This window comes from Pseudomonas fluorescens (assembly GCF_018614775.1).
Lineage (GTDB): Bacteria > Pseudomonadota > Gammaproteobacteria > Pseudomonadales > Pseudomonadaceae > Aquipseudomonas > Aquipseudomonas fluorescens_BY.
Genome location: NZ_JAGGOF010000088.1, coordinates 1 through 53015, shown reverse-complemented (window position 1 = coordinate 53015; position 53015 = coordinate 1). Strand labels below are relative to the sequence as shown.

Genomic DNA, 53015 nt, shown 5'->3' with positions numbered 1-53015 from the left:
CGTCCAGCAGGTTGGCGGCGGCGTCGTAGGCAAAGGTTTCGCCGTGGCCGTGCGGGCTGTCCTGGCTGGCGATGATGCGGCCGGTGCTGTCGTAGTGCCGCAGTTGCCGGTGTTGCGCGGCAGGTTGCTGGTCGAGTTTGCCGATGAGGTTGTCGGCGGGGTCGTATTCGAAGTGTTTTTGCACCGGCGCCGGCAGCAGCGAAGGTTGGCCGGTGTGGCGGCGTTGGCGCGCGCGCAGGCGGCCGCTGCGGTCGTAGTCGCTGCGGGTACTGAGTTGCCCTTGGGTGCGCAGCACCTCACGGTGCAGGCGGTCGCGTTCGAAGTCGCTGATGACCTGGCCGTCGAGGTTGATCTGGTGCAGGTGGCCGCTGCCGTAATACAGCCGATTGACCCAACGGCCATCAGGCAATTGGGTCTGGATCAGGTTACCGAGTTCGTCGTAGTGGTGTTGCAGGCTGCCGGCGGCGCTGTTTTCTTCGAGCAACTGGCCAGTCGCGTCGTAGGCGAAGCTCAGGCCCTGGGCGTTGCCTTGCAGGTCGGTGAAGGTGACGGCGGTGAGCTGGTCCAGTGGATCGTAGGCGTATTCGGTGCGGCCATCGTCGGTGACCTTGGTGACCAGTCGGCCGACGGCGTCGCGTTCCAACTGATGAACAATGGGGGCTGGAGGGGTTTCGGGGATGACGGCCAATCCAGTGCCATATGGTGCCGGGATCGCGATCACCGCCGAGATGTTATCCAGCCGATCATAGCTGTAGCGCTTGGCGCTGCCATCCAAGTCCTGTTGTTCGGTCAGCCGATCCCCGGCATCCCAGGCAAACCGATAGCTTTCACCATTCTCGTTGACCAGCGCTTGCAGCCGTCCATAGCTGTCATAGGCAAATTGCACCTGCCGGCCCTGGGCGTCGGTGCGTTGGCGGACCTGGCCGCGACGGTTGTGTTGGTAGTGGGTAGTGTGCCCGGCCGGGTCGGTGTAGCCGGTGAGCTGGCCGGCGGCGTCGCGCTGGTAGTGCTCGGTGCGGCCGTCTGGCAATTGGCTGCTGAGCAACCGGCCCTGGGCGTCGTAGCTGAACTGGGTGCGTTCGCCGAGGGCGTCGGTGATGGTCTGCAGGTAGCCGCGTGGGTCGTAGCTGAACCGCGTCGGGTAACCCGAGCAATCGATGTGCTCCACCAATTGCCCGAACGGGCTCCAGCGCAGCTTTTTGCTTTTGCCAGTGGCGTCGATGATTTCGGTGACCTGGCCGTGGGCGTCGTAGCGGTAGCGGGTGACGTGGCCCAGCGGGTCAGTCTCGGCGATGCAGTTGCCGCGTGGGTCATAGCGGTAGTGCCAGCTGTGGCCGGCGGCGTTGGTGTCGGTCAGCGGCAGGGCCCAGTGTTCCAGCCACAGGGTGGTTTCGCTGCGGCCCAGCGGGTCGGTTTCACTGATCAGGTTGCCGGCTTCGTCGTAGCTGAAGGTGTAGGCGCCACCCTGTGGATCGATGGCGCTGAGCAGCTGGCGTTCGTCGTTCCACTCGAATTGCCAGGTCTGGCCGAGATTGTCGCTGAACCGAGTGATCTGGTACTGGCTGTTCCAGTGCCGGGTGCTGATGCGCTGCAAGCTGTCGCTGATGCGGGTGATGCCGGCCGCCAGGTCATAGTCGAACTGGTAGGCGTCGCCCTCGTCAGTCCAGTGCCGGACCACACGCCATTCCAGGTTTTCGATCAGGGCCCAGTCGTAGAAACAGCGCAGGCCGGTGGGCAATTGATGCTCCACCATCCGCCGGCCGGCGTCGTAGAAAAAGCGCCTTTGCACCTGGCCGCTGGCATCGCGCACTTGCGCGAGATTACCCGCCGGGTCGTAGGCATAGCTGACCAGCACTTCGCGTTGCTGGTCGGGGTAGAGGCGTTCGATCTGGCTGACGCGTCCGTGTTCGCGGATCAGCTCCACCTGAACCAGGTCGAAGGTATCGCGCAGACGCAGCAGGCGCCCGGCCTCGTCATAGTCGAGATGGATGCGGTTGTCGTTGCGATCGCCCAATTGGCTCAGGCGCAGCAGCGACCGATTGCCCGGCGTCGGCTCGAACAAACGGTACAGGCCGTCGTCGCTTTCGATCAGTAACTGGCCGTTGAGGTGCCGGCGCACGGCCAGCCCTTCGCCGGCGCTGAACACCGCGCCGCCGAGGGGGATCGAACCCATGTCGATGGGCCGGCCCTGTTCGTCGGTGTAGACCAGGGATTCGCCGCCCTCGGGATGGGGCAGGATCTCGACGCAGACCTCGTAGGAAACGCTCCAGCCAGCGCCGAACAGGCTGTCGCGGCGTTCGTCGCGGCTGTTGTAGACGCGCTGCCAATTGATCGGCAGCAGGCCAGGCAAAACGAAATCCAGTTCTTCATCGCCACCCAGTACCTTGGCGCCGGTGGCGGCGTGCACCGGATTCGATGAACCGAGGGCGGCGTTGGCGGCAGCATTCGCGGCGCTGCTGACGGCCATGGACACCGCACCGCCGACCAGCATGCACGGCAGCTTGCTGAAGAATTTGCCCTTGCTGCCCTTGAGCATCAGCAGCGCGGTGACGGCCAGCCCCACGCCCGGAGTCTTGCCGCTGCGGATCTCGCGCACCACCACCGAACCGCCGCCGATGGTGACATTGGACGAAATCAACCCGGACGATACGACCTTGGCATCACAGGTGCTGCGGTCGCCGCTGCGCACGGCAGGCTGGCCGTTGATGGTGACCTTGTCCGAGCCTTCGGCCAAAAATTGTGGCGGCATCGGTGGATGCTTCATGCAGACGACCATGTCCAGCGGCTTGGGCACGGCGCCGGGCGCGGGTGTGGCGACGGTGGGGCGCCACATCTGCGAGAAGAAGCTCTCGGCCATGTCCAGGTAGCTGGGCTCGGCTTGCGGCTCTGGGGCTTCCAGCTCGGTGCCGGCCGGCGCGTCGTGGGACTGGATGGCTCCGGCGGCGCGGGCGGCAGGAATATTGTTGGTCAGGGTGTCGGTGGAACCGGTGAGGATGTTGGCCTGCACCGTGGGCGGAAAAAGGGCGTTGCCGATGCTCTCGCATAAATTGCTCAAGCCCTTGTCGGCCCCGGTCTTGCTCATGGCCAGGCCGACAAGGGTGCCAACCACCAGGCCGAGGACGAAACAGCCGAGGCCGCCAGTGACCACGGTGATACCGGTGGCCGCGACCACGGCAGCCGTCGCCAGGGCGGTGATCGCGATATTGGCTGCCACTTCCAGGACGCCGCCGAGGATGTCGGCCATCATCGAGGTGTGGTCCAGCGCATCGCCCAACCGGGCAGCCCAGAGCGCGTCAGACATGCACGCTGCTCATGCGGTTGGAGCCGCTGATGGTGACAGGTTCAAACGTTGTGATGCCTTCCATTGCACTATTCTCCTTGTCAGTCGTGACCTGTGTATCAGTGCCGGGGCATTGGACCAGCTTCGAGTCCACCAGGCAATCGGTCGCTCAATCGTCCCGCACGGCCAATCGATGGGCCGTTGCGACGCCGTGTCAGGCCACCCACGGATTGAGCAGCGTGACCCCGCTGGCCTCAAAGTTCGCAACGTTGCGGGTGACCACCGTCAGGCCGTGGATCAGTGCAGTGGCGGCAATCAGCGCGTCGCATTCGTTGCTGCGATCGGGCACGTGCAGGCGAGCGCAGCGCAATGCCACGGTGCGGTCCACCGCCAGGATCCGGCCGGCAAACGCGGGCAGGACATGATTATCCAGCCACGCGCGCAAGCGGCTGCCCTGCGCCGGATCCTTGCGCTCGAAGCGCAACACGCCGGTTTCCAGTTCCAATACGGTAATCGCCGAGACATACAGGCTGGGGGCGGGCACGCTACGGGCCCAGGCCTGCACGTTTTTGTCGGCCTGGGGTTTGCGCAATTCCGAAATGACGTTGGTGTCGAGTAGATACATCAGGACAGGTCTGCCGCTCTAGGAGTGATGATGGCGCGCTCGGTATCGAAATCGATATCCGGCGCATCGGGCATGACCAGCAACTCGACCAGGCTGGCGCCGATGCCGGTCAGTTTCTGGTACTCCTCAATGCTTAGCAGTACATGGGCCGGCTTGCCACGGTCAGTGATGATGACCGGCCCTTCACGGCTGGCTTTTTTGGCACCACTTGTGTCGTGGTTGAATTCGCGGCTGGAAATGGTGGTGATGGACATGGTCGTGCCCCTCATTCGACTTAATGTAGGCACGTTACTACGTGTGCTTGGAGGCCGGCAAGAGAAACGGGCTTGTCGTATCGGAGCGGCCACAAAAAAGGCCCCGTCAATGTCAATGACGGGGCCTTTCGTGTGTCAGTCGCAAGCCTTACTGGGCGTCAGCGGCCGGAGCCTTTTCGCCATGAGACAGGCTGTAGACATAGGCGGCCAGCAAGTGGACCTTGTCGTTGCCTTGCAGATCGGCCTGGGCAGGCATCTGGCCCTGGCGACCGTAGCGGATGGTCTGCTGCAGCTGCGCGAAGCTCGAACCGTAGATGAACGCGCCCGGATGCGTCAGGTCAGGCGCGCCCATGGCGGGCGTGCCCTTGCCGGCTGGGCCGTGGCAAGCCACGCAGTTGGCTGCGAACAGCTTCTGGCCGTTGGCCGGGTCGGCCTTGGCGCCTTCCGGCAGTTTGCGGCCGTGCAGGCCGGTCACCAGGTAGGAAGCCACGTCGGCAACACCTTGCTCGCCGACCACGGCAGCCCAACCCGGCATGACCGCGTGACGACCGCCCATGATGGTGGTCTTGATGGTTTCCGGCTCACCGCCCCAGCGCCAGTCGGCGTCGGTCAGGTTAGGGAAGCCATAGGCACCCTTGGCGTCGGAACCGTGGCAGACCGAGCAGTTGGAGGCGAACAGGCGGCCACCCATCTTCAGGGCTTGCGGGTCCTTGGCGACTTCTTCGATGGGCATGGAGGCGAACTTGGCGAAGATCGGACCGAACTTGGCGTCCGAGCGAGCCATTTCCTTTTCCCATTCGTGCACGCCGGTCCAGCCGGTCTGGCCGTTGGCGAAAGCCGTCTGCTTCTCAGTGTCCAGGTAGTTGTAGCCTGGCAGCAGGCCTTTCCAGTTGCCCAGGCCCGGGTAGAGCACCAGGTAACCGAGGGCAAACACGATGGTGCCCACGAACAGCATGAACCACCATTTCGGCAGCGGGTTGTCGTACTCCTCGATCCCGTCGAAGGAGTGGCCAACCGTCTCTTCGGTGGCTTCGCTGCGTTGGCCCTTGCGGGTCGACAGCAGCAGCCAGGTCAGGGAGAAGATCGTTCCCAGGCTGAGGACTGTGACGTACAGACTCCAGAACGTAGTCATTCTTTGTTACTCCTAGAAGCTTGCTCGACGTGCTTGATGGCTTCGGGATCATCCGCGAACGGCAGCAAGGTCGCGTCGTCAAACTCCGACTTGCGCTTGGGGCTGAACACCCACAGGGCCAGGCCGATGAAAGCCACCATTACGACGACGGTGCCCAGGCCGCGAATCATCCCGATATCCATTAAGAATCACCGTTTGCTTTTGATGATGGTGCCCAGGCCTTGCAGATAGGCCACCAGCGCGTCCATTTCAGTCTTGCCCTTGACGGCATCCCTGGCACCGGCGATGTCTTCGTCGGTGTAAGGCACGCCCAGGGTGCGCAGGACTTCCATTTTTTTCGCGGTGTCTTTGCCGTCGAGCTTGTTTTCTACGAGGAACGGGTAGGCCGGCATTTTCGATTCAGGCACGACGTTGCGCGGGTTGTACAAATGCGCACGGTGCCAGTCGTCGGAGTAGCGGGCGCCAACGCGGGCCAGGTCCGGACCGGTGCGCTTGGAACCCCACAGGAACGGGTGGTCCCAGACGCTTTCACCGGCGACCGAATAGTGGCCGTAGCGTTCGGTCTCGGCGCGGAACGGACGGATCATCTGCGAGTGGCAGCCGACACAGCCGTTGGCGATGTAGACGTCGCGGCCTTCCAGTTCAAGGGCGGTGCGCGGCTTCATGCCTTCTACCGGCTTGTTGGTGACGTCCTGGAAAAACAGCGGAACGATCTGGGTCAGGCCGCCGATGCTCACGGCGATGACCATGAAGAAGGCCAGCAGGCCGATATTCTTCTCTACTGCTTCGTGCTTCATCAGTGAGCTCCAACTACGGCGATCTTGGCGGCGGCTTCAGCTTCAGCCGGGTCAGAGGCACGAACGGTGCGATACACGTTGTAGGCCATCAACAGCATGCCGCTGGCGAAGAACGCGCCGCCCAGGGCACGGACGATGTAGCCCGGGTGGCTGGCTTGCAGCGCTTCGACGAACGAGTAGGTCAGGGTGCCGTCGTCGTTGATTGCACGCCACATCAGGCCCTGGGTGATGCCGTTGACCCACATCGAGGCAATGTAGAGCACGGTGCCGATGGTCGCGAGCCAGAAGTGCGCGTTGATCAGCGGGGTGCTGTGCATCTGCGCACGCCCGAACAGTTTCGGGATCATGTGGTAGATGGCACCGATGGAAATCATCGCGACCCAGCCGAGCGCACCGGCGTGTACGTGGCCGATGGTCCAGTCGGTGTAGTGGCTCAGGGAGTTGACGGTCTTGATGGCCATCATCGGGCCTTCGAAGGTCGACATGCCGTAGAACGCCAGGGACACCACCAGAAAGCGCAGGATCGGGTCGGTGCGCAATTTGTGCCAGGCACCCGACAGGGTCATCATGCCGTTGATCATGCCGCCCCAGCTTGGCGCCAGCAGGATGATCGACATCGCCATGCCCAGGGACTGCGCCCAGTCCGGCAGGGCGGTATAGTGCAGGTGGTGCGGACCGGCCCAGATGTACAGGGTGATCAGCGCCCAGAAGTGAACGATGGACAGGCGATAGGAATAGATTGGACGCTCGGCCTGTTTCGGCACGAAGTAGTACATCATCCCCAGGAAACCGGTAGTCAGGAAGAAGCCCACGGCGTTGTGGCCGTACCACCACTGGATCATCGCGTCGGTCGCGCCCGAGTAGGCCGAGTACGACTTGAACAGGCTGACCGGCAGGGACATGTGGTTGACGATGTGCAGCATGGCCGTCACGACGATGAAGGCACCGTAGAACCAGTTGCCGACATAGATGTGCTTGCTCTTGCGCTTGACGATGGTGCCGAAGAACACCAGGCCGTAGGTCACCCAGACAATGGCCAGCAGAATAGCCAGGGGCCATTCCAGTTCCGCGTATTCCTTGGTGGTGGTGAAACCCATTGGCAAGGTCACGATCGCGCCGACGATGACGGCTTGCCAACCCCAGAAGGTAAAGGCGGCGAGGCCGTCGGAAATCAGTCGCGTTTGGCAGGTTCGCTGCACGACGTAGTAAGAAGTGGCAAACAACGCACAGCCACCGAAGGCGAAGATCACCAGGTTGGTGTGCAGCGGGCGCAGGCGTCCAAATGTCGTCCATGGCAGATCGAAGTTCAACTCCGGCCAGACCAGTTGCGAGGCGATGAAGACACCGAGCCCCATGCCAAGGATCCCCCAGACCACCGTCATGATGGCGAACTGGCGGACTACCTTATAGTTATAAGCAGTCGGACTGATTGCTGTGCTCATTCTAAGGTTCCACGGTTTGGGTGTTTTATTAGGATAAAAATCGGTCGCAAGTATGGAGAAAGCGGGGGGTCATTGCAACGCGCCATGACCTGGGTCAATGCTTTCCAAAGCTGATTCTGCGGCCTTTCCATGTTCCGTGTAGGGACAAAATTGGCCCTTGGCAAAATGTCGCGACAAAGGAACGAGGCGAGGGGGTCGGGTCGGTTGTAACGGGGTATGTTCAAACCCTGCGTTCGAGTGATGCCGGGCAATTCTCGCAAAGCCGGTATTCACTTGCCTTTGCGGCTTTTATTGTCGAACGATTGTCGAACACATCGGGTCGGGTCGACCTGAAACCGGCAGTCGCCAATGCACGCAGAGGCAAGCTTAGACCCGATTCGGGGGAACCGAAAGAAAGACCTTGGGAGGGTGCGACAAATAGAAGCAGCTACGGGTTTCGAGCTGCAAGCTGCGAGTGGGTACTCGTCGCTTGCAGCTCTTGCTTTGGCCTTTACCTGACGCTTGAAGCTTGCGGCTCGCCGCTCAACTGCTCCTCCCCCTTCGAGAGGCTGTAGACGTAAGCAGCGAGCAGTTGCACCTTGTCATTGCCGAGCAGTTCGCTCTGCGCCGGCATGTGGCCCTGGCGGCCATGGCGAATGGTCTGCTGCAACTGGGCCAGGCTGGTGCCATAGATGAACCCGGACGGTTGTGTCAGGTTCGGCGCGCCCATGGCTTCGGTGCCCTGGCCATTTGCGCCGTGGCAGGCTGTGCAGGTGGTGTTGAAGACCTGCTGGCCGGCTTGCAGGTCGGCACCGCTGTCCGCCGGCAGCGGCAGGCCGGCCAGTTCGTGGCGAACATACGCCGCGACATTCTTCACCCCCGCGTCCCCCAGCACTTCGCCCCAGGCCGGCATCGCTGCCACGCGCCCGCCGAGGATGGTGGCCTTGATGGTGTCGGCTGCGCCGCCCCAGCGCCAGTTGTTGTCGGCCAGGTTCGGGAAGCCGAAGGCGCCCTTGGCGTCCGAGCCGTGGCAGACCGAGCAATTGGAGGCAAACAGGCGGCCACCCATTTTCAATGCCTGGGGGTCCTTGGCGACTTCTTCCACGGGCATCGCGGCGAATTTGGCGAAGATCGGCCCGAACCTGGCGTCGGCCTTGGCCATCTCCTTTTCCCACTCATGGACCCCGGTCCAGCCATTATCGTAGCCGGGCAGGATGCCTTTCCAGTTGCCCAGGCCCGGATACAGCACCAGGTAGCCGACGGCAAACACCAGGGTGCCGGCGAATAACAGGAACCACCATTGCGGCAGCGGGTTGTCGTACTCCTCGATGCCATCGAAGCTATGGCCCATGGTCTGGTCGACACTGCCCTTGGTCTCGCCCTTGCGGGTGCCGACCAGCAGCCAGGTCAGGCCGATCAGGCTGCCGAGGGTCAGTACGCAGATCCACGTACTCCAGAAAGTGGTCATGGCCGGGTACTCCTTGTCGCAGGGTCTTGAGGGTTGGCGGTGTCGACCGAAGGCTCGTCGGCGAACGGCAGCAGGCGCGCCTGGGCGAACTCCGGGCCGCGCTTGCTGCTGAATACCCACAGGATCAGGCCGACGAAGGCGACGAACACCACGACCGTGCCCAGGCCGCGGATCATTCCAGTGCTCATTTCAGGAAACATGGGGCTCACCTCTTGCTCTTGATGGCAGTGCCGAGCACTTGCAGGTAGGCCACCAGCGCGTCCATTTCGGTCTTGCCCTTGAGCGAGGCCATGCTGCCGGCGATGTCGTCGTCGGTGTACGGCACGCCCAGTGTGCGCATGGCACGCAGCTTGGTTTCGGTGTGGCTGCTGTCCACCGCCTGTGTCACCAGCCAGGGGTAGGCCGGCATCTTCGACTCGGGCACGACGTTGCGCGGGTTGTACAAGTGCGCGCGATGCCAGTCGTCGGAGTAGCGGGCGCCGACCCGGGCCAGGTCCGGCCCGGTACGCTTGGAGCCCCACAGGAACGGGTGGTCCCAGACGCTTTCGCCGGCCACCGAATAATGGCCGTAGCGCTCGGTCTCGGCGCGGAACGGACGGATCATCTGCGAATGGCAGCCGACGCAACCTTCGCGGATGTAGATGTCGCGGCCTTCCAGTTGCAGCGCGGTGTAGGGCTTCATGCCGTCCACCGGCTTGTTGGTCACGTCCTGGAAGAACAGCGGCACGATCTGGGTCAGGCCGCCAATGCTCACGGCCAGGACCATCAGCAGCATCAGCAGGCCGACGTTTTTTTCAATGGTTTCGTGTTTCATGGCGGACTCCTCAAGCCATCTGCGCGGCAGCGGCGGCTTCGGCAGGCTGGTAGGCCCGCACGGTGCGCCAGGTGTTGTAGGCCATCAGCAGCATGCCGCTGAGGAAGACCGCGCCGCCCACCAGCCGTACGATGAAGCCCGGGTGGCTGGCCACCAGGGTTTCGACGAAGGAGTAGGTGAGCGTGCCGTCCTCGTTCACCGCACGCCACATCAGGCCCTGGGCGATGCCGTTGACCCACATGGAGGCGATGTACAGCACCGTGCCGATGGTCGCGAGCCAGAAGTGCGCGTTGATCAGGCCGATGCTGTGCATCTGCGGCCGGCCGAAGACTTTCGGGATCATGTGGTACAGCGCGCCGATGGAAATCATCGCCACCCAGCCCAGGGCGCCGGCGTGGACGTGACCGATGGTCCAGTCGGTGTAGTGGGAGAGGGCGTTGACGGTCTTGATCGCCATCATCGGACCTTCGAAGGTCGACATGCCGTAGAACGCCAGGGACACCACCAGAAAGCGCAGGATCGGGTCGCTGCGCAACTTATGCCAGGCGCCCGACAGGGTCATCATGCCGTTGATCATGCCGCCCCAGCTGGGTGCCAGCAGGATCAGCGACATCACCATGCCCAGCGATTGCGCCCAGTCCGGCAGCGCGGTGTAGTGCAAGTGGTGCGGACCGGCCCAGATGTACAGGGTGATCAACGCCCAGAAGTGAACGATGGACAAGCGATAGGAATACACCGGGCGCTCGGCCTGCTTCGGCACGAAGTAGTACATCATCCCGAGGAAACCGGCGGTGAGGAAAAAGCCTACGGCGTTGTGCCCGTACCACCATTGCACCATGGCATCGGTGGCCCCGGCGTACACCGAGTAGGACTTGGTGAAACTGACGGGCAGTTCCAGGTTGTTGACGATGTGCAGGATCGCCACGGTGAGGATGAACCCGCCGAAGAACCAGTTACCGACGTAGATGTGCTTGGTGTTGCGCTTGGCCACGGTGCCGAAGAAGACGATGGCGTAGGCCACCCAGACGATGGTGATCAGGATGTCGATCGGCCATTCCAGCTCGGCGTATTCCTTGGAACTGGTGTAGCCCAGTGGCAGGCTGATGGCCGCTAGCAGGATGACCAGTTGCCAGCCCCAGAAGCAGAAGGCGGCGATTTTCGGCGCAAACAGCTGGGTCTGGCAGGTGCGCTGCACCGAATAGAACGAACTGGCGAACAACGCACAGCCACCAAAGGCGAAGATCACCGCGTTGGTGTGCAGCGGGCGCAGGCGGCCGAAGCTGGTCCAGGGCAAATCGAAATTGAGCTGCGGCCAGACCAATTGGGCGGCGAGAAAAACCCCGAGTCCCATGCCGACGATGCCCCACACCACCGTCATAATGGCAAATTGGCGGACCACCTTGTAGTTGTAGGCGGTACTGATAGAAGTGTTCATGGTTCCCCATCCACGGTTCAGCCGAAGTGAGCGCCTGCGGCGTTCTTCGCCTGGAGTTATAGGCAGACTAAAAGCGAGGCAAGCATGGACAAACAGCACAAGGCCAGTATTGACGGGGATCAATGGGCGCAGTGCGTGGCGCAGCACGGTTGGTTGTGGACAGCCGCGCAACCGGGCAGCAACGCCGAACCGCCGACGCTGATCCTGGCCCACGGCGCGGGGGCGCCGATGGACAGCGGGTTCATGGATGAAATGGCCGCATGCCTTGCTGCGCAGGGCGTCAACGTGTTGCGCTTCGAGTTTCCCTACATGGTCCAGCGGCGCCTGGACGGCGGTAAACGCCCACCCAATCCGGCGCCGAAACTGCTGGAATGCTGGCGTGAGGTGTACGCTGTGGTGCGGCCTTATGTCGCGGGTCGGTTGGCCATCGGCGGCAAGTCCATGGGCGGGCGGATGGCGAGCCTGCTGGCCGATGAGCTGGGGAGCGATGCGCTGGTGTGCCTGGGCTATCCCTTCTATGCAGTGGGCAAGCCGGAAAAACCGCGGGTCGAGCATTTGACGGGGTTGAAGACCCGGACCCTGATCGTCCAGGGCGAGCGCGATGCGTTGGGCAATCGCGAGGCGGTGGCAGGGTATGCGTTGTCACCGAGTATCGAGGTGTTGTGGCTGGAGGCGGGAGATCATGATCTGAAGCCGCTCAAGGCATCGGGGTTCAGTCATGAGCAGCATCTTGAGGCCGCGGCGAAGAAGGTGGCGGGGTTTCTCCTGCAGCATGGATAGTGTCTGGTCTGGCCTTATCGCGAGCAGGCTCGCTCCCACAGGGGGAAGGCGTTCCATTGTGGGAGCGAGCCTGCTCGCGATAGCGGTATGCCAGGCAACAAAAAACCCGGAAGCTTTTACCGTCCGGGCTTTTAGCTACTCCACTGAAGTCAGCGGTTGAACCGCTCCACCAACGAATACTGGGTATTGGCCGTGCGGGTCAGTTCTTCACTCAGCAGCGCCGAGCTGTGGGCCTGGCCCGAGGTCTGGTCGGCCAGTTCGGAGATGTTGCTGATGTTACGGCTGATCTCCTCGGCCACCGAACTCTGCTTCTCGGTGGCGGCGGCGATCTGGGTGGTCATGTCGGTGATGTTGGCCACCGCTTCGCTGATCCCCACCAGCGCCTGATCCGCCTCCATGACCCGCGCCACGCCTTCTTCGGCCTGGCGATGGCCGGCGTCCATGGTTTGCACGGCATTGCCGGCGGTCTGCTGGAGCTTGGCAATCAGAGCGTGGATCTGCCCCGTGGACTCGCTGGTGCGCTGTGCCAGTTGCCGCACTTCGTCGGCCACCACGGCAAAGCCGCGACCCATCTCACCGGCGCGGGCCGCTTCGATGGCGGCGTTGAGGGCCAGCAGGTTGGTCTGGTCGGCGATGCCCTTGATCACGTCGACCACGCCACCGATTTCATCGCTGTCCTTGGCCAACTGGGTCACGGTCTGACCGGTCTCGCCGACCACCACCGACAGACGCTCGATGGCCTCGCGGGTTTCCCCGGCAATGTCGCGACCGCGACGGGTCAGGCGATTGGCTTCCTGGGTCGCGTCGGCGGTGCGTTGCACATGGCTGGCGACTTCCTGGGTGGTCGCGGCCATCTGGTTGACCGCGGTGGCGACCTGTTCGGTTTCCACACGCTGGCGTTCCAGGCCGCTGGAGCTGTTGTGGGCCAGGGTGTTGGACTGGCGCGCCTGTTCAGTGAGGTGCTCGGCGGTGTCCTGCAACCGGGTCAGGCAGGTTTTCAAACGAGCTTCCTGGCTGAGAATCGACATTTCCAGGCGCGCTTGGTCGCCACGGCTGTCGGTGTACATCTGGGCGATCAGCGGGTCGGAGGTGGTTTGCTCGGCCAGGCGCAGCAGGCGTTTGGTCCCACGTTGCTGCCATTGCAGGCCCATCAGTCCCAACGGCACCGACAGCACCGCCGCCAGGGCGAAGCCCCAGTGGGAGTTGAGGAAGGCACCCACGACGAAGCTCAATTGACTGACCAGGATAAACGGCAGCCAGTCCTGCAGCATCGGCAGCCACTTATCGCTATGCGGTACTGCGGGTTTGCCTTGGTTGATTCGTTTATACAGCGCTTCGGCCCGAGCGATCTGCTCGGCGGACGCCTTGACCCGCACCGACTCGTAGCCGACCACCTGGTTGCCTTCGAATACCGGCGTGACATAGGCGTTGACCCAGTAATGGTCACCGCTCTTGCAGCGATTCTTGACGATGCCCATCCATGGCAAGCCTTGTTTCAGGGTGTTCCACATATGGGCGAACACAGCTGAAGGAACATCGGGATGACGCACCAGGTTATGCGGCGCACGGATCAGTTCTTCCTTGGAAAAACCGCTGATTTCGACGAATGCATCGTTGCAATAGGTGATTACACCCTTGGCATCGGTGGTGGAAATCAATCGCTGTTGGGCCGGGAAGGTCCTTTCGCGTTGTGTGACGGGTTGGTTGTTACGCATGGTGTATAGATCCGCAAGGCTTTGAGAGGTTGTCGGCGCAGTCAGGTTTTAGTTGAAGTTATTTTTTGCCGGTTGCTCATCACGCCAGCATCGGATAGGTAAAGAGGGCGAAGTGAAGCAGGTTGAGGCCAAAGTGCGTGGCGACCGCCGCGCCCAGGCCGCCGAAACGGTACGCAAGGCCATAACCGATCCCCGCCAGGCCCGACAGCAGCACCCAGTCCCAGCCTGCGCCCGCATGCACCAGGCCAAATAACAGCGAGGCCAGGAGCAGCGCCAGGTTGTCGCCATAGCCCAGGTGCTGGAAGCGCCGGCTCAGGCCTCCCTGAATGTAGCCACGAAACAGCGCTTCCTCCACCAGCGTCACCAATAGAAGGTTGTTGGCCACCCAGATCCACGCCTGGTCCGGCCACTTCGGTGCCCAGTGGATCATGCCCAGCAACATCGCCCCGCCCAACGCCAGTACTGCGCTCAAACCCAGGCCCAGCGCCGTGGCGTAGACAGACAAGCGAAACGAGCGCCGGCCGACGATCCACGGGCACGCCAACAGCAGCCAGAAGCCGATCAGGGGCTTGTCCTGGTTCAGGTACATCGCAAACCGCGCGGCATCGTCGGTCAGGCGTTGCGGTGCAATGGCCCGCCCGTTGAAAAAGCCCGGCATCCAGTGCAGCGCCAGGGCCAGGGCCATCACCAGGAACAGACTGTGTCCAAGAAACCGGCCAACCGGCATCGATTGCTGGCGAACGGCGTAGCCGGCAAACAGCAGTAATGCGACCGTGATCGCTGCGGTCCACGCCAGGTGTCCATAGGCCAGGGCCAGTGCATAGCCAATCGAGAGGAGGGCCAGGTACGGCCAGGGCAGTGCGGGCATATAACATCCTTTTAGACTGTGAGCCTTTGGGCGAAAAATGGCCGCCGCGTCTACGACGCCGCCATGCCGCGCAAAGAGCACAATTTGTATCCCTGCAGGTTCATGCTTAGGAGTGGGTAGATCGTTGGCTGACTCAGATCCTTGAGCGCCAGTGGGGGAGGGATTATAGACGGATCGATCGAAGAACGGCGATTGATCAGGTGATCAGTTCAGCTCCGCCAAGCGACAGACCTGTGGAAGCGGGCTTGCTCGCGAAGGCGATCAGTCGGTTGTTGAAGCATTGACTGACACACGGCTTTCGCGAGCAAGCTCGCTCCCACAGAGATTGCGCTTTAACCTGCAATCAGTTGGCGCAGGACATAGTGCAAGATCCCGCCGGCCTTGAAGTACTCCACTTCATTCAGCGTATCGATCCGGCACAGCACCTCGATCCGCTCCTGGCGGCCGTCTTCGCGGGTGATGACCAGTGGCAGGTTCATGCGCGGGGTCAGTTGGACGTCATTCAGCCCGAGAATGTCCAGGGTTTCCCTGCCCGTGAGGTTCAGGCTCTTGCGATTCTGATCGAGCTTGAATTGCAAGGGCAATACGCCCATGCCAACCAGGTTGGAGCGGTGGATACGCTCGAAGCTTTCGGCGATGACCGCCTTGACCCCCAGCAGGTTGGTGCCTTTGGCGGCCCAGTCCCGGCTCGAACCGGTGCCATATTCCTGGCCGGCAATCACCACCAGCGGCGTGCCCATGGCCTGATACAGCATGGCGGCGTCGTAGATGGGCATTCTTTCGCCGCTGGGGATGTAGATCGTATTGCCGCCTTCTTCGCCGTCGAGCATTTCGTTGCGGATGCGGATGTTGGCGAAGGTGCCGCGCATCATCACCTGGTGGTTACCGCGCCTTGAGCCATAGGAGTTGAAGTCTCGCGGCTCCACACCCTGCTCGCGCAAGTAGCGGCCGGCGGGGCTGTCGGTCTTGATGTTGCCGGCGGGGGAGATGTGGTCGGTGGTCACCGAGTCCCCCAGCAGGGCCAGGACCCGGGCGCCCTCGACGTTCCTGATCGCCGGCGGCGGCCCGCCAATGCCATCGAAGAACGGCGGATGCTGAATGTAGGTTGAGTCGGCCTGCCAGACGTAGGTCGCCGCTTGCGGCACTTCGATGGCCTGCCATTGCTCGTCACCGGCAAACACGGCGGCGTATTCCTTGTGGAACATGCTGGTGTTCACCTGGGCCACGGCTTCAGCCACCTCCGTGCTGCTGGGCCAGATGTCCCGCAGGTACACCGGGTTACCGTCCCGGTCGTTCCCCAGCGGCTCGCTGCTGATATCGATGCGCACGGTGCCGGCCAAGGCATAGGCGACCACCAGCGGCGGCGAGGCCAGCCAGTTGGTTTTCACCAGCGGATGCACCCGGCCTTCGAAGTTGCGGTTGCCCGACAGAACCGAGGCCACGGTCAGGTCGGCTTTCTGGATGGCTTTTTCGATCGGCTCCGGCAACGGTCCGGAGTTGCCGATACAGGTGGTGCAGCCATAGCCCACCAAGGCAAAGCCGAGTTGATCCAGGTACTTGGTCAGGCCGGCCGCGTTGTAATAATCGGTGACCACCTTGGAGCCGGGCGCCAGGGAACTCTTGACCCAAGGCTTGCGAGTCAGGCCTTTTTCCACGGCTTTTTTCGCCAGCAACCCGGCGGCCATCATCACACTGGGGTTGGAGGTATTGGTGCAGGAGGTGATGGCGGCGATCACCACGGCGCCGTTTTTCAGGCGATGGGTCTGGCCTTCGAATTCATACTCGGTTTCACCGACCTGATCGGCGTTGCCCACCGCGACACCGCCGCCGCCTTCGCTCTCCAGGCGGCCTTCTTCCTTGCTGGTGGGTTTGATCTGCAGGCCCAGGAAATCGCTGAAGGCCTGGCCGACGTTTGGCAACGAGACCCGGTCCTGGGGGCGTTTCGGCCCGGCGAGGCTGGCTTCGACGCTGCCCATGTCCAGTTCCAGGGTGTCGGTGAACACCGGCTCCTGGCCGGGCAGGCGCCAGAGGCCCTGGGCCTTGCAGTAGGCTTCCACCAGTTTTACGGTTTCAGCGGGGCGCCCGGACAGGCGCAGGTAGTCCAGGGTCACCTCGTCCACCGGAAAGAAGCCGCAGGTGGCGCCATATTCCGGGGCCATGTTGGCGATGGTGGCGCGGTCGGCCAGGGGCAGGGTGGCGAGGCCGTCGCCATAGAACTCGACGAATTTGCCCACGACACCTTTCTTGCGCAGCATCTGCGTGACCGTCAGCACCAGGTCGGTGGCGGTGATGCCTTCGCGCAACTTGCCGGTGAGTTTGAAACCGACGACTTCGGGGATCAGCATCGACACCGGCTGGCCCAGCATCGCAGCTTCGGCCTCGATCCCGCCGACGCCCCAGCCCAGCACGCCGAGGCCGTTGATCATGGTGGTATGGGAGTCGGTGCCCACCAGGGTATCGGGGAACGCGTAAGTGCGACCGTCCTCTTCCCGGGTCCACACGGTGCGCCCCAGGTATTCAAGGTTGACCTGATGGCAGATGCCGGTGCCCGGGGGCACCACGCTGAAGTTGTCGAAGGCGCTTTGGCCCCAGCGCAGGAAAGCGTAGCGTTCGCCATTGCGCTGCATTTCGATGTCGACGTTCTGTTCGAACGCCGTGCTGCTGGCGAATTTGTCGACCATTACCGAGTGGTCGATCACCAGGTCCACCGGCGATAGCGGGTTGATCCGCTGCGGATCGCCACCGGCCTTTTCCACGGCGGCGCGCATGGCGGCCAGGTCAACCACGGCGGGGACGCCGGTGAAGTCCTGCATCAATACCCGTGCCGGGCGGTACTGGATCTCGCGGTCGGAACGACGCTCCTTGAGCCAGCCGGCCAAGGCCTTGAGGTCGGCGCCGGTGACCGTTTTTTCATCTTCCCAGCGCAGCAGGTTTTCCAGCAGCACTTTCAGGGACATCGGCAGCTTGTCCAGGTCGCCCAGGCTGCGGGCGGCGTCCGGAAGGCTGAAATAGTGGTAGGTCCTGGCGTCGACTTGCAATGTTTTAAGGGTTTTCAGGCTATCGAGGGACGGCATTGAAATCACTCCTTTGCGTCCGCGCGGCGACGGACTGACGGGACGAACAGAGCCTTTAACCTAGCCCTGTTTTGAGCGGATGACTAATCACTGGACTCCGTGGGCAGGTTCGGGGTTCCGAAGTCCGCTATCATGCGGCGGTTTTCGTGACAGGCTTTGCTACGGAGTTTCAATGAACACGCTTTTCATGCATTGCCGGCCCGGCTTCGAAGGCGAGGTCTGTTCCGAGATCGCCGAACACGCGGCCCGACTCAACGTGGCCGGTTACGCCAAGGCCAAACCGGCCAGTGCTTGCGCCGAATTTGTCTGCACTGAAGAGGATGGCGCCGAGCGGTTGATGCGCGGCCAGCGTTTCGCCGAGCTGATTTTTCCGCGCCAATGGGCGCGCGGCACCTTCATTGACTTGCCGGAAACCGACCGTATCAGCGTGATTCTGGCGCATATGGCGCAGTTCCCGGTGTGCGGCAGCCTGTGGCTGGAGGTGGTGGACACCAACGATGGCAAGGAACTGTCGAATTTCTGCAAGAAGTTCGAAGGCCCGCTGCGCAAGGCGCTGACCGTTGCCGGCAAACTGGTGGACGATGCGCACAAGCCGCGCCTGTTGCTGACCTTCAAAAGCGGTCGTGAAGTGTTTCTGGGCTTGGCATCCGTCGATAACTCGGCGATGTGGCCGATGGGCATTCCGCGCCTGAAGTTCCCCCGTCAAGCGCCAAGCCGCTCCACCCTCAAGCTCGAAGAAGCCTGGCACCATTTCATCCCGCGCAACGAGTGGGACGAGCGCCTGCACAGCGACATGACCGGGGTGGACCTGGGCGCGGCGCCGGGCGGCTGGACCTGGCAACTGGTCAACCGTGGCATGCTGGTAACGGCCATCGACAATGGTCCGATGGCCGAAAGCCTGATGGACACCGGACTGGTCCAGCATCTGATGGCGGACGGCTTTACCTTCAAGCCCAAGCAGCCGGTGGACTGGATGGTCTGCGATATCGTGGAGAAACCGGCGCGTAACGCGGCGATGCTGGAGGAGTGGATCGGCGAGGGTCATTGCCGCGAAGCGGTGGTCAACCTCAAGTTGCCGATGAAACAGCGCTATGCCGAAGTCAAACGCCTGCTTGAGCGTATTGCCGACGGTTTCAAGGCCCGGGGCATCAAGGTCGAGATCGGCTGCAAGCAGCTGTATCACGACCGCGAAGAGGTGACCTGTCATTTGCGGCGGCTGGACACCAGGAAGCCCAAGTCTCGCTAGCGCTCTGAAGACAATGAATTCTCCCCCAGGGTGCTACGTTAAGCCAGGGGTGACCGCGCCCCGACATTGCGCGACAATGCCGGCCAGTTCCAGGAGTAGAACATGAGTGAAATGAACGACACGCCGGTCGACGGTACGCTGGACGCCACGGGCCTCAATTGCCCGGAACCGGTGATGATGCTGCACCAGCACATCCGCGACCTGGTGCCCGGCGGCCTGCTGAAGGTGATCGCCACCGACCCCTCGACGCGCCGCGACATTCCCAAGTTCTGCGTGTTTCTCGACCACGAGCTGGTGGGGCAGGAGGAGGTGGACGGCACCTACCGCTACTGGATCCGCAAGAAACTCGCTTAACCCATCGAACGGCTGATGCGGATCTGCTGGCGCGCACTGCGGGCCAGGCGGATCGACAGCATCAGCGCCGCGCAACTCAAGCCGACGATCAAGCCCTGCCACAACCCGCTCGGACCGCTGGCCGCGCCGAGCCAGTCGGTCAGGCCCAGGGCGTAGCCCACCGGCAGGCCGATGCCCCAGTAGGCGAACAGCGTCAGGATCATCGTCACCCGCGTGTCCTGATAGCCGCGCAATGCGCCTGCCGCCGTCACCTGGATCGCGTCGGAAAACTGAAACAGCGCCGCGTAGACAATGAGCATCGACGCGACCTCGATCACCACCGGGTCGGCGGTGTAGATCGCGGCGATGGGGCCACGCAGGGCAAACATCAGGCTCGCCGACAAGCACGCATAGGCCAGCGCAGTGCCCATGCCGACGCCGGCGGCGAAGCGCGCTTCACGAGGCTGGGCGCGTCCTAGCGCCTGGCCGACCCGCACGGTCACGGCCATGCCCAGGGAATAGGGGATCATGAACACCAGGGAGCTGAAGTTCAGGGCGATCTGGTGCCCGGCCACCACCGTGGCACCGAGGCTGCCGATCAACAGCGCAATCACCGCGAAAATACTCGACTCGGCAAACACGGCGATGCCGATCGGCAGGCCGATGCCCAGCAGCCGCTTGATGACCGCCCATTGTGGCCAGTCGAAGCGGCTGAACAAGTGGCTCGACTGATAAGCCGGCGCCCACCGGGCCCAGCCTGCCATGCCCAGGGCCATGACCCACATCACAATGGCCGTGGCCCAGCCGCAACCGACGCCGCCCATGGCAGGCACGCCCAGGTGCCCGTAGATGAAAATGTAATTGAGCGGAATGTTCAAGGCCAACCCGCACAACCCCAGCACCATCGCCGGTCGCGTGCGTCCCATGCCGTCGCTGAAGCAGCGCAGCACGTGATACAGCGCCACTGCCGGAAGGCCGGTGCCGATGCCCCGCAGGTATTCCATGCAAGGGCCGATCAGTTCGGGATCGACCTTCATGATGTGCAGGATCGGCTCGGCGCTGAACAGCGCCAGCGTGGCGATCAGCCCCACCACCAATGCCAGCCACAATGCCTGGCGCACCAGCGGGCCGATCTCATCGAACGTACCGGCGCCAAAGCGCTGCGCAACTTTCGGCGTGGTAGCCAGCAGCGTACCGGTCATCAACAGGAACACCGGCACCCAGATCGAGTTGCCCAGTGCCACCGCCGCCAGGTCCCGCGGTCCGACACGGCCGGCCATTACCGCATCGACGAAGCCCATGGCGGTGGTCGCCAGTTGCGCCACCATGATCGGCAAGGCGAGGGCCAGCAGCGTCTTGAGTTCCAGGCGAACCCGGGCCGGGCGGGTGAGGGCGATGGGTGTGTCGATCACAGGTTTCACAGGCAAAGCGTCCGAAAAAATTAAGCGCAAGGCGGCGGATTCTACGCCTTGACGCAACGGTCAGGAAAAAACCTGTGTTGGGGATTTGTAAACGATCCTTGAGGGAGCAACCCACAGGTTCACTCCCGGTAATGCACGGACACACCGGAACGCCTACACTGCCCAACCCGCCAAAGGAGCTCTGCCATGCTGATCGTTGCCGACGAAAACATTCCCCTGCTCGATGCGTTCTTTCAGGGTTTCGGCGAGATCCGCCGGGTGCCGGGGCGGGGCATTGACCGGGCGATGGTCGAGCAGGCCGACGTGTTGCTGGTGCGCTCGGTCAGCCAAGTCAATCGGGCGTTGCTGGAGGGCAGCAAGGTGCGCTTTGTCGGCACCTGCACCATCGGCACTGACCACCTCGACCTGGATTATTTCGCCGAAGCCAGTATCTGCTGGGCCAGTGCGCCGGGCTGCAACGCCCGCGGTGTGGTGGACTATGTGCTGGGCAGTCTCATGACCCTGGCTGAAATCGAAGGCGCCGACCTCTCGCAGCGGACCTTCGGCGTGGTCGGCGCGGGCCAGGTGGGCGGGCGGTTGATCGAGGTGCTCAAGGGGTTGGGCTGGACCGTGAAGGTTTGCGATCCGCCGCGTCAGGCCGCCGAGGGCGGCGAGTACGTGAGCCTGGAGCAGATCATTGAGCAGTGCGATGTCATCAGCCTGCACACACCGTTGACCCGCGATGGCGAGCATCCGACCTGGCACCTGTTCGACGAAGTGCGTTTGAACCAGCTCAAGCCCGGAACCTGGCTGATCAATGCGGCCCGCGGCCCGGTCATCGACAACGCGGCGCTGCGCGAGGTGTTGTTGGAGCGCGAAGACTTGCAGGCAGTGCTGGACGTCTGGGAGCAAGAACCGACCGTGGACATGGACCTGGCCGACCTGTGCGTGATCGCCACCCCGCACATTGCCGGTTACAGCCTCGATGGCCGGCAGCGCGGCACGGCGCAGATCTACCAGGCCCTGTGCGAATTTCTGCAACGGCCGGTTACGGTGAGCCTGGGCGACCTGCTGCCTCGGCCCTGGCTGGGCGGTATCACTCTGGACGCCGCCACCGATCCGGCCTGGGCTTTGGCGGCGCTGTGCCGTGGCGTGTACGACCCCCGACGCGATGACGCGGATTTTCGCCGCAGCCTGGTGGGGACGGTGAGCGAACAGCGCAGTGCGTTCGACGCCTTGCGCAAGCATTACCCGCCACGCCGGGAGATCGACGGTTTGAAGGTGCGTATCGAAGGGCAATCGCCGGTCCTGCAACAGCTTGTCACTGCGCTGGGCGCCACTGTCCTGTAGGCGCGCCGCAGGTTCCAGGTGGGTCGAAGGGGGCGTGGCAATGCTTTATTTTCCATGACATAAAAAACCCGACACCAGGGTCGGGTTCAGTGAAGACGGGCCGTATCACTGTTGTTCGGCAGGCTTGACCAGTCGTTTCTCCAGTTCGCTGCAGGCTTTCTGGATCATGTCTTCGGTGATCGGTACTTCGCGCCCTTGGGCATCGATGAACGAGCAGCCCAGGGACTGGTCCGGGTGCGTGCGGATTACTTGGATCTTGTCGTCGCTGCTGTGTTGCAAGGACATGGCCTGTCTCCTCATCAGGTTGTGTGCCTACTTTAGTGCCGCCAGGTGACCGCGCCATGACACTCCTTGTAGGTTCATGGCGGCGCCTTTACTCAACCAGAAACACAGTTGCGTTTCCAGCCAGGCTTTAGACCGATAACATCTAGCCCCTAGTCGTTGCGGTCATATTTAACCTGACTCATTCTGATTCCGCTTGGTTCCGTTGCGCTTCGGTGCTGCTTGCCAGACTTTTCCTGCTTCATTATCGGACGTTTCTGATGCTTTCTTCCCGACATCGCCGCGCCATACGCCTGGCCAGCAGCTTCATCGCCCCTTACCGCAAGCAGGTCGCCGGGGCTTTGCTCGCGTTGATCGTCACGGCGGGCATCACGCTGTCCATGGGGCAAGGCATCCGGTTGCTGGTGGACCAAGGCTTCATGACTCGCTCTGCGCATCTGCTCAACCAATCCATCGGCCTGTTCATGTTGCTGGTGCTGGGGTTGGCGATCGGTACGTTTGCGCGGTTCTATCTGGTGTCGTGGATCGGCGAGCGGGTAGTGGCCGATATCCGCCGGCAAGTCTTCAACCACCTGGTGTATCTGCACCCGGGTTTCTACGAAAACAACCGCAGTTCGGAAATCCAGTCGCGCCTGACCGCCGATACCACCTTGTTGCAGTCGGTGATCGGTTCGTCGCTGTCGTTGTTTTTGCGTAATGCCTTGATGGTGGTCGGCGGCATCGTGCTGCTGTTCATCACCAACCCTAAACTGACCAGCATCGTAGTGATTGCCCTGCCGCTGGTGTTGGCGCCGATCCTGATTTTCGGCCGCCGGGTGCGCAGCCTGTCGCGCGAGAGCCAGGACCGCGTTGCCGATGTGGGCAGTTATGTCTCCGAAACCCTCGGTCAGATCAAGACCGTGCAGGCCTACAATCATCAGGTCCAGGATGAGCAGCGCTTTGCCGTGACGGTAGAGCAGGCCTTCGACACCGCGCGCAAGCGCATCGCCCAGCGATCCTGGCTGATCACCCTGGTGATTGTGCTGGTCCTGGGGGCGGTGGGCGTGATGCTCTGGGTTGGCGGCATGGACGTGATCGCCGGGCGGATTTCCGGCGGTGAGCTGGCGGCGTTCGTCTTCTATAGCCTGATCGTCGGCAGTGCCTTTGGCACCCTGAGCGAAGTGATCGGCGAGCTGCAACGGGCCGCCGGCGCGGCGGAGCGCATTGCCGAGTTGCTGCGGTCAGAGAACCTCATCCAGCCGCCAAGTGCCGGCCTGATGACCTTGCCGGAACGGGTTCGGGGTGATCTGCGCCTCGAGGGTGTGCGCTTTTCCTATCCGTCCCGACCGGACAGCTACGCGGTCGATGGCCTCGACCTGACTGTCCAGGCCGGTGAGACCCTGGCCCTTGTCGGGCCGTCCGGGGCAGGCAAGTCGACGGTGTATGACCTGCTGCTGCGTTTCTACGACCCGGCGCAAGGGAGGATTCTCATCGACGAGATACCGCTGATCCAGCTCGATCCGCTGGACCTGCGTCGCCATTTCGCCCTGGTTTCGCAAAACCCGGCGCTGTTCTTCGGCACGGTTGAAGAGAACATCCGCTACGGCAACCCACAGGCGACTTCCGAGCAAGTACGCGAAGCTGCGCAGATCGCCCACGCCCACGACTTCATTGAAAAGATGCCCGATGGCTATCAAACCCATCTGGGCGACGGTGGCCTCGGGTTGTCTGGCGGCCAACGCCAGCGCCTGGCGATTGCCCGGGCGCTGCTGGTGGATGCACCGATCCTGTTACTGGACGAAGCCACCAGCGCCCTCGACGCGCAAAGCGAACACCTGATCCAGCAAGCCTTGCCCAGCCTGATGAAAAACCGTACCACCCTGGTCATCGCCCACCGCCTGGCCACGGTAAAGAACGCCGACCGGATCGCGGTGATGGACCAGGGCAAAGTCGTTGCCGTGGGCACCCATCAGGAACTGGTGGCGAGCAACGCGCTGTATGCGCGGTTGGCGGCGTTGCAGTTCAATGCGGGGCATGAGCCGGCAGTCGGCTAAAAGCCCTCTACACATTATTCGCTGAATTCCAATGTGGGAGCGAGCCTGCTCGCGATTGCGGTGGGTCAGTTTGCAGTGATGTTGGATGTGCCGACGCCATCGCGAGCAAGCCCGCTCCCACAAGGTCAGGTAACCGACCAAAAAATGCCCGCATCTTTCGATAAGGGCATTTTTTTGCATTCAGGCACAGCTTGCCGCTTGTAGCTCAGCGCTCGCCGCTGCGCCACTCACTGATCATCAAAATACCGCTCATGCCAGTCCACCAGCGGTTGTGGCGAGTTGAGTTTCTGGCCGTAGATGACCGAGTACGACAATACGTTCTGCACGTACTGGCGGGTTTCGTCAAAGGGAATGCTTTCGACCCAGACATCGAAGCTGAGGTGATCGGCACCGCGCAGCCATTGGCGGACGCGGCCGGGGCCGGCGTTGTAGGCCGCCGACGCCAGCACGCGGTTGCCGTTGAACTGGCTGTGGACCTGGCTCAGGTAGGCCGCGCCCAGCTGGATGTTCTTGTCCGGGTCCAGCACTTGCTGTGGCGAAGCCAGGGGAATGCTGAACTTGCGCGCGGTTTCCTTGGCGGTGCCGGGCATCAGTTGCATCAGGCCGGCGGCGCCGACGCCGGAGCGGGCGTCGTCCATGAAGGCGCTTTCCTGGCGGGTGATCGCGAATACCCAGCTCGAATGCAGCCCACGGACCTTGGCTTCGCGCACCAACGTGTCGCGGTGGGCCATTGGGAAGCGGATGTCCAGGTCGTCCCAGTACTTGGCCTGGCTGATGGTGCGGATGGCCGGGAAATACCACTTCAGGTCGTAGGCCAGTTTCGCCTGGGCAACCATTTCGTCCCGGTTGAAATGACGGCTGACGTGATACCACTCGCGGCGCCCGTCGACGATGTCACCCCGGGCGTGAAACTCCAGTGCCCGGCGCACGCCGGGCGTGTTGCGCACTTTGTTGATCAGCGCCTGGCTCATGACCAGTGGCTTGTTGATGAGGGAGTACGGTGACTGGGAGCGGTCGGCGGCCAGGAAGCCGTAGAAATCCCGTTCACGGGCCAGGTGCTTGTAAAGCGTCAGTGCCTCGGGGTTCTGCGGTTGCGCCAGTTCAAGGGTGCGGGCCTGCCAGTACCGCCAGCGGTTGGTGCTCGCCAGTGACTCGGGCAGACGGCGCGTCAGTTGGTAGGCGTCGTCCCAGCGGGCCAGACGCAGCAGCAGGCGCAGGCGCCACTCCGAAACAGTGTCGTCCCGCAGTTCCGGATCATATTGGGTCATCAGGTCCAAGGCGCGACTGTCGAAGCGCTTGGCCAGGGTCAGGCCGATTTCCCGAGCGATCGCGACTTTTTCATCTCGGGAAAAACGCATGGTGCTGGCGTAGCCGTCCAGCAAGGCCATGGCTTTATCCGGGTCCTGGCGGGCCAGGCGACGCAGGCCGAGGCTGACGATATCCGACATCGACTCATCGGCCGGCGTAAAGCGTGATGGTTGATTGAGCAGCTCGGGTTTCTGCGCCACCTCCACCAGCAGCTTGCCCCGAGGGGCAAGGGTGGTCAGACCGTTGACCAGGCTGTTGGCCAAGGGGTAATTGCGCGCCTGGGCGGCGAGTTTGGCGCGCTCCCAGCGCTTCTGTTCGGTCAACTGGCCCTGGGCTGCCCACAGGCCGAACAAGGCGTCGCAGGCGTCTGGCTGGGACTTGCCGGTGAGCCAGAGCTTTTCGGTGTTGGCGTAGCCTTCGGCCTTCAATCCGTGGGTGAGCTGGTACTGCGCATTGAGGCAGTCCAGTTCGGTGAAATTGAGTTTGGGGTCGTAGTACTTGACGAAGGTATCCCAATCGCCGCGCTCGGACAGCCAGCGCAGCCAACGCAATTTCATCCAGTTGGCCTGGGGCAGGTCGCCGTGCTCGGCGAGGAATTTTTCGATTTCGGCGTTGCTGGCGCTCTTCAGGCGAGCGGTCAGTTCGTCATAGGCCAGGTACGGTTCCAGCGGATAGTCGCTCAAGGCCTGGCTGTAGCGGAAATAGGGACCGGAATCACCCTTGGCCAGGGCGCGCTTGGCCTCATCGTAATATTGGCGCTGGGTGGAAATATCCACGGCCTGGGCGGATTGAACGGCAGTGGCACACACAAAAAGACACGATAAAACACTGAAAAGGCGACTGCGCATGAGACATCCGGGCAGAAAAAACATGACAAGCCCGGGGGTGAGCCCGGGGTAACTGCCTGTAGCTTAGCCTTTTGCCAGCAACCGGCGAAAGCTTTGCGGGGCCGTTGGTACAAGTTCGCAACATTTGTAGTGCATAACCGGTAAAGAGCACCTTGGCGATGAAATTCGCGGCCCTTGCAGGGCACATCTCAGGTAGAATGCGCGCCCGGTTTTTGGAGAAGCTCATGACCCTGCTCAAATTCAGCGATGTGTCCCTTGCTTTCGGCGCTATGCCGTTGTTGGACAAGGTGTCCTGGCAGATCGCCCGTGGTGAGCGGGTGTGCATCATCGGCCGCAACGGCACTGGCAAGTCCAGCATGATGAAGCTGGTCAAGGGCGATCAGAAGCCCGATGAAGGCTCGGTCTGGCGCGCGCCAGGCCTGAAAATCGGCGAATTGCCCCAGGAACTGCCGGTGGCCGACGAGCGGACCGTGTTCGACGTGGTTGCCGAAGGCCTCGACGGTGTCGGCGCGCTGCTGGCCGAGTATCACCACTTGAGCCAGAACATCGTCACCGACGCGGACCTGGATAAGTTGATGCATGTCCAGCAAGACCTCGAGGCCCGTGACGGTTGGCGCTTGCAGCAACTGGTCGACAGCACCCTGAGCCGCCTGCAACTGCCGGCCGACAAGACCCTCGCCGAATTGTCCGGCGGCTGGCGTCGGCGCGTCCTGCTGGCCCAGGCCCTGGTGTCCGAGCCGGACCTGCTGCTGCTCGACGAGCCGACCAACCACTTGGACATCGGCGCGATCGCCTGGCTTGAAGAAGCCCTGAAGGATTTCCAGGGCGCAGTGCTGTTCATCACGCACGACCGTTCTTTCCTGCAAAACCTGGCGACCCGCATCCTTGAACTGGACCGTGGCGGCCTGATCGACTGGAACGGCGACTACGCCAGTTTCCTGGTGCACAAGGAAGCGGCGCTGGCGGCCGAAGAAACCGCCAACGCACTGTTCGACAAGCGCCTGGCCCAGGAAGAAGTCTGGATCCGCCAGGGCATCAAGGCTCGTCGTACCCGTAACGAAGGCCGCGTGCGCGCCCTCAAGGCGCTGCGCGTCGAGCGCAGCGAGCGCCGTGAACGCACGGGCAAGGCCAACATCCAGCTGGAAACGGCCGACAAATCCGGCAAGCAGGTGATGGTGCTGGAAAACGTCAGTTTCGCCCATCCAGGCGGACCGTTCCTGGTCAAGGACTTCTCCATGGTCCTGCAGCGTGGCGATCGCATCGGCCTGCTGGGCGCCAACGGCACCGGCAAGACCACTCTGCTCAAGCTGATGCTGGGTGGCTTGGTGCCGAGCAGCGGCAAGGTGGAAGAGGGCACGAAGATCGACGTGGCTTACTTCGACCAGTTGCGTCACCAGTTGGACCTGGAAAAAACCGTGATCGACAACGTGGCCGAGGGTCGCGACTTCATCGATATCGATGGTCAGAGCCGCCACGTGCTGAGCTACCTCGGCGATTTCCTGTTCAGCCCCCAGCGTGCGCGCACGCCGGTCAAGGCGCTGTCGGGCGGTGAGCGTGCCCGTTTGTTGCTGGCCAAGCTGTTCAGCAAGCCGGCGAACCTGCTGGTGCTCGACGAACCGACCAACGACTTGGACGTGGAAACCCTCGAACTGCTGGAAGAGGTGCTGCTGACCTTCAATGGCACCGTGCTGATGGTCAGTCACGACCGGGCATTCCTCGACAACGTGGTCACCAGCACCCTGGTGTTCGAAGGCGAAGGCCTGGTTCGCGAATACGTCGGTGGTTATCAGGACTGGCTGCGCCAGGGCGGCTCGCCGCGTCTGTTGGGCGTGACCGAGAGCAAGTCCGGCAAGGCCGACCTGAACTCGGCCGTGGTCAAGGCCGAGCCTGCCCTGGTGGCTCCGGCCCCGGCGAAGAAAAAACTCAGCTACAAGCTGCAGCGTGAGCTGGAAGCCCTGCCGGGTGATATCGACGCGAAGGAAAAGCAGATCGCCGCGGTAGAGGCCGAGATGGCTGACGCCGGTTTCTACCAGCGGCCCGCCGCCGAAACCGCCAAGGTGATCGCGCAGCTGGAGCAGTTGCAGGCCGAGCTGGATGCACTGGTCGAGCGTTGGGCTGAGCTGGACGCTTGACTCGAAATGCGTCCCCCTGTTGGAGCGAGCCTGCTCGCGATAGCGGTTATCAGCTTACAGAAATGTTGACTGTGCCGACGCCATCGCGAGCAGGCTCGCTCCCACAGAGTTCAGGTGTTATGTACGCTTGACCAGGTGCACCGCCAGCACATCGCAGGGTGCGCCATGCAGCACGTCGTTGGCGGTGGAGCCCAACAGCAGCGCCAGGCCATGGCGACCATGGCTGCCGACGACGATCAGGTCGCAACCCTGTTCCTTGGCCAGGTGATGGATCTCCTGGCGCGGCTGGCCATAGGTCAGGTGACTGGATTCCTTCTTCAGTGCCGGGTATTTCACGATCAGGCGGTCGAGGCGCTCCTTGGCCTGATCGAATTGCTGTTGCTGCAACTGGGACAGGTCCATGGGTACGTCACCGCCGAAGGCCATGGCCATTGGCTCGACGATGTGCACCAGCGACAGTTTGGTCTCCCGGCCTTCGCAAAGGGCGAGGGCGCGCTTGACGACGGGATCGCATTCTTCAGTGAGGTCAACGGCGACCAGAACGTGTTCGTAGTACATGGAAAGCACTCCAGAGAATTGCGATACGGTAAGTATGGCTGGTTTCAAGCGCATTGACGGCGACGCGGGTCAATGGCTCCTCAAAATTCGGGAGTACGAATATGACGGTCTGGATCGTGGTGTCAATCCTGTTGGTGGTGTTGAGTCCCCTGGCATGGTTACGCCCTTCCCGTGTTCAGAGCGGTCGGATGGCCTTGCGCATGGAGGCGCGGCGCCTTGGCCTGGCCATGCAGTTGGTGCCGCAGGAGTGGCCCCACTGGCTCGGTCAGCAGCCGCCAAGCCCTTGTGCCCAATACCATCGGCCGCGCCGCGGTAAGCAGCCGGACATTTGGTGCTATTGGCAAACCGCCCCAGGCGTATGGGCGAATCAATGGCGGGAGATCTGCCAGGACGAGGCGCTGCTCGATCATTTCGAAAAATTGCCGGCTAACGTCTACAAGGTCGAAGCCGATCGGCAGATGATCGCCTTGTATTGGGGCGAGAAAGGCGAAGCCAGTGTCTTGCAGGACATTTCCAGCGTGCTCAAGGCCCTGGCCTGAGGCGTAAAAAAGCCCGACAGTCTCATCGGGCGGGTTGGCCAGGCAGGCCGGTAACCACATTATCTGCGGGCGTTCGTTCGTAACGGCCCTTGCTCCCACACTTCCTGCGTGTCCGACAGCATAGCCGGCTGCATCCGCTTTGCCCGGAATTAGGGCGACTTTTCTAATAATTGATCCTATGAATGGCTGCTCATGCGGCGGGGTGTTGCGAGTCCGTAGGGTACGGAAATGACCGTAAAGTCGTGTTCGTGCACTCTGTTTAGGGCGATTGACAATTGTCGGAAATTCCGTGAAGGTGACGTACCCAAATCAAACGGGCGTATGAATTGAGCGTTTGTATTTTCAGAACGTTCCTACAGAACCCCGACTATCGCGTTGACGGGTGTGCCTGGCGGATTGGCGTAGCATCGACGGTAACGTCAATGCCGAACCGGTGGTCAGCGTTCAACGTGTACTGTTCAGCTTCCATATCGTGGAGATCAGTTGATGATTTACGAAGGTAAAGCCATCACGGTTACGGCTCTTGAAAGTGGCATCGTCGAACTGAAGTTCGATCTCAAGGGTGAGTCCGTCAACAAGTTCAACCGTCTAACCCTGAATGAATTGCGTCAGGCCGTAGACACTATCAAGGCAGATGCTTCGATCAAGGGTGTGATCGTCAGCAGCGGCAAGGACGTGTTTATCGTCGGTGCCGACATCACCGAATTCGTCGACAATTTCAAGCTGTCCGATGCCGAACTGATCGCTGGCAACCTCGAAGCCAACCGTATTTTCAGCGACTTCGAAGACCTCAACGTACCGACCGTTGCGGCCATCAATGGCATTGCCCTGGGTGGCGGCCTGGAAATGTGCCTGGCAGCGGATTACCGCGTCATGTCCAGCGCAGCCAAGATCGGCCTGCCGGAAGTCAAGCTTGGCATCTACCCGGGTTTTGGCGGTACCGTGCGCCTGCCGCGCCTGATCGGTGCCGACAACGCCATCGAGTGGATTGCCGCCGGCAAGGAAAACCGCGCTGAAGATGCGCTGAAAGTCGGCGCCGTGGATGCCGTGGTCGAGCCAGGCAAGCTTCAGGCTGCGGCCCTTGAAACGATCAAGCGCGCCATCAGCGGCGAGTTCGATTACAAGGCCAAGCGTCAGCCGAAGCTGGAAAAGCTCAAGCTCAACGCCATCGAACAGATGATGGCCTTCGAAACCGCCAAGGGTTTCGTGGCCGGCCAGGCTGGCCCGAACTACCCGGCGCCGGTCGAAGCGATCAAGACCATCCAGAAAGCCGCGAACTTTGGTCGCGACAAGGCCCTGGAAGTCGAAGCCGCTGGCTTCGTCAAACTGGCCAAGACCTCGGCCGCACAAAGCCTGATCGGTCTGTTCCTCAATGACCAGGAGCTGAAGAAAAAGGCCAAGGCCTACGACGAAATCGCCCGTGACGTGAAGCAGGCCGCCGTACTTGGCGCTGGCATCATGGGCGGCGGTATCGCCTATCAGTCGGCGTCCAAGGGCACGCCGATCCTGATGAAGGACATCAACGAGCACGGGATCGAACAGGGCCTGGCCGAAGCCGCCAAGCTGCTGGTGGGGCGCGTCGACAAAGGTCGCATGACTGCCGCGAAGATGGCCGAAGTGCTCAATGGCATTCGTCCGACCCTGTCCTACGGCGATTTCGGCCACGTCGACCTGGTGGTCGAAGCGGTTGTCGAGAACCCTAAGGTCAAGCAAGCGGTGCTGGCTGAAGTCGAAGACCAGGTCAAAGAGGACACCATCCTCGCGTCGAACACCTCGACCATTTCCATTTCGCTGCTGGCCAAGGCCCTCAAGCGTCCGGAAAACTTCGTCGGCATGCACTTCTTCAACCCAGTGCACATGATGCCGCTGGTGGAAGTGATCCGTGGCGAGAAGTCCAGCGAACTGGCCGTAGCCACTACCGTTGCCTACGCCAAGAAAATGGGCAAGAACCCGATCGTCGTCAATGACTGCCCGGGCTTCTTGGTCAACCGCGTGCTGTTCCCGTACTTCGGCGGTTTCGCCAAGCTGGTCAGCGCGGGCGTGGACTTCGTGCGCATCGACAAGATCATGGAAAAATTCGGCTGGCCGATGGGCCCGGCGTACCTGATGGACGTGGTCGGCATCGACACCGGCCACCACGGTCGCGACGTCATGGCCGAGGGCTTCCCGGACCGCATGAAAGATGACCGCCGCTCGGCCGTCGACGTGCTCTACGAAGCCAAGCGCCTGGGCCAGAAGAACGGCAAGGGCTTCTACGCCTACGAGACCGACAAGCGCGGCAAGCAGAAGAAAGTCGCTGATTCGTCGGTGCTGGAAGTGCTCAAGCCGATCGTCTACGAACAACGCGACGTCACCGACGAGGACATCATCAACTGGATGATGATCCCGCTGTGCCTGGAGACCGTGCGTTGCCTGGAAGACGGCATTGTCGAAACCGCCGCCGAAGCCGACATGGGTCTGGTCTACGGCATCGGTTTCCCTCCATTCCGTGGCGGCGCGCTGCGCTACATCGATTCGATCGGTGTGGCCGAGTTCGTTGCCCTGGCTGACCAGTACGCCGATCTGGGCGCGCTGTACCACCCGACCGCGAAGCTGCGCGAAATGGCCAAGAACGGCCAGAGCTTCTTCGGTTAAGCGCCCAACGACTAGAGCGAGAGAACATTTATGAGCTTGAATCCTAGAGACGTCGTGATTGTCGACTTCGGTCGTACGCCGATGGGCCGCTCCAAGGGCGGCATGCACCGCAACACCCGCGCCGAAGATATGTCGGCGCACCTGATCAGCAAGCTGCTGGAACGCAACGTCAAGGTCGACCCCAACGAAGTCGAGGACGTGATCTGGGGCTGTGTGAACCAGACCCTGGAGCAGGGCTGGAACATCGCCCGCATGGCGTCGCTGATGACCCAGATCCCTCACACTGCCGCCGGCCAGACCGTCAGCCGTCTGTGCGGTTCGTCCATGAGCGCGCTGCACACCGCCGCCCAGGCGATCATGACCGGTAACGGTGACGTATTTGTCGTCGGCGGTGTCGAGCACATGGGCCACGTGAGCATGATGCACGGCGTCGATCCGAACCCGCACATGTCGCTTTACGCGGCGAAAGCCTCGGGCATGATGGGCCTGACCGCGGAAATGCTCGGCAAGATGCACGGCATCACCCGCGAGCAGCAGGACGCCTTCGGCGTGCGCTCCCACCAGCTCGCTCACAAGGCGACGGTGGAAGGCAAGTTCAAGGATGAAATCATCCCGATGCAGGGCTACGACGAAAACGGCTTCCTGAAGGTGTTCGACTACGACGAGACCATTCGTCCGGAAACCACCCTGGAAAGCCTGGCGGCCCTCAAGCCGGCCTTCAATCCGAAGGGCGGTACCGTGACGGCCGGCACTTCGTCGCAGATCACTGACGGTGCCTCGTGCATGATCGTGATGTCGGCCCAACGTGCCCAGGACCTGGGCATCCAGCCGATGGCGGTGATTCGCTCCATGGCCGTGGCGGGTGTGGACCCGGCGATCATGGGCTATGGTCCAGTACCGGCGACGCAGAAAGCCTTGAAGCGTGCCGGCCTGGGCATTGCCGATATCGACTTCTTCGAGCTCAACGAAGCTTTCGCTGCACAGGCCCTGCCCGTGCTGAAAGATTTGAAAGTGCTCGACAAGATGAACGAGAAGGTTAACCTGCACGGCGGCGCGATCGCCCTGGGTCACCCGTTCGGTTGCTCCGGTGCACGTATCTCCGGCACGCTGCTGAACGTCATGAAACAGAACGGCGGCACTTTTGGCGTGTCCACCATGTGCATTGGCCTCGGCCAGGGCATCGCCACTGTCTTCGAACGCGTCTAAGCGTTGTGTCGATGGAAGCCGGGGCCCAGTGCCCCGGTTTTTGTTTTTCGGGTTTTATAAAAAGAAATTTTGTTTTTATTTTGAAAAGATTTCAGTGAGGGCCAAAGCATGCCGATACAACCTGGGCTCTACCAGCATTACAAAGGTCCGCAGTACCGCGTATTCAGTCTCGCGCGACATTCCGAGACCGAGGAAGAAGTGGTCTTCTATCAAGCCCTGTATGGCGATTACGGCTTTTGGGTGCGCCCCTTGAGCATGTTTCAGGAGTCCGTCGAGGTTGACGGCGAACAGGTGCCACGCTTTGCTTTGGTACAGGCCGAGGAGAGCATTTTCCCCAGGCCTTGAGGCTAACAGGTGGGCAACCCTGCGCTTGACCTCACCTTGCAGCCACTATATATAGCGGTGCCGCGTCAGGCGCCAACCGCCTTTCACTTTTTAGCATTCAGGAATTTTCTGATCCATGGGCAAATCGCTGGTCATTGTGGAATCCCCGGCTAAGGCCAAGACCATCAACAAGTATCTGGGCAACCAATACGTGGTGAAGTCGAGTATCGGCCATATCCGAGACCTGCCCACCAGCGGTTCGGCTAGCGCCAGCAAGGAGCCAGCCGCCAAGCGCGGCAAGGCAGCTGCTGGCGAAGCGCCGGCGCTGTCGCCTAAGGAAAAGGCGCGCAAGCAGCTGGTCTCACGCATGGGGGTCGATCCGGAACACGGCTGGAAGGCCAAGTACGAGATCCTCCCGGGCAAGGAAAAGGTCATCGAAGAACTGCGTCGGCTCGCTAAAGATGCCGACACCATCTATCTCGCGACGGACTTGGACCGCGAGGGGGAAGCCATTGCCTGGCACCTGCGCGAAGCCATCGGTGGGGACGACAGCCGCTACAAGCGCGTGGTGTTCAACGAAATCACCAAGAAGGCCATCCAGGAAGCCTTCTCCCAGCCGGGCGAGCTGGACATCGATCGGGTCAACGCCCAGCAGGCGCGGCGTTTCCTGGATCGCGTGGTGGGCTACATGGTCTCGCCGCTGCTGTGGGCCAAGATCGCCCGCGGACTGTCAGCCGGTCGGGTGCAGTCGGTCGCGGTGAAGCTGGTGGTGGAGCGCGAGCGTGAGATTCGTGCCTTCATCCCAGAAGAATACTGGGAGGTCCACGCCGACCTCGGCACCGCCAAGGGCGCCACCGTGCGCTTCGACGTGGCTCGCGAGAAGGGCGAAGCCTTCAAGCCGCTCAACGAAGCCCAAGCCATGGCCGCGCTGGAGAAGCTCAAGGCTTCCAGCTACAGCATCGTCAAGCGCGAAGACAAACCGACCAGCAGCAAACCGTCGGCACCGTTCATCACCTCCACGCTGCAACAGGCTGCAAGCAACCGCCTGGGCTTTGGCGTGAAGAAAACCATGATGATGGCCCAGCGTCTGTACGAAGCCGGCTACATCACTTATATGCGTACCGACTCGACCAATCTCTCGGCTGATGCCGTGGCGATGGCGCGCACGTATATAGAAAGCGAGTTCGGCAAGAAGTACCTGCCGGAAACGCCGAACGTCTACAGCAGCAAGGAAGGCGCACAAGAGGCTCACGAAGCGATTCGTCCGTCAGACGCCAATACCGAGCCAAGCAAGTTGGCGGGCATGGAGCGCGATGCCGAGCGTCTCTACGAGCTGATCTGGCGCCAGTTCCTGGCCTGCCAGATGTTGCCGGCGCAATACCTGTCGACCACCGTCAGCGTCGGTGCCGGCGACTTCGAGCTGCGTGCCAAGGGCCGCATCCTGAAGTTCGACGGCTACACCCGCGTCATGCCGCAGATCACCAAGCCCGGAGACGACGACGTCCTGCCGGACATGGCCCAGGGCGACGTGATGAAGCTGATCAAGCTTGATCCGACCCAGCATTTCACCAAGCCGCCGGCCCGTTACTCGGAAGCCAGTCTGGTCAAGGAGATGGAAAAACGCGGCATCGGTCGTCCTTCGACCTATGCGGCGATCATTTCCACTATCCAGGATCGTGGCTATGTGGCGCTGCATAACCGTCGTTTCTATTCGGAAAAGATGGGCGATATCGTTACCGAGCGTTTGTCCGAGAGCTTCTCGAACCTGATGGACTACGGCTTCACCGCCGGCATGGAAGAAAACCTCGACGATGTGGCCCAGGGCGAGCGGGACTGGAAGAACGTTCTCGACGAGTTCTACGGCGACTTCAAGAAAAAACTCGAAGTAGCCGAAAGCCCTGAAAGCGGCATGCGCGCCAACCAGCCGGTGATGACCGACATTCCGTGCCTGACCTGCGGCCGGCCGATGCAGATCCGCACCGCATCCACTGGCGTGTTCCTCGGTTGCTCGGGCTACAGCCTGCCACCCAAGGAGCGCTGCAAGGCGACGGTCAACCTAGTGCCTGGCGACGAAATTGCCGCGGACGACGAGGGTGAATCCGAATCCCTGGTGCTGCGTGGCAAACATCGCTGCCCGATCTGCAGCACGGCGATGGACGCCTACCTGCTGGATGAAAAGCGCAAGTTGCACATCTGCGGTAACAACCCGGACTGTGCCGGCTACGAGATCGAAGAGGGCACCTATCGCATCAAGGGCTACGAAGGTCCGAGCCTGGAATGCGACAAGTGCGGCAGCGAGATGCAGCTCAAGACCGGCCGTTTCGGCAAGTTCTTCGGTTGCACCAACCCGACCTGCAAGAACACCCGCAAACTGCTCAAGAGCGGTGACGCGGCGCCGCCGAAGATGGACCCGGTGAAGATGCCCGAACTCAAGTGCGAGAAGGTCAACGACACCTACATCCTGCGCGATGGCGCCTCGGGCCTGTTCCTGGCGGCAAGCCAGTTCCCGAAAAACCGTGAAACCCGGGCGCCGCTGGTCATGGAAATCGTGCCGCACAAGGACGAGATCGATCCGAAGTACCATTTCCTCTGCGAAGCACCGCAGAAGGATCCGGAGGGGCGTCCAGCGGTCATTCGCTACAGCCGCAAGACCAAGGAGCAGTACGTGCAGACCGAAGTCGACGGCAAGCCGACCGGTTGGAAGGCCTTCTACGACGGCGGTAAATGGAAGGTTGAAGACAAGCGCTGATCGATTGTGGGTGGGTGCCCCGGCACCCACCTGTCAGCCAACCAGGACCCCCTGTGGGAGCGAGCCTGCTCGCGATAGCGGTGTGTCAGTCACCATCGATGTCGACTGATACACCGCTATCGCGAGCAGGGGGACGCTTGATCCTTGATTGACTGTTTTCGGCTTGCGGGGCCTCGGTCGATCCACGACACTGTCGCACTAGCGTGAAGCTTTCATTTCGTTGGGGAGACGCCGCCATGGCCCACGAACTCTATACCCGTACCAATCAGAAAATCTATTTCGCCGGCCTGTCGCTCGAAGCGCTTACCAGGGCTGAAGACGGGCGTGCGATGAATTCCCCGGCGCTGCTCCAGGCAGGACGCGAATCCGCGCTGTTTCATTTGTACGGTGCGTTGCTGGGGTTGTGCCATGAAATCGCCGGTTTCTATCGTCTGCCACAAGCGAATGCCGCGCGGGCCGAGCTGTTACTAACCCGCGAAATGCTGGAAACCATCGCGATTCCGGAGCTGGCCGAAATGGTCGAGCTGGCGCATAACCCGGAAACCTGGCTTGCGAAGCTATTGGCCGCCCACGCGGCGCTCTTCCAACCGCCACGAGCCCCGCACAAGCCCAAGGGCGACGTGACCCAGCCGTTGATCATGGCGGTCAACCTGGACGAAGAGGAACCTGAGCAGGAACTGAGCCGGGAGGAGCTGGAAAGCTGGCGGCAGCACCTCAAGAGCCTGGCAATACGCTTTCGCGACGGGTTGAACGAGTGCTGAGTTTTCCCTCGGCCCGTTACGTTCGTTGATAACGCTTGGTCAAGATACCGAGCGAAGCCGTTCCGATGACTATATAATCCTCGCCTTTCGTGGAGAACAGACTTTTATGCCAACGTCCTTTCTAGAAATTGTCGAACTTCCCGATGGCCGCATCGAGCTGCGCAGGGCCGAGGATGAAGGTTCCCTGGTGACCTTGAACTTCTCTGAAGACGCCAAGGTGTTCCTTCAAGGCCAGCACGTCGAAGTCGCCAAGGCGATGCTGAGCGTGGGTGTTCAGATGGCAGGACGCCTGGTTGAAGGCGAATTCAACAAGGAAGAGGGGCCACGGGTTCTTCATTGATCCCGTTTGTCGGCCTTTCAGCAGTGTACTGACCGGCTTCTCTGCCCTGGAGAAGCCCTGCGTTCGTTTTAGCCCAATCGAATATTCAGGCTTTGTGCGTCCCCAGTGCGGGCGGCGCTGATCAACTGTTGCCGGGCGGTCGCGGTCAACGGATTGAGCCAGCTGACCACTGTATGACTACGGCCCAGGCGCAACGCTTCACAGGTCAACTGCTGGGCGCTTTGCGTGCCCCGCGGTTGCAGTAGCAGGATGCGTTCACGGTTCAGGCCGGCGTCCCGCAGCCAGGCCTGAGTGACGCTGGCCGGTGGCGCGATCAGTGTCAACCAGCGAGCGTCCTGCTCCTGGCTCAGCTCTCGCAGGATCGGCGCCAGCAGATTCAGGCAATTCCCGGCTGCACCCCGTAACGACAGTTCGCTGAAAGCCTCGGGTTCGACGCCCCAAGGCGATTCGATGACCTCTTTCAGGACTGGAACCAGCGGTTGAGCCATAAATGCCTCGAACAGCGGAAGTTGTGTGTGTTGTGGGGTGTGAGGGAACTGCATAAAGCCTCCTTTAGCGGCGTATGACGCCGACACTCAAGCCTTCGATGACCATGTCCTGATCTTTCAGGTTTACTTCGATGGGCGCGAACTCGGGGTTCTCGGCAATCAGCCAGACCTTGCTGCCATCGCGCTTGAAGCGCTTGACGGTCACTTCATCGCCGATCCGTGCTACCACGATCTGGCCATTGCGGGCTTCGCGGGTGGTGTGAACGGCCAGAAGGTCGCCGTCGAAGATGCCGATGTCCTTCATGCTCATGCCATGCACGCGAAGCAGGTAGTCAGCTCGCGGGTGGAAGAATGAAGGATTGATGTTGCACGACTCCTCGACATGTTGCTGGGCAAGGATGGGAGCGCCTGCCGCGACGCGGCCGATGATCGGGAGGGTGGTTTCGTCGGCCTTGGCTTCGAAGCCAGGGATGCGAATGCCACGGGATGCCCCCGGCGTCATTTCGATTGCGCCCTTGCGGGCCAGCGCCTTGAGGTGTTCCTCAGCCGCGTTGGGAGACTTGAAACCCAGTTCCTGAGCGATTTCTGCACGGGTCGGCGGGTAGCCGTTGTCTTCGAGACAACGTTTGATGAAGGCCAGAATCTCTGCTTGGCGTGGCGTCAGCTTTAGCATATTGATCGCTCTGTCTTTTTATACAGTGACTGGGATTATATACAGTGGAGGCCACTTGGCAATCCTCCTTTTTCCATCAGGCGCCGGACGGTCGGATGCGGCATCGCTACAGCCCACCGGAAGGTGTGGTTAAATAGCTGACCGGGCGTTCGCAAAACGCCCCGGCGGACTTGACAAGCCAAAGGCTGAAACGTATGTTTCAAACAAGTGTTTGTCAGGCGGAGTAGCCATGGCCCAGTCGGAAACCGTTGAACGCATTCTCGATGCTGCCGAGCAACTGTTCGCGGAAAAAGGTTTCGCCGAAACCTCGTTGCGCCTGATCACCAGCAAGGCAGGGGTCAACCTGGCGGCGGTGAACTATCACTTCGGTTCGAAAAAGGCCTTGATCCAGGCCGTGTTCTCGCGCTTCCTCGGGCCGTTTTGCCTGAGCCTCGACCGTGAGTTGGAGCGACGCCAGGCCAAGCCTGACGTCAAGCCGACCCTGGAAGAACTCCTGGAAATCCTGGTCGAACAAGCCCTGGTCGTGCAACCGCGCAGCGGCAACGACTTGTCGATCTTCATGCGCCTGTTGGGCCTGGCCTTCAGTCAGAGCCAGGGCCACTTGCGGCGTTACCTGGAAGACATGTACGGCAAGGTGTTCCGCCGCTACATGCTGCTGGTCAATGAGGCGGCGCCGCGCATTCCACCTATCGAGCTGTTCTGGCGCGTGCACTTCATGCTCGGCGCTGCGGCATTCAGCATGTCCGGTATCAAGGCCCTGCGGGCCATCGCGGAAACCGATTTTGGCGTGAACACCTCCATTGAGCAGGTGATGCGCCTGATGGTGCCGTTCCTGGCCGCCGGCATGCGTGCCGAGACTGGCGTCACCGATGAGGCCATGGCTGCCGCGCAATTGCGTCCACGCAGCAAATCAGCCCCGGCCCTTGCCAAGGCTTGAGGACACGGGTGGGCGCGACAGCCCACATCCGCTAAGCTAGCGGCCCATGCCGACTCTCGTTTCGAATCCGTTTTATCATCCACTGCGTAGCCACGACCTTGCGGGAGTTGCCCCCGGTGGCGTGGGCGCCGGCGTGCCGCCGCACGGGTTCATCTTTATCAAGGAAATCCTATGACTGCTGGCCTGCAAGGCTCGTTGATGGTGGACGTCGCCGGTACCTGGCTGACGGCCGAAGATCGCCACCTGTTGCGTCAGCCAGAGGTGGGCGGGCTGATCATTTTTGCCCGCAATATCGAGCACCCGCGTCAGGTGCGTGAACTGAGTGCGTCGATCCGCGCCATCCGTCCCGACCTGCTGCTGGCGGTGGATCAGGAAGGCGGGCGGGTCCAGCGCCTGCGCCAGGGATTCGTGCGCTTGCCTGCCATGCGTGCGCTTGCCGACAACCCCAACGCCGAATACCTGGCCGAGCAGTGTGGCTGGATCATGGCCACTGAAGTGCTGGCGGTCGGTCTGGACCTGAGTTTCGCCCCGGTGCTGGACCTCGATTATCAACGCAGTGCCGTCGTCGGCAGTCGTGCTTTTGAGGGGGATCCCGAGCGCGCTGCATTGTTGGCCGGCGCTTTCATCCGCGGCATGAACGCAGCCGGTATGGCGGCCACTGGCAAACATTTCCCGGGGCATGGCTGGGCCGAAGCCGATTCCCACGTGGCGATCCCCAACGACGAGCGCAGCCTCGAACAGATCCGCGCCAACGACCTGGTCCCTTTTGCCAAACTCAGCAAACAGCTCGCGGCCGTCATGCCGGCCCACGTCATTTATCCGCAGGTTGACCCCAGCCCGGCCGGATTTTCCCGACGCTGGCTGCAGGAGATCCTGCGTGGCGAGCTGCAGTTTGATGGCGTCATCTTCAGTGATGACCTGTCGATGGCCGGCGCCCATGTGGTCGGCGATGCCGCCAGTCGTATCGAAGCCGCGTTGACCGCCGGCTGCGACATGGGCCTGGTGTGCAACGATCGCGCTGCCGCGGAGCTGGCCTTGGGTGCCGCCCAGCGCCTGAAGATCCGACCTTCGGTGCGGATCGCACGCATGCGCGGCCAGGGCTTCGCTTCCACCGAGTACCGCCAGGATCCTCGCTGGCTGACGGCGGTTGGCGCGCTGAGAGCCGCGCAATTGATTGATTAAGGTATCCCGATGACGAACTCGATTGCAGAATTTCTCGAGGACGATTGCGAGTGGTTGGAGTCGTTCGGTCAGCGTGAACTCGCTAGGGGGTTCGATTACGCCGATGAAAATCGGATCCGGATCCTGGAAGTGACCGAGCGATCAATCCTGGCCGAATGTCGGGGTTCCGGCAGAAACGTCTATCAGCAGGTTATCGAACTCATTCGTTATCGCGGTGATGACCAAATCAGTTACGAATGCTCTTGTCCGGTTGGCGGTGATTGCAAGCATTGCGCTGCCGTTATGTTCTATTTATCGGGGAATGAGAGCGCGTTGCAGGACTGCCCCGGCGGCGAGCGTCTGGGCAGCGAGCTTGAAAACTGGATTCAGAAAATTCCTCTTCAGCGCTCCGATTCGTTGCTCGCTGAAAAAAGCGCCGATGTGCGGATTTTCTATAGGCTCAAGGAAAACAAGCCTTCCGGCGTTTGGACGCTGGGACTGTTCAAAGGGCATCAACTGGACGAAGGTAAGCCTCAGGATCTGCAAGCGTTCCATGCACTTGCAGACATGCTGGTTCGAATGCCGGGTTTTGTAACCGATATCGACATGAAGATCGGTCGGCTGTTGGCCATCGGTCACGATTTTCGCAGCCCTTCGAGCAATTATCCGCTGCGGGGGCGCAACGGTGCCCAGGCGTTGGCGCTTGCGTTACAGTCCTCTCGCCTGTTCCTCGCGTTCGATCCACTACAACCACTGATTGCCGGACCCGAGCGACCTGCCCAGTTCTTCTGGGCAGAGCAACCCAATGGTAATTACCGACCCCAGTGGCAAAGCCACGCTCAAGTGCTGGAGAGCGTTTTGCCGCTTGAGCCGCTTTATTATCTGGATGTCGCACGCGGTGAACTTGGGCCGTTGGCCTACGAGATGGATGATGGGTTGGCGGGCCATTTGTGCCTTGCTCCAGAAATTCCGGCGCGCCACGCGGGGTTGTTCAGTCATCGGCTCAATGCGCTGGACCGGCAGATACCGCCGCCGAAAGAATTGACGGAGCGGGTCATCGACGATGTCGAGCCGCAGCCGGTTCTTACCTTGGGCAGTTATATTTCCTACAGTCATTGGCGCTCCGCCCCGGAGCATCGCGCAGCATTGACCTTTACTTATGACGGTCATGTCGCTCACGAAAAAGCTTCCACTGAGGTATCGATCCTGTCTGGCACGGAGACCTTGCGTATCCAACGCAAGCCGGAAGCTGAACAGGCGTTGCGCAAAGTCCTGCGCAAATTCGGTTTCAAAAGGGCCAGTCGTCAGAGCCTTGCGCTGGCAGACAGTGTGGGCGAGCGCCTTCAACTGCCTGATGATGCGGCTTGGCTGGCGTTCGTTGACAAAGGGCTTGAGCAACTGCGCGCGGCCAATTGGCAGATCGATATCGAAGACGGCTTCCATTTCAATCTTCAGCCCGTAGACGCGTTGTACGCGGATATCGAGGAATCGCCCGGTCGGGAATGGTTCGATCTGCAGTTGGGCATCATCGTCAATGGGGAGCGGCGCAGTCTACTGCCCATCCTGCTCAATTTGCTTCGCACCAATGCACAGATGATGGATCCGGCCTACCTGGATCAGCGTAAAGATGACCAGTTGATGCTGATCGATCTCAACGGCGGGAAACTCATGGCCGGCCCCGGCGTGAAGGTTGCGTTGCCGTATGGACGGGTGAAGCCGTTGATGGCGACACTTGGCGAGTTGTATATGAAGGAGCATCGGGGCGACTCGATACGTCTGAATGCCTTCGATGCGGCCAGGCTGGATGCGCTCGACGGTATGCCGCTGGAATGGAATGGCGGGGAGCGACTGCGTACGTTCGCAAAACGCTTGCGTGAGTCGACCCATGTGCATGTTCCTGCACCCGAAGGGCTCATGGCCGTTCTGCGACCTTACCAGCTCGAAGGGCTCAACTGGATGCAGACGCTGGGGGAGCTGGAAGTCGGTGGGATCCTGGGCGATGACATGGGCCTGGGCAAGACGCTTCAGACCCTGGCTCACCTGTTGTGCGAGAAGCAAGCCGGACACCTGGACATCCCGGCGCTGGCAGTCATGCCCACCAGCCTGATTCCCAATTGGCTCGACGAGGCAGCACGCTTTACCCCACAGCTCAAGGTTCTGGCGTTGCACGGCGCGGCGCGGCAAAAAGATTTTGCCAGCCTTGCGCAGTACGATCTGGTGTTGACGACCTATGCCTTGTTGTCGCGGGACTTGAAGGTATTGCAGCCCCAAGCCTGGAGTGTGCTGATTCTCGATGAAGCCCAGAACATCAAGAACCCCACCAGCAAGGCCGCCCAGGCTGCTCGTGAACTCAAGGCCTGGCAGCGTCTGTGCCTGACGGGTACGCCGCTGGAAAATCACTTGGGTGAACTCTGGTCGTTGTTCCATTTCCTGTTGCCCGGTTGGCTGGGAGACAGCAAAACCTTCAACCGGGACTACCGGACTCCAATCGAAAAGCATGGCAACAGCGAGCGAATGCGGCACCTGGCGGCTCGAATCAAGCCGTTTCTGCTGCGGCGCAAAAAGGAACAGGTCGCGACCGAGCTGCCGCCCAAGACCGAAATTGTCCACTGGGTCGATCTCGGCGACGGGCAGCGTGACGTCTACGAAACCGTGCGCGTGGCCATGGACAAGAAGGTGCGCGACGAAATTGCCCGTAGTGGTGTGGCCCGCAGCCAGATCATCATCCTTGATGCATTGCTCAAGTTGCGCCAGGTTTGCTGTGACCTGCGGTTGCTCAACACCACGACGCTGACGGCCAAGGCCCTGCGTTCCGGCAGCGGCAAATTGACCAGCTTGATGGAAATGCTCGAAGAGCTGCTCAGCGAAGGGCGCAAAATTCTGCTGTTCTCCCAGTTCACCTCGATGCTCGCATTGATTGAAGAGGAGCTTTGCCAGCGCGGCCTGGCTTATTCGTTGCTGACCGGCCAGACCACTGATCGCCGTACGCCGGTGAGGGATTTCCAGAGTGGCAAGGTGTCACTGTTTCTCATCAGCCTGAAAGCGGGTGGCACGGGACTCAACCTGACAGCGGCCGATACGGTGATCCATTTCGATCCGTGGTGGAACCCGGCGGTGGAAAATCAGGCGACCGATCGTGCTTACCGGATTGGGCAGGACAAACCGGTATTCGTGTACAAGCTGATTGCCCGGGGTACGGTGGAAGAAAAGATCCAGGCACTCCAGCAGGAGAAAGCCGCGTTGGTGGGCAGTGTGCTGGATGGCGGAACCACGGGCGGGTGGACGTTGGAGCAAAGCGATATCGAAGCACTGTTTGCGCCATTGCCCAAGGCTTGAATTTGCCTATTGATCATTATGGGCGCGCGAAGGATCACGAGCCTTTCTTATGCGCCCCAACTCCTTGTGGGAGCGGGCTTGCTCGCGAAGACTGAGTGTCAGTCAACATCATTATTACTGATCCTCCGCCTTCGCGAGCAAGCCTGCTCCCACAGGTGTCGTCGCAGCCAACCGGCCTCAGCGCTTCTCCAGCTTATCCGGCAATGGTGCGAACAGCGCTTCAATGTCGTCGCTCTGCAACTTCCAGTCGCCGGCCACTCGGCCGTCGAGGACGCCGGCGGCGAGGTCGGACTTTTCCTTTTGCAGCAGCTGAATCTTCTCTTCCACCGTGCCCCGGGCAATCAGTTTGTAGACGAATACCGGTTTTTCCTGGCCGATGCGATAGGCGCGGTCGGTCGCCTGGTTTTCAGTGGCCGGGTTCCACCACGGGTCGTAGTGAATCACCGTGTCGGCTTCGGTCAGGTTCAGGCCTACGCCACCGGCCTTCAGGCTGATCAGAAAGATCTGACGCTTGCCGCTCTGAAATTCCTTGACGGGGGTGCGTCGGTCGCGGGTCTGCCCGGTCAGGAGGGCGTAGTCGACGCCGCGTTTTTTCAGCTCGTCTTCAATCAGTGACAGCATCGAAGTGAACTGGGAAAACAGCAGCACCCGGCGGCCTTCTTCAAACAGCTCCTCCAGCATCTCCATCAGGCTGTCGAGCTTGCCCGAGGTGCTGCCGCGGGTGGGCAGGGCCGCGTCATTGATCAGGCGCAGGTCGCAGCACACCTGACGCAGCTTGAGCAGCGCCTCAAGGATGATGATCTGGCTGCGGGCGACGCCCTTGCGGGTGATTTCGTCGCGGACTTTCTTGTCCATGGCCAGGCGCATGGTTTCGTAGACATCGCGCTGGGCATCGCTGAGTTCCACCCAGTGGATGATCTCGGTCTTGGGCGGCAGTTCGGTCGCCACTTGTTCCTTGGTCCGGCGCAGCAGGAAAGGTTTTATCCGACCGTTGAGGTGTTGCAGTCTTACGTCGCTGCCGCGTTTTTCAATGGGCACGCGGTAATCGCGGTTGAAGCTCTTGACGTCTCCAAGCCACCCCGGCAGCAGGAAGTGGAACAGCGACCATAGTTCGCCGAGGTGGTTTTCCAGGGGCGTACCGGACAGGCACAGCCGTTGCCGGGCGTTGAGTTCACGGGCGGCCTGGGCGGCTTTGCTGGTGGGGTTCTTGATGTACTGGGCTTCATCCAGGATCAATACGTGCAACGGCTGCGATTTCAGGCGCTCGACGTCCTTGGGCAACAGCGCGTAAGTGGTCAGGACCAGGTCGTAGTCCGCCACCCGTTCGAAGTGTTTCTTGCGCCCGGCACCATACAGCGCCAGCACCTTGAGCTGTGGGGTGAAATGCGCTGCTTCGTCGAGCCAGTTGGGAATCAGGCTGGTGGGCATCACCACCATGCACGGTCGGTCGAGGCGTCCGGCGATTTTCTCGCTGAGAATATGCGCCAGCGTCTGTAGGGTCTTGCCCAGGCCCATGTCATCCGCAAGGATGCCGCCCACTTCCAGTTGCCGCAGCGACTGCATCCAGCTCAGGCCTTCGAGTTGGTAAGGTCGCAGGGTCGCGTTCAGCCCTTCGGGCGCGGTGGCGGTGTAGTCCTTGATATCCCGCAGGCGTTGGGCCAGGCCGCGAATGTGTTCACCGCCTTCCCAGCTCAAGGGCATGTCTTGCAGCGGGTTCAGGCGCAAGGCATCCGCGCTGTTCAAGCGCAGCTTGGTGGTGCCGGGCTCTTGCAGGTAGAACTCGCCCAGGGTCGCCAGCACCGGTTTCAGGCGGCCATAGGGCAAGGCCACTTGTTGCGGGCCGAACTCGGAATTCGGGCGGTTGGGCAGGTTGACCAGAATCAGTTCGTCGTCGCGGCGCCGGGCCAGGCGTTCCGGGTTGAACAGCTCGATGTGCGAGCGCATCAGGTTCAACAGGATCGGCAACAGGCTCAGGCGCTCGCCATTGACGATGATCCCCAGCTCCAGGTCGAACCAGTCCCGCTCCGGGGTTTCTTCCACCGTGGCATACCAGTCGTCCACGGCGGTCAGGTCGAAGCCGAACTCCTCGTCGATCTGCAATTCCCAACCTTGCTCACGCAATTTCGGCAGGTCGTTGAGGGTGAAGGTCAGCCAGGCGCTGTCGTTGACCATCTCATAGAGTTCGCCGGCGCTTTCCGGCAGGGCCTTGCTTTGCCGGGTGGCGATCTTGAAACCGAGGATTCTCAGCTGTTCGCGGTAGGACTGTTCCACGTCGGTATGACGTTTTATCCGCAGCGTCTGTGTTTCCTGGCGAATCAGCACGTCCGTGTTGCGCTGGCCGCTGACATATTCGTCCAGGTAGCTGAAGGACAGAGCGGCGCGGTGCTGGATGTAGCGCTGCATCTTGCCGTTGCGCGGCTCGAAGGCGCTGAACTCGATGCTTGCCAGCCACAGGCGTGGCAGCGGTTGCACATTGTCCACCAGCACTTGCGGCGGCGCCTTGGGGCTGCGGTTGTCCAGCACCGCCTGGAGTTTTTCCAGCAGTTGCGCGTCTTTTTCGGCGGCCGGGTAGGCCAGGGTTTCCTGGACCTGTAGCAGGACGGCTGCGCAGTGCTTGCAGTTGATGCGCACCGGGCAGGAACAGGCGGCCTCCAGCAGGATCAACGTGCCCTTGGCTGACTCCTTGAGGCGAATGGTCTGACGGTAGATGTTGCTGCCAGAGCCTTCGCAACTGGCGGTGATGGTGCTGTCGCCGGCCTCGACGATCCGCACGCGGTTTTCCAGCGCATAACGGCGCCCACGCTCCAGGCTCTGTTCCTTGAATCGATTGACCCAGGAAGGTGCCAGGGGTTTGCTCAGGGGCGAGGGCATAGGCGCGCAATCAGTCCGGAATGACGTCAGGCGACTGCCGTGGCGCGGGCGCGGTCAGCGAGGTGATCTTGATCAGCAGGCCGAGGTGGCCGTTGTCGAGGAAGTTCAACTGGCCGTTCTTGGTGTGGCTCTGTTGTTTGAGGCGTTCGCTGGCGGTCACCAGGCCATTGGCATCGATCTGGTTGATCCAGAAGTCGGCATCGACGTCGGTGAAGCGGCCCAGTTTCAGCTCCAGGGTGCCCTCGACGGGAAATTGCCCGAACTGTTCGGCGCCGTCGCTGATGGCGACCTTGCTGCCCTGTTCGCCGAGGTTCTGCTGCCAGGCCTTGTGCATCAACACCGTGTATTGGCCGCTGGCGTTGAGTTTTTCCACAAGGTTGCCCAGCGCTGGCGAGCGCTGGCTGTCGGCGCCCAGGCGTTGCGCGCCGGCGTCCCAGTCTTCCGGGGCGGCGCGGCTGACAATCGCCGGCTCGGCATTCTGCCGGACCAGGATCATTTCAACCTGATACAGGTCATCGGCAAACGCCAGGGGAGCGACCAGGGTCATCAACAAGGTCAGTGAGCGAAACAGGCGCATGTGGCGTCCTTCAAGCAGTGGTCGGGGTGAGGCGCTCGAACAGCGCTTCTACGGTATTGAAACGCTCTTCCGCGCGTTCCATGGGCACCATGAACTTGAACATCGTGGCACCTTCGAACTTGTAGCGCTTGGGCTGGCCCTGGATCAGCTTGATCAGCACCAGCGGATCGACCGGGGTCTGGGCCTCGAACTCGATGCGCCCGCCATTGGGGCCGCCATCGACTTTCTTGATGCCCAACTGCTCGGCCTTGAGCTTGAGCAGGGTGGTGCGCACCAGGTTCTTGGTCGGTTCCGGCAGCAGGCCGAAGCGGTCGATCATCTCCACTTGCAGGTCCTTGAGGCCTTCTTCGTCGCTGGCCGAGGCAATGCGTTTGTAGAGGATCAGCCGCGCATGGACGTCCGGCAGGTAGTCCTCCGGAATCAGCGCCGGCACCCGCAGGTTGATTTCCGGCCCGCCACCCAGGGGTTGGTCGAGGTTCGGTTGTTCGCCCTTGCGGATCGACTTGACCGCCCGTTCGAGCATTTCCATATAGAGGGTGAAGCCGACGGCCTGGATCTGGCCGCTCTGGCCGTCGCCCAGCAACTCGCCAGCGCCACGGATTTCCAGGTCGTTGGTGGCCAGCACGAAACCGGCGCCCAGGTCCTGGGTATTGGCAATGGCCTCCAGCCGTTTTTCCGCGTCCGGGGTGATCTGCTGGCGCGGCGGCGTCAACAGGTAGGCGTAGGCCTGGTGGTGACTGCGACCGACCCGGCCGCGCAACTGGTGCAGCTGGGCCAGGCCGAACTTGTCGGCGCGCTCGATGATGATGGTGTTGGCGCTCGGCACGTCGATGCCGGTCTCGATGATGGTCGAGGCAATCAGCACGTTGAAGCGCTTGTGGTAGAAGTCGCTCATCACCTGTTCGAGTTCACGCTCGCGCATCTGCCCGTGGCCGATGCCGATACGGGCTTCCGGCACCAGCTCGGCGAGGTCGGCGGCGCATTTCTCGATGGTCTTCACATCGTTGTGCAGGTAATAGACCTGGCCACCCCGCAGCAGCTCACGGAGCAAGGCTTCCTTGACGGTGCTCTTGTTCTGCTCCATGACGAAGGTGCGCACCGACAGGCGACGGGCCGGCGGCGTGGCGATGATCGACAGGTCGCGCATGCCCGACACCGCCATGTTCAGCGTGCGCGGGATCGGCGTGGCCGTCAGGGTGAGGATGTCGACTTCGCTGCGCAGGGCCTTGAGCTGTTCTTTCTGGCGCACACCAAAGCGGTGTTCTTCGTCGATGATCACCAGCCCGAGGTTCTTGATCTTCACGTCGTCCTGCAGCAGCTTGTGCGTACCGATGACGATGTCGATCCTGCCTTCGGCCAGGTCGGCCACGGCGGCGTTCACTTCCTTGGTGGACTTGAAGCGGCTCATCACTTCCACGGTCACCGGCCAGTCGGCGAAGCGGTCGCGGAAACTGTTGTAATGCTGTTGGGCGAGCAGGGTGGTCGGCACCAGGATCGCCACCTGCTTGCCACCGTGCACTGCAATGAACGCGGCGCGCATCGCCACTTCGGTCTTGCCGAAGCCCACGTCGCCGCACACCAGGCGGTCCATCGGCTTGGGCGCGAGCATGTCGGCGCGCACGGCTTCGATGGTGGTTTGCTGGTCGACGGTTTCTTCGAACGGGAAACCGGCGCTGAAGGTTTCGTAGTCGGCTTTCGGATCGGCGAAGGCGTAACCTTCGCGGGCGGCACGGCGGGCGTAGATGTCGAGCAGTTCGGCGGCCACGTCGCGCACCTGCTCGGCGGCTTTGCGCTTGGCCTTCTGCCAGGTTTCCGAACCCAGGCGGTGCAAGGGGGCGAGAGCGTCATCGCTGCCGGTGTAACGGGCGATCAGGTGCAGGTTCGCCACCGGCACATAGAGCTTGGCGCCCTCGGCGTATTCGAGGGTCAGGAATTCGGCGGCCTGATTGTCGATTTCCAGGGTGGCGAGCCCCAGGTAGCGGCCCACGCCGTGGTCGATGTGCACCACCGGGGCGCCTTCGCGCAACTCGGTGAGGTTCTTGATGACGGCGTCGTTGGCGGCATCGGCGCGCTTTTCGCGGCGCCGACGTTGCATGACGCGCTGACCGAACAGCGGGTTCTCGGCCACCAGTGCCAACGCCGGGTCGTCGAGTACCAGGCCTTCGTCCAGCGGGGCAATGGTGATCGCCAGGCGATCCTTGCTCGCGACAAAGTCCGGCCAGCTGTCGACTGTCTTGGGCCGCAGCTTCAGGCGTTCAAGCAGCTCCAACAACACTTCGCGACGCCCGGCGGATTCGGCGGTGAACAGCACCCGGCCGGGGAATTCGTCGAGAAAACCGGCCAGGGCGGCCAGCGGTTGCGTGGCCTTGGCTTCGATCGCCAGGTCCGGCAATGGCTTGGCCGGGAAGCGTTCGCGGCCGACGCCGGGCTCCACGTCCTGCTGGCTCGCCACCACGCGCGGCCAGTTTTTCAGGCGAGCGAAGCAGTCTTCGACCGGCAGGAACAGTTCGGCCGGTGGCAATAGAGGGCGGGAAGGATCGACACGGCGCTCTTCGTAGCGGTTGCGCACGTCGTTCCAGAAGTTTTCCGCCGCCTGTTCGATGCCCGGCAGGGAGAACACCTGGGTGTCCTGGGGCAGGTAATCGAACAGGGTGGAGGTTTCTTCGAAGAACAGCGGCAGGTAGTACTCGATGCCGGCGGGGGTAATCCCGCTGCTCAGGTCCTGAAAGATCGGGCAACGGCGGAAATCCACGTCGAAGCGCTCGCGAAAGCGCGCCTTGAAGCGGGTCACGGCGTCTTTTCGCAGCGGGAATTCCTTGGCCGGCAGCAGGCGGATCGACTGCACCTTGTCGATGGAGCGCTGGTTTTCCGGATCAAAGGTGCGCAAGGTCTCGATTTCGTCATCGAACAGGTCGATGCGATACGGCAATTTGCTGCCCATCGGGAACAAGTCGATCAGCGCGCCGCGTACCGCGAACTCGCCGTGCTCGTACACCGTGTCGACGCAGCGATAGCCACTGGCTTCCAGGCGGGTGCGCATTTGCTCGACGTCGAGCTTCTGGCCGATATCGAGTACCAGGCTGCTGCCGAGCAGGAATTGGGTCGGTGCCAGCCGATGTAGGGCCGTGGTGATGGGCACTACCAAAACGCCATGACTGAGTTCCGGCAGCCGATAAAGGCTGGCGATTCGCTGGGAAATGATGTCCTGGTGGGGCGAAAACAGGTCGTAGGGCAGGGTTTCCCAGTCCGGGAAATGCAATACGGGCAGATCCGGGGCGAAGAAACCCAGCGCCTGCTCGAGCCGCTCGGCGCTTTGGCTGTCGGCGGTCAGCAGCAGGGTAAAGCGCTTGGCAGCGCTGGCAGCCTCGGCAATGGCCAGGCTCAGGGCGGCACCGGGCAGGTTGCCCCAGTGCTGTTTACCTGCCTCGGCAGGGAGAAGCGGAAGACGCAGAACGGGCACGGAAGGTTGAGCTCCAGCGTTGCGACAAAGTCGACAAGTGTAGCGGGGGAAGGGGGCTGCTGTCAGTCGCAGACTACCCGGGCAGACAGGAAAACCACGGTGCGACAGGCGCGCATTGCTCCGCCGAGGACTCGGCGGCATAATGTAGCCCCTTTTTTCAGCCCCTACATGTGGAAGGTTCCCGTGACTCAGAAGCCCGACCAGTGTCTTGGTGAATGGATTGATCGTGAAGCACTCGCTGAAGCGATGATCCCTCTCATCGGTCAGCTCTACCGCAATAACAACGTGGTGAGCTCGATCTATGGCCGCAGCCTGATCAACCAGTCTGTCATCGCGATTCTCAAAGCCCACCGCTTTGCTCGTCACCGCTCTTCCGACGACAGCGAACTGTCCGTCCACGAAACATTCCCTCTGCTCAAAGCCATGAGCGAGCTCAAGCTCGGCGCGGCCTCGGTGGATCTGGGCAAGTTGGCGTTCAAATTCCGCAACGAAGGCAATGGCCGCAGCGCCGAGCAGTTCGTGCGTGAAGAGATGGCTGATGTGGTTGGTCAGCAAAACGTTTCGGCTCGCAAGGGCACTGACGTGGTCCTGTACGGCTTCGGTCGTATCGGCCGCCTGCTGGCGCGCATCCTGATCGAAAAAACCGGTGGTGGCGACGGCCTGCGCCTGCGCGCCATCGTGGTGCGCAAGGGCGCCGAGAACGACCTGACCAAGCGTGCCAGCCTGCTGCGTCGCGATTCGGTCCATGGTTCGTTCAACGGCACCATCACCATCGATGAAGAAAACAACACCATTACCGCCAACGGCAACCTGATCCAGGTGATCTACGCGAAGAACCCGACCGAGGTGGACTACACCCAGTACGGCATCAAGGACGCCCTGCTGGTGGACAACACCGGCGTATGGCGTGATGCCGACGGCCTGGGCCAGCACCTGGCATGCCCGGGTATCGACCGCGTGGTCCTGACCGCACCTGGCAAGGGCAAGCTGAAGAACATCGTCCACGGCATCAACCACGGCGAAATCACCGCAGACGACAAGATCGTCTCTGCCGCCTCTTGCACCACCAACGCCATCGTGCCGGTGCTCAAGGCTGTGAACGACAAGTTCGGTATCGTCAATGGTCACGTGGAAACGGTTCACTCGTATACCAACGACCAGAACCTGATCGACAACTTCCACAAGGGCGATCGCCGTGGTCGCAGCGCCGCGCTGAACATGGTCATCACCGAAACCGGTGCCGCCACCGCCGCCGCCAAGGCCCTGCCTGAGCTGGCCGGCAAGCTGACCGGCAACGCGATCCGCGTGCCGACGCCAAACGTGTCGATGGCCATTCTCAACCTGAACCTTGAGAAAGCCGCCTCCCGTGAAGAGATGAACGAGTACCTGCGCTACATGGCGCTGCACTCCGACCTGCACAAGCAGATCGACTTCGTCAACTCGCAGGAAGTGGTCTCCACCGACTTCGTGGGCTCGCGCCACGCCGGTGTCGTGGATGCCGAAGCCACCATCTGCCAGGACAACCGCGTTGTGTTGTACGTCTGGTACGACAACGAATTCGGTTACAGCTGCCAGGTGGTCCGCGTAATGGAAGACATGGCCGGTGTGAACCCGCCAGCGTTCCCACGCTAAGGCTTAGCTGGATGTGAAAACGCCCCGACTTGTCGGGGCGTTTTTTTGTCTGGGATTTTTGTGGGGCTGGGGTTCTGTGGTGTCTGGGCTGGCCTCTTCGCGAGCAAGCTCGCTCCCACAGTTGACCGAGTTGGTGCTGATGTATGCGGTCCTTTGTGGGAGCAACTGTCTTGA

Annotated in this window: 40 protein-coding genes; 17 read left to right on the top strand and 23 right to left on the bottom strand. The window is 61.7% G+C overall.

From position 1 onward, the window contains the following. From J7E36_RS20675 to ccoN (J7E36_RS20625), 11 genes are all read right to left on the bottom strand, one after another. Positions 1–3301: DUF6531 domain-containing protein (locus J7E36_RS20675; RefSeq protein WP_215007105.1), on the bottom strand; the 3301-nt coding region annotated here is incomplete at its 3' end. Between the two features lie 193 nt (positions 3302–3494). Next, a complete protein-coding gene (locus J7E36_RS20670; protein WP_215007102.1) occupies positions 3495–3905 on the bottom strand; it encodes a type II toxin-antitoxin system VapC family toxin in 411 nt (136 codons plus the stop codon). After that, the gene (locus tag J7E36_RS20665; RefSeq protein WP_215007099.1) at positions 3905–4159 is read right to left on the bottom strand and encodes a type II toxin-antitoxin system Phd/YefM family antitoxin; all 255 of its coding nucleotides are present in this window, start codon (positions 4157–4159) and stop codon (positions 3905–3907) included. The genes J7E36_RS20670 and J7E36_RS20665 overlap by 1 nt, the downstream gene beginning before the upstream one ends. A 148-nt stretch (positions 4160–4307) precedes the next feature. Continuing rightward, on the bottom strand, positions 4308–5291 hold the full coding sequence (gene ccoP / locus J7E36_RS20660) for a cytochrome-c oxidase, cbb3-type subunit III (protein WP_215007096.1): 984 nt from the start codon (positions 5289–5291) through the stop codon (positions 4308–4310). Further along, positions 5288–5473 carry a CcoQ/FixQ family Cbb3-type cytochrome c oxidase assembly chaperone gene (locus tag J7E36_RS20655; protein ID WP_003183474.1) on the bottom strand — a complete coding sequence of 62 codons (186 nt, stop codon included), beginning with the start codon at positions 5471–5473 and terminating at the stop codon, positions 5288–5290. The genes ccoP (J7E36_RS20660) and J7E36_RS20655 overlap by 4 nt, the downstream gene beginning before the upstream one ends. A gap of 6 nt (positions 5474–5479) precedes the next feature. Further along, positions 5480–6088, bottom strand: a complete 609-nt coding sequence (gene ccoO / locus J7E36_RS20650) for a cytochrome-c oxidase, cbb3-type subunit II (RefSeq protein ID WP_215007092.1) — start codon at positions 6086–6088, stop codon at positions 5480–5482. Beyond that, positions 6088–7530, bottom strand: a complete 1443-nt coding sequence (ccoN, locus tag J7E36_RS20645; protein ID WP_215007090.1) for a cytochrome-c oxidase, cbb3-type subunit I — start codon at positions 7528–7530, stop codon at positions 6088–6090. The genes ccoO (J7E36_RS20650) and ccoN (J7E36_RS20645) overlap by 1 nt, the downstream gene beginning before the upstream one ends. A gap of 490 nt (positions 7531–8020) precedes the next feature. Further along, the gene (gene ccoP, locus J7E36_RS20640; protein WP_215007088.1) at positions 8021–8977 is read right to left on the bottom strand and encodes a cytochrome-c oxidase, cbb3-type subunit III; all 957 of its coding nucleotides are present in this window, start codon (positions 8975–8977) and stop codon (positions 8021–8023) included. Continuing rightward, positions 8974–9177: a cbb3-type cytochrome oxidase subunit 3 gene (locus tag J7E36_RS20635; RefSeq protein ID WP_215007086.1), complete on the bottom strand. Its 204-nt coding sequence runs from the start codon at positions 9175–9177 to the stop codon at positions 8974–8976. The genes ccoP (J7E36_RS20640) and J7E36_RS20635 overlap by 4 nt, the downstream gene beginning before the upstream one ends. A gap of 5 nt (positions 9178–9182) precedes the next feature. Beyond that, positions 9183–9791, bottom strand: coding sequence for a cytochrome-c oxidase, cbb3-type subunit II (ccoO, locus tag J7E36_RS20630; RefSeq protein ID WP_215007084.1), 609 nt, complete (start codon positions 9789–9791; stop codon positions 9183–9185). Between the two features lie 10 nt (positions 9792–9801). Beyond that, a complete protein-coding gene (gene ccoN / locus J7E36_RS20625; protein WP_047703835.1) occupies positions 9802–11226 on the bottom strand; it encodes a cytochrome-c oxidase, cbb3-type subunit I in 1425 nt (474 codons plus the stop codon). An 84-nt stretch (positions 11227–11310) separates the two neighbouring features. Here ccoN (J7E36_RS20625) and J7E36_RS20620 point away from each other — a divergent pair, with 84 nt between their 5' ends. After that, on the top strand, positions 11311–12006 hold the full coding sequence (locus tag J7E36_RS20620) for an alpha/beta family hydrolase (protein ID WP_231286529.1): 696 nt from the start codon (positions 11311–11313) through the stop codon (positions 12004–12006). Between the two features lie 149 nt (positions 12007–12155). Here the strand turns inward: J7E36_RS20620 and J7E36_RS20615 are convergent, their stop codons facing one another. From J7E36_RS20615 to acnA, 3 genes are all read right to left on the bottom strand, one after another. After that, positions 12156–13721: a methyl-accepting chemotaxis protein gene (locus J7E36_RS20615; protein ID WP_215007082.1), complete on the bottom strand. Its 1566-nt coding sequence runs from the start codon at positions 13719–13721 to the stop codon at positions 12156–12158. A gap of 79 nt (positions 13722–13800) precedes the next feature. After that, on the bottom strand, positions 13801–14589 hold the full coding sequence (locus J7E36_RS20610) for a CPBP family intramembrane glutamic endopeptidase (RefSeq protein ID WP_215007078.1): 789 nt from the start codon (positions 14587–14589) through the stop codon (positions 13801–13803). 332 nt (positions 14590–14921) lie between these two features. Then, positions 14922–17663, bottom strand: coding sequence for an aconitate hydratase AcnA (gene acnA, locus J7E36_RS20605; protein ID WP_215007075.1), 2742 nt, complete (start codon positions 17661–17663; stop codon positions 14922–14924). Positions 17664–17835: 172 nt separating this feature from the next. Here acnA and rlmM point away from each other — a divergent pair, with 172 nt between their 5' ends. Continuing rightward, on the top strand, positions 17836–18909 hold the full coding sequence (gene rlmM, locus J7E36_RS20600; RefSeq protein WP_215007072.1) for a 23S rRNA (cytidine(2498)-2'-O)-methyltransferase RlmM: 1074 nt from the start codon (positions 17836–17838) through the stop codon (positions 18907–18909). A 102-nt stretch (positions 18910–19011) separates the two neighbouring features. After that, positions 19012–19263, top strand: coding sequence for a sulfurtransferase TusA (gene tusA, locus J7E36_RS20595; protein WP_215007069.1), 252 nt, complete (start codon positions 19012–19014; stop codon positions 19261–19263). On the opposite strand, the gene J7E36_RS20590 is transcribed toward tusA, so the two are convergent. After that, positions 19260–20663: an MATE family efflux transporter gene (locus J7E36_RS20590; RefSeq protein WP_331275385.1), complete on the bottom strand. Its 1404-nt coding sequence runs from the start codon at positions 20661–20663 to the stop codon at positions 19260–19262. The two genes, tusA and J7E36_RS20590, sit on opposite strands and share 4 nt — an antisense overlap. Before the next feature lie 186 nt (positions 20664–20849). Here J7E36_RS20590 and pdxB point away from each other — a divergent pair, with 186 nt between their 5' ends. Next, positions 20850–21992, top strand: coding sequence for a 4-phosphoerythronate dehydrogenase PdxB (gene pdxB, locus J7E36_RS20585; protein ID WP_215007066.1), 1143 nt, complete (start codon positions 20850–20852; stop codon positions 21990–21992). A 105-nt stretch (positions 21993–22097) separates the two neighbouring features. On the opposite strand, the gene J7E36_RS20580 is transcribed toward pdxB, so the two are convergent. Next, positions 22098–22277: a PA1571 family protein gene (locus J7E36_RS20580; RefSeq protein WP_215007062.1), complete on the bottom strand. Its 180-nt coding sequence runs from the start codon at positions 22275–22277 to the stop codon at positions 22098–22100. Between the two features lie 257 nt (positions 22278–22534). Here J7E36_RS20580 and J7E36_RS20575 point away from each other — a divergent pair, with 257 nt between their 5' ends. Beyond that, positions 22535–24307 carry an ABC transporter transmembrane domain-containing protein gene (locus J7E36_RS20575; protein ID WP_215007060.1) on the top strand — a complete coding sequence of 591 codons (1773 nt, stop codon included), beginning with the start codon at positions 22535–22537 and terminating at the stop codon, positions 24305–24307. 227 nt (positions 24308–24534) lie between these two features. Here J7E36_RS20575 and J7E36_RS20570 read toward each other — a convergent pair whose 3' ends face one another. After that, positions 24535–26463 carry a transglycosylase SLT domain-containing protein gene (locus J7E36_RS20570; RefSeq protein WP_215007057.1) on the bottom strand — a complete coding sequence of 643 codons (1929 nt, stop codon included), beginning with the start codon at positions 26461–26463 and terminating at the stop codon, positions 24535–24537. Between the two features lie 224 nt (positions 26464–26687). On the opposite strand from J7E36_RS20570, the gene J7E36_RS20565 reads away from it, so the two are divergent. Further along, the gene (locus J7E36_RS20565; protein ID WP_215007054.1) at positions 26688–28595 is read left to right on the top strand and encodes an ATP-binding cassette domain-containing protein; all 1908 of its coding nucleotides are present in this window, start codon (positions 26688–26690) and stop codon (positions 28593–28595) included. 117 nt (positions 28596–28712) lie between these two features. On the opposite strand, the gene J7E36_RS20560 is transcribed toward J7E36_RS20565, so the two are convergent. Continuing rightward, complete coding sequence (locus J7E36_RS20560) at positions 28713–29153, bottom strand: universal stress protein (RefSeq protein WP_215007051.1); 441 nt, start codon at positions 29151–29153, stop codon at positions 28713–28715. Positions 29154–29254: 101 nt separating this feature from the next. Between J7E36_RS20560 and J7E36_RS20555 the strand changes: the two genes are divergently transcribed. From J7E36_RS20555 to J7E36_RS20525, 7 genes are all read left to right on the top strand, one after another. Beyond that, a complete protein-coding gene (locus J7E36_RS20555) occupies positions 29255–29692 on the top strand; it encodes a hypothetical protein (RefSeq protein ID WP_215007048.1) in 438 nt (145 codons plus the stop codon). Positions 29693–30178: 486 nt separating this feature from the next. Further along, entirely contained in the window at positions 30179–32326 is a 2148-nt protein-coding gene (gene fadB / locus J7E36_RS20550) for a fatty acid oxidation complex subunit alpha FadB (protein WP_215007045.1), read from the top strand. A gap of 30 nt (positions 32327–32356) precedes the next feature. Further along, on the top strand, positions 32357–33532 hold the full coding sequence (gene fadA / locus J7E36_RS20545) for an acetyl-CoA C-acyltransferase FadA (protein WP_215007043.1): 1176 nt from the start codon (positions 32357–32359) through the stop codon (positions 33530–33532). A gap of 108 nt (positions 33533–33640) precedes the next feature. After that, positions 33641–33877: a DUF1653 domain-containing protein gene (locus tag J7E36_RS20540; protein WP_215007041.1), complete on the top strand. Its 237-nt coding sequence runs from the start codon at positions 33641–33643 to the stop codon at positions 33875–33877. Between the two features lie 115 nt (positions 33878–33992). Next, on the top strand, positions 33993–36605 hold the full coding sequence (gene topA, locus J7E36_RS20535; protein ID WP_215007039.1) for a type I DNA topoisomerase: 2613 nt from the start codon (positions 33993–33995) through the stop codon (positions 36603–36605). Positions 36606–36841: 236 nt separating this feature from the next. After that, positions 36842–37366 (top strand): DUF6586 family protein, encoded by a 525-nt coding sequence (locus J7E36_RS20530; protein ID WP_215007037.1) that lies wholly within the window; start codon positions 36842–36844, stop codon positions 37364–37366. Between the two features lie 106 nt (positions 37367–37472). Continuing rightward, entirely contained in the window at positions 37473–37706 is a 234-nt protein-coding gene (locus J7E36_RS20525; protein WP_003183419.1) for a hypothetical protein, read from the top strand. 68 nt (positions 37707–37774) lie between these two features. On the opposite strand, the gene sulA is transcribed toward J7E36_RS20525, so the two are convergent. After that, positions 37775–38248 carry an SOS-induced cell division inhibitor SulA gene (gene sulA / locus J7E36_RS20520; RefSeq protein WP_215007035.1) on the bottom strand — a complete coding sequence of 158 codons (474 nt, stop codon included), beginning with the start codon at positions 38246–38248 and terminating at the stop codon, positions 37775–37777. Between the two features lie 10 nt (positions 38249–38258). Beyond that, positions 38259–38867, bottom strand: coding sequence for a transcriptional repressor LexA (lexA, locus tag J7E36_RS20515; RefSeq protein WP_215007033.1), 609 nt, complete (start codon positions 38865–38867; stop codon positions 38259–38261). 229 nt (positions 38868–39096) lie between these two features. On the opposite strand from lexA, the gene J7E36_RS20510 reads away from it, so the two are divergent. The 3 genes from J7E36_RS20510 to J7E36_RS20500 all read left to right on the top strand — a co-directional run bounded on the left by J7E36_RS20510 (position 39097) and on the right by J7E36_RS20500 (position 44301). Continuing rightward, a complete protein-coding gene (locus tag J7E36_RS20510; RefSeq protein ID WP_063322182.1) occupies positions 39097–39804 on the top strand; it encodes a TetR/AcrR family transcriptional regulator in 708 nt (235 codons plus the stop codon). Positions 39805–39987: 183 nt separating this feature from the next. Next, a complete protein-coding gene (nagZ, locus tag J7E36_RS20505; RefSeq protein ID WP_215007108.1) occupies positions 39988–40986 on the top strand; it encodes a beta-N-acetylhexosaminidase in 999 nt (332 codons plus the stop codon). Between the two features lie 9 nt (positions 40987–40995). Further along, on the top strand, positions 40996–44301 hold the full coding sequence (locus tag J7E36_RS20500; protein WP_215007031.1) for a DEAD/DEAH box helicase: 3306 nt from the start codon (positions 40996–40998) through the stop codon (positions 44299–44301). Positions 44302–44478: 177 nt separating this feature from the next. On the opposite strand, the gene J7E36_RS20495 is transcribed toward J7E36_RS20500, so the two are convergent. The 3 genes from J7E36_RS20495 to mfd are packed head-to-tail and all read right to left on the bottom strand — an operon-like array spanning position 44479 to position 51209. Further along, a complete protein-coding gene (locus J7E36_RS20495) occupies positions 44479–47172 on the bottom strand; it encodes a DEAD/DEAH box helicase (RefSeq protein ID WP_215007029.1) in 2694 nt (897 codons plus the stop codon). A 10-nt stretch (positions 47173–47182) separates the two neighbouring features. Next, complete coding sequence (locus J7E36_RS20490) at positions 47183–47749, bottom strand: CsiV family protein (protein ID WP_215007027.1); 567 nt, start codon at positions 47747–47749, stop codon at positions 47183–47185. A gap of 10 nt (positions 47750–47759) precedes the next feature. Further along, a complete protein-coding gene (mfd, locus tag J7E36_RS20485; protein WP_215007024.1) occupies positions 47760–51209 on the bottom strand; it encodes a transcription-repair coupling factor in 3450 nt (1149 codons plus the stop codon). 168 nt (positions 51210–51377) lie between these two features. Here mfd and J7E36_RS20480 point away from each other — a divergent pair, with 168 nt between their 5' ends. Then, on the top strand, positions 51378–52841 hold the full coding sequence (locus J7E36_RS20480; RefSeq protein WP_215007021.1) for a glyceraldehyde-3-phosphate dehydrogenase: 1464 nt from the start codon (positions 51378–51380) through the stop codon (positions 52839–52841). Positions 52842–53015: the final 174 nt, after the last annotated feature.

Coding starts and splice junctions, on each gene's coding strand:
- J7E36_RS20575 (WP_215007060.1), top strand. CDS start 22,535: ATGCTTTCTTCCCGACATCGCCGCGCCATACGCCTGGCCAGCAGCTTC.
- J7E36_RS20615 (WP_215007082.1), bottom strand. CDS start 13,721: ATGCGTAACAACCAACCCGTCACACAACGCGAAAGGACCTTCCCGGCC.
- J7E36_RS20555 (WP_215007048.1), top strand. CDS start 29,255: ATGACGGTCTGGATCGTGGTGTCAATCCTGTTGGTGGTGTTGAGTCCC.
- J7E36_RS20495 (WP_215007029.1), bottom strand. CDS start 47,172: ATGCCCTCGCCCCTGAGCAAACCCCTGGCACCTTCCTGGGTCAATCGA.
- ccoN (WP_215007090.1), bottom strand. CDS start 7,530: ATGAGCACAGCAATCAGTCCGACTGCTTATAACTATAAGGTAGTCCGC.
- J7E36_RS20570 (WP_215007057.1), bottom strand. CDS start 26,463: ATGCGCAGTCGCCTTTTCAGTGTTTTATCGTGTCTTTTTGTGTGTGCC.
- J7E36_RS20655 (WP_003183474.1), bottom strand. CDS start 5,473: ATGGATATCGGGATGATTCGCGGCCTGGGCACCGTCGTCGTAATGGTG.
- topA (WP_215007039.1), top strand. CDS start 33,993: ATGGGCAAATCGCTGGTCATTGTGGAATCCCCGGCTAAGGCCAAGACC.
- J7E36_RS20610 (WP_215007078.1), bottom strand. CDS start 14,589: ATGCCCGCACTGCCCTGGCCGTACCTGGCCCTCCTCTCGATTGGCTAT.
- ccoO (WP_215007092.1), bottom strand. CDS start 6,088: ATGAAGCACGAAGCAGTAGAGAAGAATATCGGCCTGCTGGCCTTCTTC.
- J7E36_RS20560 (WP_215007051.1), bottom strand. CDS start 29,153: ATGTACTACGAACACGTTCTGGTCGCCGTTGACCTCACTGAAGAATGC.
- fadA (WP_215007043.1), top strand. CDS start 32,357: ATGAGCTTGAATCCTAGAGACGTCGTGATTGTCGACTTCGGTCGTACG.
- pdxB (WP_215007066.1), top strand. CDS start 20,850: ATGCTGATCGTTGCCGACGAAAACATTCCCCTGCTCGATGCGTTCTTT.
- tusA (WP_215007069.1), top strand. CDS start 19,012: ATGAGTGAAATGAACGACACGCCGGTCGACGGTACGCTGGACGCCACG.
- ccoN (WP_047703835.1), bottom strand. CDS start 11,226: ATGAACACTTCTATCAGTACCGCCTACAACTACAAGGTGGTCCGCCAA.
- J7E36_RS20490 (WP_215007027.1), bottom strand. CDS start 47,749: ATGCGCCTGTTTCGCTCACTGACCTTGTTGATGACCCTGGTCGCTCCC.
- J7E36_RS20670 (WP_215007102.1), bottom strand. CDS start 3,905: ATGTATCTACTCGACACCAACGTCATTTCGGAATTGCGCAAACCCCAG.
- fadB (WP_215007045.1), top strand. CDS start 30,179: ATGATTTACGAAGGTAAAGCCATCACGGTTACGGCTCTTGAAAGTGGC.
- J7E36_RS20580 (WP_215007062.1), bottom strand. CDS start 22,277: ATGTCCTTGCAACACAGCAGCGACGACAAGATCCAAGTAATCCGCACG.
- J7E36_RS20565 (WP_215007054.1), top strand. CDS start 26,688: ATGACCCTGCTCAAATTCAGCGATGTGTCCCTTGCTTTCGGCGCTATG.
- sulA (WP_215007035.1), bottom strand. CDS start 38,248: ATGCAGTTCCCTCACACCCCACAACACACACAACTTCCGCTGTTCGAG.
- ccoO (WP_215007084.1), bottom strand. CDS start 9,791: ATGAAACACGAAACCATTGAAAAAAACGTCGGCCTGCTGATGCTGCTG.
- J7E36_RS20635 (WP_215007086.1), bottom strand. CDS start 9,177: ATGTTTCCTGAAATGAGCACTGGAATGATCCGCGGCCTGGGCACGGTC.
- J7E36_RS20525 (WP_003183419.1), top strand. CDS start 37,473: ATGCCAACGTCCTTTCTAGAAATTGTCGAACTTCCCGATGGCCGCATC.
- J7E36_RS20480 (WP_215007021.1), top strand. CDS start 51,378: ATGTGGAAGGTTCCCGTGACTCAGAAGCCCGACCAGTGTCTTGGTGAA.
- J7E36_RS20665 (WP_215007099.1), bottom strand. CDS start 4,159: ATGTCCATCACCACCATTTCCAGCCGCGAATTCAACCACGACACAAGT.
- lexA (WP_215007033.1), bottom strand. CDS start 38,867: ATGCTAAAGCTGACGCCACGCCAAGCAGAGATTCTGGCCTTCATCAAA.
- J7E36_RS20540 (WP_215007041.1), top strand. CDS start 33,641: ATGCCGATACAACCTGGGCTCTACCAGCATTACAAAGGTCCGCAGTAC.
- J7E36_RS20620 (WP_231286529.1), top strand. CDS start 11,311: ATGGACAAACAGCACAAGGCCAGTATTGACGGGGATCAATGGGCGCAG.
- acnA (WP_215007075.1), bottom strand. CDS start 17,663: ATGCCGTCCCTCGATAGCCTGAAAACCCTTAAAACATTGCAAGTCGAC.
- ccoP (WP_215007096.1), bottom strand. CDS start 5,291: ATGACTACGTTCTGGAGTCTGTACGTCACAGTCCTCAGCCTGGGAACG.
- J7E36_RS20530 (WP_215007037.1), top strand. CDS start 36,842: ATGGCCCACGAACTCTATACCCGTACCAATCAGAAAATCTATTTCGCC.
- J7E36_RS20510 (WP_063322182.1), top strand. CDS start 39,097: ATGGCCCAGTCGGAAACCGTTGAACGCATTCTCGATGCTGCCGAGCAA.
- rlmM (WP_215007072.1), top strand. CDS start 17,836: ATGAACACGCTTTTCATGCATTGCCGGCCCGGCTTCGAAGGCGAGGTC.
- J7E36_RS20500 (WP_215007031.1), top strand. CDS start 40,996: ATGACGAACTCGATTGCAGAATTTCTCGAGGACGATTGCGAGTGGTTG.
- ccoP (WP_215007088.1), bottom strand. CDS start 8,977: ATGACCACTTTCTGGAGTACGTGGATCTGCGTACTGACCCTCGGCAGC.